The organism is Shinella sp. WSJ-2 (genome assembly GCF_003432075.1).
Classification (GTDB): domain Bacteria; phylum Pseudomonadota; class Alphaproteobacteria; order Rhizobiales; family Rhizobiaceae; genus Shinella.
In genome coordinates this window covers 676,763-726,688 of the sequence record NZ_QWBU01000002.1, presented here as the reverse complement: position 1 = coordinate 726,688, position 49,926 = coordinate 676,763, and the positions used below count along the sequence as shown (strand labels likewise).

Annotated in this window: 46 protein-coding genes and 1 tRNA gene (1 of these 47 running past the window's edge); 13 read left to right on the top strand and 34 right to left on the bottom strand. The window is 62.4% G+C overall.

The window, feature by feature from the left end; genetic code table 11:
• Window positions 1-41: 41 nt before the first annotated feature.
• The 5 genes from D0Y60_RS24595 to D0Y60_RS07620 form a co-directional block, all read right to left on the bottom strand.
• A complete protein-coding gene (locus tag D0Y60_RS24595) occupies window positions 42-263 on the bottom strand; it encodes a hypothetical protein (RefSeq protein WP_147324506.1) in 222 nt (73 codons plus the stop codon).
• A 161-nt stretch (window positions 264-424) separates the two neighbouring features.
• Complete coding sequence (locus D0Y60_RS07635; RefSeq protein WP_117368346.1) at window positions 425-925, bottom strand: TIGR00645 family protein; 501 nt, start codon at window positions 923-925, stop codon at window positions 425-427.
• A gap of 132 nt (window positions 926-1,057) precedes the next feature.
• The gene (locus D0Y60_RS07630; RefSeq protein WP_117368344.1) at window positions 1,058-1,225 is read right to left on the bottom strand and encodes a DUF1328 domain-containing protein; all 168 of its coding nucleotides are present in this window, start codon (window positions 1,223-1,225) and stop codon (window positions 1,058-1,060) included.
• Window positions 1,226-1,397: 172 nt separating this feature from the next.
• Window positions 1,398-1,595 (bottom strand): CsbD family protein, encoded by a 198-nt coding sequence (locus tag D0Y60_RS07625; protein WP_117368342.1) that lies wholly within the window; start codon window positions 1,593-1,595, stop codon window positions 1,398-1,400.
• 80 nt (window positions 1,596-1,675) lie between these two features.
• Entirely contained in the window at window positions 1,676-2,014 is a 339-nt protein-coding gene (locus tag D0Y60_RS07620; protein WP_117368340.1) for a hypothetical protein, read from the bottom strand.
• A 192-nt stretch (window positions 2,015-2,206) separates the two neighbouring features.
• Between D0Y60_RS07620 and D0Y60_RS07615 the strand changes: the two genes are divergently transcribed.
• Window positions 2,207-2,362 carry a DUF3309 family protein gene (locus tag D0Y60_RS07615; RefSeq protein ID WP_117368338.1) on the top strand — a complete coding sequence of 52 codons (156 nt, stop codon included), beginning with the start codon at window positions 2,207-2,209 and terminating at the stop codon, window positions 2,360-2,362.
• 28 nt (window positions 2,363-2,390) lie between these two features.
• Window positions 2,391-2,651: a glycine zipper domain-containing protein gene (locus D0Y60_RS07610; RefSeq protein WP_117368336.1), complete on the top strand. Its 261-nt coding sequence runs from the start codon at window positions 2,391-2,393 to the stop codon at window positions 2,649-2,651.
• 75 nt (window positions 2,652-2,726) lie between these two features.
• Here D0Y60_RS07610 and D0Y60_RS07605 read toward each other — a convergent pair whose 3' ends face one another.
• A complete protein-coding gene (locus D0Y60_RS07605) occupies window positions 2,727-2,924 on the bottom strand; it encodes a NepR family anti-sigma factor (protein ID WP_158565420.1) in 198 nt (65 codons plus the stop codon).
• A gap of 149 nt (window positions 2,925-3,073) precedes the next feature.
• On the opposite strand from D0Y60_RS07605, the gene D0Y60_RS07600 reads away from it, so the two are divergent.
• Complete coding sequence (locus D0Y60_RS07600) at window positions 3,074-3,874, top strand: response regulator (protein ID WP_117368334.1); 801 nt, start codon at window positions 3,074-3,076, stop codon at window positions 3,872-3,874.
• Between the two features lie 52 nt (window positions 3,875-3,926).
• On the opposite strand, the gene D0Y60_RS07595 is transcribed toward D0Y60_RS07600, so the two are convergent.
• The 8 genes from D0Y60_RS07595 to D0Y60_RS24590 form a co-directional block, all read right to left on the bottom strand.
• Window positions 3,927-4,271, bottom strand: coding sequence for a RidA family protein (locus D0Y60_RS07595; protein ID WP_117368332.1), 345 nt, complete (start codon window positions 4,269-4,271; stop codon window positions 3,927-3,929).
• Window positions 4,272-4,392: 121 nt separating this feature from the next.
• Window positions 4,393-4,908: a gluconokinase gene (locus D0Y60_RS07590; protein WP_117368330.1), complete on the bottom strand. Its 516-nt coding sequence runs from the start codon at window positions 4,906-4,908 to the stop codon at window positions 4,393-4,395.
• An 11-nt stretch (window positions 4,909-4,919) separates the two neighbouring features.
• Entirely contained in the window at window positions 4,920-5,750 is an 831-nt protein-coding gene (locus tag D0Y60_RS07585; protein WP_117368327.1) for a dipeptide ABC transporter ATP-binding protein, read from the bottom strand.
• On the bottom strand, window positions 5,747-6,601 hold the full coding sequence (locus D0Y60_RS07580; RefSeq protein WP_117368325.1) for an ABC transporter ATP-binding protein: 855 nt from the start codon (window positions 6,599-6,601) through the stop codon (window positions 5,747-5,749). The genes D0Y60_RS07585 and D0Y60_RS07580 overlap by 4 nt, the downstream gene beginning before the upstream one ends.
• Window positions 6,601-7,509, bottom strand: a complete 909-nt coding sequence (locus D0Y60_RS07575; RefSeq protein WP_117368322.1) for an ABC transporter permease subunit — start codon at window positions 7,507-7,509, stop codon at window positions 6,601-6,603. The genes D0Y60_RS07580 and D0Y60_RS07575 overlap by 1 nt, the downstream gene beginning before the upstream one ends.
• Window positions 7,510-7,519: 10 nt before the next feature.
• A complete protein-coding gene (locus D0Y60_RS07570; RefSeq protein WP_117368320.1) occupies window positions 7,520-8,524 on the bottom strand; it encodes an ABC transporter permease subunit in 1,005 nt (334 codons plus the stop codon).
• 105 nt (window positions 8,525-8,629) lie between these two features.
• Entirely contained in the window at window positions 8,630-10,225 is a 1,596-nt protein-coding gene (locus D0Y60_RS07565; protein WP_117368318.1) for an ABC transporter substrate-binding protein, read from the bottom strand.
• Between the two features lie 350 nt (window positions 10,226-10,575).
• Window positions 10,576-10,836 carry a hypothetical protein gene (locus D0Y60_RS24590; RefSeq protein ID WP_147324505.1) on the bottom strand — a complete coding sequence of 87 codons (261 nt, stop codon included), beginning with the start codon at window positions 10,834-10,836 and terminating at the stop codon, window positions 10,576-10,578.
• On the opposite strand from D0Y60_RS24590, the gene D0Y60_RS07560 reads away from it, so the two are divergent.
• Complete coding sequence (locus D0Y60_RS07560) at window positions 10,810-11,433, top strand: LuxR C-terminal-related transcriptional regulator (RefSeq protein WP_147324504.1); 624 nt, start codon at window positions 10,810-10,812, stop codon at window positions 11,431-11,433. The genes D0Y60_RS24590 and D0Y60_RS07560 overlap by 27 nt on opposite strands.
• Before the next feature lie 124 nt (window positions 11,434-11,557).
• The gene (locus tag D0Y60_RS07555) at window positions 11,558-11,965 is read left to right on the top strand and encodes a response regulator (RefSeq protein ID WP_117368314.1); all 408 of its coding nucleotides are present in this window, start codon (window positions 11,558-11,560) and stop codon (window positions 11,963-11,965) included.
• A gap of 21 nt (window positions 11,966-11,986) precedes the next feature.
• On the opposite strand, the gene rirA is transcribed toward D0Y60_RS07555, so the two are convergent.
• Entirely contained in the window at window positions 11,987-12,451 is a 465-nt protein-coding gene (gene rirA / locus D0Y60_RS07550) for an iron-responsive transcriptional regulator RirA (protein ID WP_117368312.1), read from the bottom strand.
• Window positions 12,452-12,632: 181 nt separating this feature from the next.
• Between rirA and D0Y60_RS07545 the strand changes: the two genes are divergently transcribed.
• The gene (locus D0Y60_RS07545) at window positions 12,633-13,676 is read left to right on the top strand and encodes a Fe(3+) ABC transporter substrate-binding protein (protein ID WP_117368310.1); all 1,044 of its coding nucleotides are present in this window, start codon (window positions 12,633-12,635) and stop codon (window positions 13,674-13,676) included.
• Between the two features lie 78 nt (window positions 13,677-13,754).
• Here the strand turns inward: D0Y60_RS07545 and D0Y60_RS07540 are convergent, their stop codons facing one another.
• The 3 genes from D0Y60_RS07540 to D0Y60_RS07530 form a co-directional block, all read right to left on the bottom strand.
• Window positions 13,755-14,846, bottom strand: a complete 1,092-nt coding sequence (locus tag D0Y60_RS07540; RefSeq protein WP_245409108.1) for a M48 family metallopeptidase — start codon at window positions 14,844-14,846, stop codon at window positions 13,755-13,757.
• On the bottom strand, window positions 14,836-15,927 hold the full coding sequence (locus D0Y60_RS07535) for a DUF898 family protein (protein ID WP_117368308.1): 1,092 nt from the start codon (window positions 15,925-15,927) through the stop codon (window positions 14,836-14,838). The genes D0Y60_RS07540 and D0Y60_RS07535 overlap by 11 nt, the downstream gene beginning before the upstream one ends.
• A gap of 139 nt (window positions 15,928-16,066) precedes the next feature.
• The gene (locus tag D0Y60_RS07530) at window positions 16,067-17,563 is read right to left on the bottom strand and encodes a CoA-acylating methylmalonate-semialdehyde dehydrogenase (protein WP_117368306.1); all 1,497 of its coding nucleotides are present in this window, start codon (window positions 17,561-17,563) and stop codon (window positions 16,067-16,069) included.
• A gap of 105 nt (window positions 17,564-17,668) precedes the next feature.
• Here D0Y60_RS07530 and D0Y60_RS07525 point away from each other — a divergent pair, with 105 nt between their 5' ends.
• Complete coding sequence (locus D0Y60_RS07525; protein ID WP_117368304.1) at window positions 17,669-18,550, top strand: LysR family transcriptional regulator; 882 nt, start codon at window positions 17,669-17,671, stop codon at window positions 18,548-18,550.
• 3 nt (window positions 18,551-18,553) lie between these two features.
• Here the strand turns inward: D0Y60_RS07525 and bcsN are convergent, their stop codons facing one another.
• From bcsN to D0Y60_RS07485, 8 genes are all read right to left on the bottom strand, one after another.
• Window positions 18,554-19,468, bottom strand: coding sequence for a cellulose biosynthesis protein BcsN (gene bcsN, locus D0Y60_RS07520; RefSeq protein WP_117368302.1), 915 nt, complete (start codon window positions 19,466-19,468; stop codon window positions 18,554-18,556).
• Between the two features lie 7 nt (window positions 19,469-19,475).
• Window positions 19,476-21,446, bottom strand: a complete 1,971-nt coding sequence (locus tag D0Y60_RS07515) for a hypothetical protein (RefSeq protein WP_117368300.1) — start codon at window positions 21,444-21,446, stop codon at window positions 19,476-19,478.
• Window positions 21,443-23,818 (bottom strand): cellulose biosynthesis cyclic di-GMP-binding regulatory protein BcsB, encoded by a 2,376-nt coding sequence (locus D0Y60_RS07510; RefSeq protein ID WP_158565418.1) that lies wholly within the window; start codon window positions 23,816-23,818, stop codon window positions 21,443-21,445. The genes D0Y60_RS07515 and D0Y60_RS07510 overlap by 4 nt, the downstream gene beginning before the upstream one ends.
• Window positions 23,811-26,072 (bottom strand): UDP-forming cellulose synthase catalytic subunit, encoded by a 2,262-nt coding sequence (gene bcsA / locus D0Y60_RS07505; protein WP_245409107.1) that lies wholly within the window; start codon window positions 26,070-26,072, stop codon window positions 23,811-23,813. The genes D0Y60_RS07510 and bcsA overlap by 8 nt, the downstream gene beginning before the upstream one ends.
• A gap of 158 nt (window positions 26,073-26,230) precedes the next feature.
• Window positions 26,231-27,157 carry a DMT family transporter gene (locus tag D0Y60_RS07500; RefSeq protein ID WP_117368297.1) on the bottom strand — a complete coding sequence of 309 codons (927 nt, stop codon included), beginning with the start codon at window positions 27,155-27,157 and terminating at the stop codon, window positions 26,231-26,233.
• Window positions 27,154-27,723 (bottom strand): TetR/AcrR family transcriptional regulator, encoded by a 570-nt coding sequence (locus tag D0Y60_RS07495; protein WP_117368295.1) that lies wholly within the window; start codon window positions 27,721-27,723, stop codon window positions 27,154-27,156. Before D0Y60_RS07495 ends, D0Y60_RS07500 begins: the two co-directional genes overlap by 4 nt.
• 222 nt (window positions 27,724-27,945) lie before the next feature.
• Window positions 27,946-28,022, bottom strand: a tRNA-His gene (locus D0Y60_RS07490).
• 147 nt (window positions 28,023-28,169) lie between these two features.
• Window positions 28,170-28,619, bottom strand: a complete 450-nt coding sequence (locus tag D0Y60_RS07485; protein ID WP_117368293.1) for a phasin — start codon at window positions 28,617-28,619, stop codon at window positions 28,170-28,172.
• 244 nt (window positions 28,620-28,863) lie between these two features.
• Between D0Y60_RS07485 and D0Y60_RS07480 the strand changes: the two genes are divergently transcribed.
• Both D0Y60_RS07480 and D0Y60_RS07475 read left to right on the top strand, forming a co-directional pair.
• A complete protein-coding gene (locus D0Y60_RS07480) occupies window positions 28,864-32,475 on the top strand; it encodes an ATP-binding protein (RefSeq protein ID WP_117368291.1) in 3,612 nt (1,203 codons plus the stop codon).
• Between the two features lie 239 nt (window positions 32,476-32,714).
• Complete coding sequence (locus tag D0Y60_RS07475) at window positions 32,715-34,292, top strand: iron ABC transporter permease (protein ID WP_117368475.1); 1,578 nt, start codon at window positions 32,715-32,717, stop codon at window positions 34,290-34,292.
• Window positions 34,293-34,539: 247 nt separating this feature from the next.
• Here D0Y60_RS07475 and D0Y60_RS07470 read toward each other — a convergent pair whose 3' ends face one another.
• A complete protein-coding gene (locus D0Y60_RS07470; protein ID WP_117368289.1) occupies window positions 34,540-36,492 on the bottom strand; it encodes an acetoacetate--CoA ligase in 1,953 nt (650 codons plus the stop codon).
• A 181-nt stretch (window positions 36,493-36,673) separates the two neighbouring features.
• On the opposite strand from D0Y60_RS07470, the gene D0Y60_RS07465 reads away from it, so the two are divergent.
• Window positions 36,674-38,524: an AsmA-like C-terminal region-containing protein gene (locus tag D0Y60_RS07465; RefSeq protein ID WP_117368287.1), complete on the top strand. Its 1,851-nt coding sequence runs from the start codon at window positions 36,674-36,676 to the stop codon at window positions 38,522-38,524.
• A gap of 18 nt (window positions 38,525-38,542) precedes the next feature.
• Here D0Y60_RS07465 and D0Y60_RS07460 read toward each other — a convergent pair whose 3' ends face one another.
• The 5 genes from D0Y60_RS07460 to D0Y60_RS07440 form a co-directional block, all read right to left on the bottom strand.
• Entirely contained in the window at window positions 38,543-39,361 is an 819-nt protein-coding gene (locus tag D0Y60_RS07460; protein ID WP_117368285.1) for an ABC transporter permease subunit, read from the bottom strand.
• A gap of 4 nt (window positions 39,362-39,365) precedes the next feature.
• On the bottom strand, window positions 39,366-40,277 hold the full coding sequence (locus tag D0Y60_RS07455) for an ABC transporter permease subunit (RefSeq protein ID WP_117368283.1): 912 nt from the start codon (window positions 40,275-40,277) through the stop codon (window positions 39,366-39,368).
• A gap of 4 nt (window positions 40,278-40,281) precedes the next feature.
• Window positions 40,282-41,424, bottom strand: coding sequence for an ABC transporter ATP-binding protein (locus D0Y60_RS07450; protein WP_117368281.1), 1,143 nt, complete (start codon window positions 41,422-41,424; stop codon window positions 40,282-40,284).
• Window positions 41,425-41,505: 81 nt separating this feature from the next.
• Complete coding sequence (locus D0Y60_RS07445) at window positions 41,506-42,600, bottom strand: polyamine ABC transporter substrate-binding protein (RefSeq protein WP_117368279.1); 1,095 nt, start codon at window positions 42,598-42,600, stop codon at window positions 41,506-41,508.
• A gap of 184 nt (window positions 42,601-42,784) precedes the next feature.
• Complete coding sequence (locus D0Y60_RS07440; protein ID WP_117368277.1) at window positions 42,785-44,206, bottom strand: helix-turn-helix domain-containing protein; 1,422 nt, start codon at window positions 44,204-44,206, stop codon at window positions 42,785-42,787.
• Window positions 44,207-44,426: 220 nt separating this feature from the next.
• Between D0Y60_RS07440 and aceA the strand changes: the two genes are divergently transcribed.
• Window positions 44,427-45,716: an isocitrate lyase gene (gene aceA / locus D0Y60_RS07435; protein ID WP_117368275.1), complete on the top strand. Its 1,290-nt coding sequence runs from the start codon at window positions 44,427-44,429 to the stop codon at window positions 45,714-45,716.
• Between the two features lie 48 nt (window positions 45,717-45,764).
• Window positions 45,765-46,004 carry a hypothetical protein gene (locus D0Y60_RS07430; RefSeq protein WP_023516665.1) on the top strand — a complete coding sequence of 80 codons (240 nt, stop codon included), beginning with the start codon at window positions 45,765-45,767 and terminating at the stop codon, window positions 46,002-46,004.
• A gap of 73 nt (window positions 46,005-46,077) precedes the next feature.
• Here the strand turns inward: D0Y60_RS07430 and D0Y60_RS07425 are convergent, their stop codons facing one another.
• Window positions 46,078-47,052, bottom strand: coding sequence for a nucleoside recognition domain-containing protein (locus D0Y60_RS07425; protein WP_117368273.1), 975 nt, complete (start codon window positions 47,050-47,052; stop codon window positions 46,078-46,080).
• A gap of 117 nt (window positions 47,053-47,169) precedes the next feature.
• Here D0Y60_RS07425 and D0Y60_RS07420 point away from each other — a divergent pair, with 117 nt between their 5' ends.
• Complete coding sequence (locus D0Y60_RS07420) at window positions 47,170-47,622, top strand: Lrp/AsnC family transcriptional regulator (RefSeq protein WP_117368271.1); 453 nt, start codon at window positions 47,170-47,172, stop codon at window positions 47,620-47,622.
• Between the two features lie 86 nt (window positions 47,623-47,708).
• On the opposite strand, the gene D0Y60_RS07415 is transcribed toward D0Y60_RS07420, so the two are convergent.
• Window positions 47,709-49,926 carry the 3' portion of a HAMP domain-containing methyl-accepting chemotaxis protein gene (locus D0Y60_RS07415; RefSeq protein ID WP_117368473.1) on the bottom strand. It continues 308 nt past the right edge of the window, so the window shows 2,218 of its 2,526 coding nt (coding positions 309-2,526); its start codon lies beyond the right edge, outside the window — the gene reads right to left on this strand; its stop codon occupies window positions 47,709-47,711.

Sequence of the window (49,926 nt, the reverse complement as noted above, 5' to 3'; positions counted from 1 at the left end):
ACCAAATCAGGCCCTATTCTCACCAGCTCCATCAGGAAACCTTAGAGCGAGTTCGTCGGCCGCCAGAAGCGCCGCCGCTCTCGTTCGATGGCCGGGTTATAGGCCCACACTTTCAGGCCGTCAACAGACGATTTCATAAAAATGCAGAAAAGTTGTAAGTTATTGAAAATAAATCTGCATTTCCATTTTCCCGAGGCGCGACCAGCCAAAACAACCCTTTCCACCGGGAAATCATCGCATGAAACGTCCGCCATGCGGTACATGCGTACCGCACCCCCTCCCCTCTTCCGAAAAAACCGTAAAACGGCCCGGTGCATAACGAGAATGTCGGGGACACCGGCGATCTTTCGCTTGACTCCGGTTTAAACAAAAAGGGCGCCGGCGAATCTCCGCGGCGCCCTCCCCTCTTCGCTTTCACGATGGATCAACCTTTGAGCTTGCCCATGATCTGCTCGAGGAAACCGAGCAGCACAGCCGAGACGACGAAGGCGAGGTGCATCAGCGTCAGCCACATCAGGCGGCCGTCGGTATATTGCTGCACATTGAGGAAGACCTGCAGCAGGTGGATCGACGAGATCGCGACGATGGACGAAGCGACCTTGATCTTCAGACTGCCGGAATCGAGCTTGCCGAGGAAAGAGACATCCTTCTCCGCCTCGTCGAAGCGGCTGACGAAATTCTCGTAGCCGGCGATCATGACCATGAGGATGAGGCTGGCGACCAGCGCGGCGTCGATCAGGCCAAGCATGGCGAGGATCATCTGGGCATCGTCATAGATCAGGACGTTCTTGGCGACCTTGATGAACTTGTAGAGGAAGGACACGGCGTAGACGGCGAGCGCAGCGACGAGGCCGAGATAAAAGACCACGAGGATCCATCGGCTCGACAGGATGATGCGTTCGACGAGGAGTTCGAGGGATTTCATCGGGAGGGCTCCAGGGATTCGGCTAGTCAACGGTTGATTAACCAATGCCTATGTCTCCCGCAAGACTACGCGGCGCATCGCAAAAGGGCGGCGCCTTGAGACACCGCCCTTCTTCAAAGGATGAAACCGTTCTTATCGCGCCCGGCGGAACAGGCCTGCGACGAGCGACAGGACCAGAAGCGCCAGGAAGACGAAGAACAGAATCTGCGCGATGCCGGCGGAGGCGCCAGCGATGCCACCGAAGCCGAGCAGGCCGGCGACGAGAGCAATGACGAGGAAGACAACAGCATAGTAGAGCATTTTGGAACTCCTTCTTTATATCGCATCAGAAACGGCCGGCTGTGAAAAAGGTTCCGATGCGCGTGCTGTAAACAAAGACATCGTCACCGCTTTTTCTTCTTCATAAAACGATACCGCCGCGGCCTTTCGGCCGCGGCGGAATGAACGGAGACCAATGCGGTCAGCGACCTGCCTAGTGGCGGCGCTCCCAATCGTCGATCTGCCGCTCGGCCTCCTCCTTGGCGAGGCCGTAACGCTGCTGAATCTTGCCCGAGAGCTCAACCCGGCGACCGTTGATCACGTCGAGATCGTCATCGGTGAGCTTGCCCCACTGAGCCTGGGCCTTGCCCCTGTATTCGTTCCACTTGCCTTCGATGATGTCCCAATTCATGTCGCTGTCCTTTCTGTTCGTTGAAAGCTTGGCGTTGACGATAAGGGAAATCCGACAGGTGCCGAAAGGTTCCCGGATTGTCAGTGCAGCCGCGCGGCAAGCTCTGCCGGATGCGCGTTTTCGGCGACGAGCATGCCGTCTGCCGGCGGCGCGACCTCGCGGATATCGATTTCCAGGCCCTTTTCGCGGCTCATGCGCCAGCTAATTTCGATGTCCTCTTCGACCCAGGCTGGATCGATGGCTGCACAGCGGCCATGTACGATGCGCCCCTTGGCACCGGCACCACCAAGTGCAACCGGCAAAGCGCTCATGCACTCTTCCATGGATTCAAAGGCGACCTGTGGTGCGGGAAGCTCTTCACAGGAAAGGCTACCGGCGTTGCAGCCGATGAGAAGCATGAATGCGGCGATGTGTTCCATTTCACTCTCCCTAGTTACGGGGCCCTGGCCACAGGTTTGCGCATGCATAAGATGGTCGGGAAATGGAGCGGAGCGCGAAAAGGTTCCGCCAGCGGCAAATGACGCGCCTGTCACAATTTCGGGAACAAATCGGATGCTGGCCCGTTGTCGGGCCATCGCTCGATTGCGAAGCGGACGTGAAAGGAAGCGCAGATGCTCGGCACCATTCTCCTCATCATTCTTATTCTTCTCCTTATCGGCGCGCTGCCGAACTGGGGATACAGCCGCGGCTGGGGTTATGGCCCGTCGGGCGGGCTGGGCCTGATCGTCGTCATCCTTCTCATTCTCGTCCTTATGGGACGTATCTGATCAAAAGAGCCATCCAGGAGCCGGAACCATGAAAAACACCATCATCGCGCTAACCCTCGTTGCATCCACGGTGACGCTTACTGCGTGCAGCCAGACCGAACGCGGCACCGCGATCGGCGCGGCGTCGGGCGCCATCATAGGCGGCGCCGTGACCGGGCGTGCCGGCGGCGCATTGGCGGGTGCCGCGATCGGCGGGGCTGCGGGTTACCTCATCGCCCGCTCGGACCGCGACGGCTACTGCGTCTATCGCGACCGCCGTGGCCACCGCTACGAAGCTCGTTGCCGCTAATCGGCATCGCACGAAAACACGAAACGGGCCTAGCGGCCCGTTTCGTCGTGTCTTGAACAGGGAAGAAAGATGCTTTCAGGAACCGCCGTTGGCTTTCCGTTCGGCCTCGTCGAGCTTTTCCAAAAGATCGAGCAATCGATTGGGAACAGGCTCGGTTTCGATGACGTCGTAAAAGGATTTCAGCTTACGGCCGACCGGTCCATTCGGGTCGAAGGCAGCCTTGGCGGGCGTGTTGCCGCCGCCACGTCTCTTGTCTTTGTTGGGCTCGATCATGGTCTTGTTTCCGTTGCGTGCCGCCCGCTATCTTCCTTTTGCCCAAGATTCCCAATAGCAAGTCAGACTTAGCATGCTACCAATAGGTTTCCGCACAATGAACTTTAGCGGAAACGGTTCCGATGCGGAACATATTCAGGGAGAACTTCATGTCACTTTCCACCCGTATCGCACCGCATCTCGCCTATCTCCGGCGTTTTTCCCGTGCCGTCACGGGATCCCAGACGTCCGGTGACGCGTATGTGGCCGCCATGCTCGAGGCGCTTGTCGCCGACATTTCGATTTATCCTCGGGATCGCACCGACCGGATCGCGCTCTACCGGCTCTATTGCACGCTCTTCGAAAACCTCGATGTGACGCTGCCGGAAAACACCTCGCCGTTCGGCTGGGAGCGCCAGGCGGCAGCCAATCTCGCCAATCTGCCGCCGGCCGAGCGCAAGGCTTTCCTTCTGGTCGCCGTCGAAGGTTTCGATATGGCCGAGGCTGCCGACATTCTCGACGTTTCGGAGGAGCGTTTCGCCGAATTGCTGGATGAAGCCTCGCGCGACATTTCCAGCCAGGTCGCGACCGATATCATGATTATCGAGGACGAGCCGCTAATCGCGATGGACATCGAGGACATGGTCAAGGGCCTTGGCCACAATGTGACCGGCATCGCGCGCACCCATGCGGAGGCAGTCGAACTTTATCATCGCACGGCGCCGCGTATGGTGCTCGCCGATATTCAGCTTGCCGATGGGTCCTCGGGTATCGATGCGGTCAACGATATCCTGAAGAACAGCACGATCCCGGTGATCTTCATCACTGCCTTCCCCGAGCGACTGCTGACCGGCGAGAAGCCGGAACCGGCCTTCCTCGTTACCAAGCCGTTCAACCCCGACATGGTGAAGGCGCTGATCAGTCAAGCGCTGTTCTTCGACGAACAGGCGCGGCTCGCAAAGTCCGCATGACGCAAAAAGGCCCGCGCAAGCGGGCCTTTTCATTTCGGCCGTTTGCCTGCGCTTAAAGCGCGGCAACGACGATGACTTCAACCAAGTAATCCGGCGTCGCCAGCTTGGATTCACCGGTGGCGCGGGCGGGCGTGTGGCCCTGCGGCACCCAGGCGTCCCAGACAGCATTCATCTTCGGGAAATCCACCATGTCGGCGAGCCAGATCTGGGCGGAGAGAATACGCGTCTTGTCCGTGCCGGCCAGCGCCAGCAGACGGTCGACTTCCGCGAGCGCCTGCTTGGTCTGCTCGGTAACGTCGGATCCGGCCTGACCGACCTGACCGGCCAGATATACGGTGCCATTGTGCACGACGGCACCGCTCATGCGGGGGCCGGTTTCAAAACGTTTGATGTCCATGTGTCGTTCCTGTCAGGTCGAAAATCTCTCGGGAAACCTGCGGACGATCGCCGACAGGCCCATCGTCTATAGGGGGAGGAACGGCAAGGCGCCAGTGGTCACGCGCAAAATCGGACGCCGATCACCTGGTAGCAGCAAGTCCGTCAAGTGCCGCATTGACGATCTGCGCGATGGGTGCATCGATATCGACTGTCACCACACCAGGCTCATCCGAAGGATCCTCCAGCGTCGCGAGCTGGCTGTCGAGCAGGCTTGCCGGCATGAAGTGGCCGCGCCGGGCAGTCATGCGGCCGAGCAGCAGCTCGCGGCTGCCTTTGAGAAACACAAAAGAAAGCTTGCCGCCGGCGGCGGCGCGCAAATGATCGCGATAGACCTTTTTCAGGGCCGAACAGGAAATAACGATGCTCTTATCCTGCGCAAGCGCATCGGACAGGGCGCGACCGATGATGTCGAGCCAGGGCCAGCGGTCCGCGTCGTCGAGCGGGATGCCCTTCGACATTTTCTCGACATTCTCGGCGGGATGCAGGCTGTCACCCTCGATGAAGGCGGCGGGAAGGGTTGCGGCAAGGCCCTCGGCGACCGAGGTCTTGCCGCAACCGGAAACGCCCATGACGACGATCGCGCGTGCGTTCGTCATCGCGTCAAACCTCAGGCGACGCGCTTGCGGCGTTCGACGCGGGCGCGAATGGCGTCCACATCGACGCGCGGCGTCGCGGCAAAGAGGGTCTTGGTGTAGCTGTGCTGCGGGTCGTCGAAGACCTGATCGCGGCTGCCATATTCCACGGCCTCACCGAAATACATCACCATCACATCATCGGCGATGTGGCGCACGACCGAGAGATCGTGGCTGATGAAGACATAGGTCAGGTGGAACTCGTCCTGCAGGTCGGCGAGCAGGTTCAGCACCTGGGCCTGCACCGAAAGGTCGAGTGCAGAAACCGGCTCGTCGAGCACCAGAAGACGCGGATTGAGCATCAGCGCGCGAGCGATCGCGACGCGCTGGCGCTGGCCGCCGGAGAACATGTGCGGGTAGCGCCCGTAATGCTTCTCTTCCAGGCCCACCTTTTTGAGCATGGCCATGGCGCGGTCGCGCCTTTCGTCCGCCGGCACCTTCGTGTTGATGACCAGCGGTTCCGTCAGGATATCGCCAATCTTCTTGCGCGGGTTCAGCGAACCATAGGGGTTCTGGAAGACGATCTGCACCTTGCTGCGCATCTCGGCGGTCAGCGGCTCGCTGGCGATGTCGACCTTGCGACCGTCGATCAGCATGTCGCCTTCGGTGATCGGGTCGATCATCGTGACCATGCGGGCGAGCGTGGACTTGCCGCAGCCGGATTCACCGACGATGGCGAGCGTCTTGCCCTGCTCAACCTTGAAACTCACGCCCTTGACGGCGTGGACGGTCTTGGAGGGTTTCAGGAAACTACCGGGAATATGGTAGTCGCGCTTGAGGTTCTTTGCTTCGAGAACCGGGGTCATCGCATCGCTCCCGCAAAAATCTCGGCGTCGGTCAGCTTTTCAGTGATCGTCGGCAGACGGCCGCCGGTGGCGTTTTCCGGCAGGGCGGCAAGCAGCGCCTTGGTATAGACGCTCTTGGGTTCGGCGAAGAGGGAGAGTACGTCCGCCTGCTCGATCTGCCGGCCCTTGTACTGCACGATCACGCGATCGGCGGTCTCGGCCACCACGCCCATGTCGTGGGTGATGATGATGAGGCCCATGCCGTGCTCGTCCTGGAGCTTCATGAGAAGGTCCAGGATCTGCTTCTGGATCGTCACGTCGAGCGCGGTGGTCGGCTCGTCGGCGATCAGAAGCTTCGGGTTGCAGGCGAGCGCGGTCGCGATCATCACGCGCTGGCACTGGCCACCCGACATCTGGTGCGGGAAATGGCCGAGGCGCTCTTCCGGGTTAGGAATACCGACGGACTGGAAGAGTTCGATCGCCCGGTCGCGCCGCGCCTTGCGACCGAGATCCGTGTGGATGCGCAGCACTTCCTCGATCTGGAAGCCGACCGTGAAGCACGGATTGAGGCTGGCGATCGGCTCCTGGAAGATCATGGCGATGTCCTTGCCGATGATCTTGCGGCGATCGGCATCGGACATGGCCTGCATGTCGCGGCCATTGAATGTCAGCACATCGGCCGTCACCTTCGCCGTCCAGGGCAGGAGGCCCATGGCGGCAAGCATGGATACGGACTTGCCGGAACCGGATTCGCCGACGATGGCGAGAACCTCGCCCTCGTCGACCTTGAGCGACACACCATCCACCGCCCGGAAGGGGCCGGAAGCCGTCTGGAATTCGACGGTGAGGTTTTTGATTTCGAGAAGCGACATCACGACCTCTTCAGCTTGGGATCGAGGGCGTCGCGCAGGCCGTCACCCATCAGGTTGATGGCCAGCACGGTGATGAGGATGGCAAGGCCGGGGAAGGTCACGACCCACCAGGCGCGCTGGATGAATTCACGCGCTTCGGCCAGCATCGTGCCCCATTCCGGCGTCGGCGGCTGGGCGCCCATGCCGAGGAAGCCGAGAGCCGCCGCATCGAGGATTGCCGCCGAGAAGGCGAGCGTCGCCTGAACGATCAGCGGCGCCAGGCAATTCGGCAGGATCGTCAGGAACATCAGGCGCAGCGTGCCTGCGCCTGCGACCTTTGAGCCGACGACATAGTCCTTGGACTTCTCCGTCATCACGGCCGCACGCGTCAGGCGCACGAAATGCGGCTGGTTGACGAGCGAGATGGCGATCATGGCATTGACCAGGCCTGGCCCCAGCACGGCCACCAACACAAGCGCCAGCAGCAGCGAGGGGAACGCCAGGATGATATCCATGATGCGCATGATGAAGGTATCGACCTTGCCGCGGAAATAGCCGGCGACCAGACCGATCAGCACGCCCGAGACCACCGACAGAGTCACGACGACGAGACCGATGAAGAGCGAGAAGCGCGCGCCGTAGATGAGGCGCGAGAGGATGTCGCGGCCGACGGCGTCGGTACCGAGAATGTGCCCCCAGCTGCCGCCTTCCTGGAAGATGGTCGGCATGAGGAGGAGTTCGCGGTTCTGGGCACTCGGATTGTGCGGCGCCACCAAGGGCGCGAAGATCGCGACGAACAGAATGATCAGGAACACGAAGAGGCCGATGACGGCGCCCTTGTTGCGCGAGAAATAGAACCAGAATTCGGAAAGGCCCGAGGGCGGCGTGCCACCCGTCTTGGTTTCGGCCGTGGTTTGAACAGTGCTCATGGACCGTCTCCTAGTGCCGGATGCGCGGGTTGATCCAGCCGTAAAGCAGGTCGACCACGAGGTTGACGATCATGATGACGGCGGCGATCAGCATCAGGCCACCCTGCACCACGGCATAGTCGCGCTTGAAGACGCTGTCGACCATCCACTTGCCGATGCCCGGCCAGGAGAAGATCGTCTCGGTGAGGATCGCGCCCGCGAGCAGCACGCCGACCTGAAGGCCGATCGTGGTGATGACGGGGATCATCGCATTGCGCAACGCATGGACGCCGACGACCCGGAAGGGCGAAAGCCCCTTGGCGCGGGCGGTGCGGACATAATCCTCACCTAGGACTTCGAGCATGGCCGAGCGCGTCTGTCGCGCGATGACCGCAAGCGGGATCGTCGCCAGCACGATGGTCGGCAGGATCAGGTAGGTCAACGCCGACTTGAAGGCGCCAGCCTGTCCGGAGATCAGGCTGTCGATCAGCATGAAGCCGGTGACCTGCGGGAAGAAATACATCAGCGAGATGCGTCCCGAGACCGGCGTCCAGCCGAGATAGCCGGAGAAGAAGATGATGAGCAGCAAGCCCCACCAGAAAATCGGCATCGAATAGCCGACAAGGGCAGCACCCATGATCGACTGGTCGAGCCAGGTCCCCCGTTTCACCGCGGCGAGCACGCCGGCGGGAATGCCGAGCAGAACCGCGACGATGATCGCGCAAAGCGCCAGTTCCAGCGTCGCCGGGAAGAGCTGCAGGAAGTCGTCCAGCACCGGCCGCTTGGTCACGATCGACGAACCGAAGTCGCCCGTGACGAGACCGCCGAGGTAATCGAAATACTGGACATAGATGGGCCGATCGAGGCCGAGCTGGTGCATGAGCTCGGTGTGTCGTTCCGGTGCCATGACGCGTTCGCCCGACATCAACATGACCGGATCGCCCGGCAGAAGTCGAATGAAGGAGAACGCAATCAGTGATACCCCGATGAAGGTAGGTATCAAGACGGCGAGCCGTCCGAAGATGAAGCGCAACATGGGAGCCAATCCCTTCTTATTTTTGAAAAACCGGCGGCCCGAATGTCTTCGGACCGCCGGCCATAGCACGCTCTTGGCGGCGTGCGGTCGTCGTATTAACCGATATTACTCGGCAATGTCCACGCCGTCGAAGACGAAGTCACCAAGCGGCGACTGGACGAAGCCCGAAACCTTCTTGCTCATCGGAACGACGGCGAGAGAATGGTCGAGAGTGTTCCAGGGCGCTTCGCGCTTGAAGATAACCTGGGCCTCTTCATAGAGCTTGGTGCGTTCTGCGACGTCGGAGGTTTCCTTCGCCTTCGTCATCAGGTCGTCGAATTCCTTGTTGCACCACTGTGCACGGTTGTTGCCGCCCACGGCGTCGCAGCCGAGCAGGGTATCAAGGAAGTTGTCCGGGTCACCGTTGTCGCCGGTCCAGCCGAGGATGGCCGCACCGTCGCGGTCCTTGGCAGACGAGAGCTTCAGGTATTCGGCCCATTCGTAGGAGACGATTTCGGCGGTAACGCCGATCTTGGCGAGGTCGGCCTGCATCAGTTCCGCTGCACGGCGGGCGTTCAGCATGTACGGACGGGCAACCGGCATCGCCCAGATCTTCATCTTGAGATCCTTGACGCCGGCTTCTTCGAGCATCTTCTTGGCCGCATCCGGATCGTACTTATCGTCCACGACGGCATCATTGTACGACCACATGGTCGGCGGGATCGGGTTCTTGGCAACCGTTGCAGCACCCTGGAAGACGGCATCGACGATGGCCTGGCGGTTAACGGCCATGTTGAGGGCCTTGCGGACTTCAACCTTGTCGAACGGCGGAACCAGCGTGTTGTAGGCGAGATAGGCGACGTTCAGGCCGGCCTGCTCGGAAACATGCAGGTTCGGATCAGCCTTCAGCTCGGCGACGTCGGCGGCGTTCGGGTAGGACATCAGGTGGCACTCGCCAGCCTTCAGCTTCTGCGCGCGAACGGCAGCGTCGGTCGTGATCGCGAAGACGAGATCGTCGATCTTCTGCTTTTCACCCCAATAGTCGGGGTTGGCCTTGTAGCGGATGGCGGCATCCGGCTGGTAGGCGACGAAGGTGAACGGACCGGTGCCCAGCGGCTGCTGGTTCATCAGCTCCATCTTGCCTTCAGCCTGCAGCTTGTCGGCATATTCCTTCGAAACGATCGAGATGAAAGGCATGCCGAGGTTGGCAAGCAGCGGCGCTTCCGGACGCTTCAGCGTAATCTTGACCGTCAGGTCGTCGACCTTTTCGATCTTGTCGATAACGTCAGGCAGGCCCATGCCGGCAAAGTATTCCCAGGAGGCGCCCGGAACGTACTTGTTCCACGGATTGTCGGCCTTGTACTGGCGCTCGAAGGAGAAGATCACGTCGTCGGCATTCAGCTCACGCGACGGGGTGAAATAGTCCGTCGTCTGGAACTTCACGCCCTTGCGCAGGTGGAAGGTGTATTCCTTGCCGTCGGCGGAGATGTCCCACTTTTCAGCGAGCGCCGGCTCCAGTTCGGTCGTGCCGCGCTTGAATTCCACCAGACGGTTGTAAACCGTGTGTGCTGCGGCGTCGAAGGTCTGACCGCCCGTGTAGAGGCCGGGGTCAAAGCCTTCCGGCGACGCTTCCGAGCAATAAACGAAGGTCTTCGACCAAGCGGCCGTCGCCATCAGCGAGGCAACTGCCGTCGCCGCGAGGAGAGTAGTCAGCTTTTTCATAGTTGAGCTTCCCAGGTTTGCTTTTTTGTTCTCTTGTTTGCGAGCTCGGGTGCATTTCCAGCCCCGGCTTGCGCGGATGGAACGACATTTGCCGCAGGATTGCAATAAGTCCGCAAACAAATTTGTCCATTCGGAAAAAACGGCAGAACTTTATTCTCCACAGCATTCGAAACCGCTTTAAAAGCGGAACGAATCAGCACCAACCCCTGGTCAATCCCCACCACCCCTGATAGCGGCGAAGCAGAGGGCGTGTCATAACGGGACAACGAGGCAAGAGGGGCTGTCCTTTTCTGCTTTCCTCCGTGGCGGCGGGGTAAAGAAAAAAGAAAGGGGCAGCCTCGCTTTCGTTTTCAGCCTTTGTTTTCATTGGCTTGACCAAAAACCGGCCGCAAAAAATGCTCCCCTTCGCGAAATTGTCCGGCAAACCCCTTTGCCGCCAGAGATTGCGGCGCTAGATTCCATTCGTGGATTCTGGGGGTGGAGACCACGTGCCCGTGTTGAACAGACATTACAGGCGATACGATTTCGAAGGCGATCTTGAGAAGGCTCTCAATCGCGTCGACTTCTTTCGCATATTTCACACCATGGCGTTGCGCTACGGCTTCGAGCATTTCGGGGTGCTGCAGCTCATCAACGAGCACGAGACGAGCCAGCTCGCCACGCGCCTGATGCTGCACGATCTGCCGGCAGGATTGGCGGAGACCTACGACAAGCGCTACCGCCTTAACGACTCCACACTGTTCAAGAGCTTCTACAGATCAACCATCTCGACAGTCTGGCGCAGCACCGATCATTTCGAGAACGGCGCGCGCGACGGCTCCGACTTCCTTGACCAGATCGGCTTCGACATGGCGCTGTCCATTCCCGTTCATTCGGTGAACGGCACGCGTTTTGCCGTGCTCTTCCTCGGTGACGGCGACGATATCGATCGCCGGGAACACTACGAGATTTGCTACGAGGCCGGCTGCGCCTTCGACTACTTCCACCGCCAGGTGCTCGCCAACAAGGCGGGCATGGGCCTGACGCCGCGCGAGACGGAAATCCTGCGCTGGATTTCCTACGGCAAGACCGCAAGCGAGATCGCCCTTATCGTGTCGGTCTCCGAGCATACGGTGAACTCACACACGGCGACGATCCTGAAAAAGCTCGATGTGGTGAACCGCACGCAGATGGTGGCAAAGGCAATCCGCGAACAGATCATACAGTAACGTTACAAAACCGGATTCCGCTCTACGGATAGTAGAGTTAGGGACTTGTTAATACTCACAGGCTGGATGAGAGTAGCCGCCGATCCAGGCCACGAAATCAATGCAATCAGGTTCACCTACCGCCATGACAGCACCCGTGCATATCCTGCTCGTCGATGACGATCCCGCGGAAAACGTCATTCTCCGCGCACTGATGCGAAAGGTCGCAAGCTATGCGATCACGCTGCATTATGTGGAGACGGTGGATGGGGCGCTAGATTTCATTCGCGCTGCAGGTGCGCCGCTGGACATGATCCTGATGGACAATCGATTGCAGCCGCAGGCGGATTTCCGGGAGACTGTGCCGGAACTGCGCCGCAACGGTTACATCGGACCGGTCGGCGTCATCTCCTCGTCGATCAGCGATGCCTATTTCCAAAAGATCGATGACTATGGCGTCGATTTCCGCATCGACAAGGCCGAGCTCGATCCGACGGCCATCGAATTCATTCTGCAGGAATATGTGAAACGGGACGCCGGGGCCGGTATCTGACCCCGGACAAAGCGCCGGCGTTCAGGCCGCCGGCTGATGGGCCAGCGGTGGGGTTTCCAGGCCGAGCAGCAGACCGATCTGCGGTCGCGCCTTGACGAGATCGTCAATCGTATATTGCTGAAGCACTTCGAAGAACGCGTTGAGCGCCTTGCGCAGCGCGGAACTGAGCCCACAGCTATCGACCAGCGGGCACTCAACTTCGCCAGCCTCGAAACATTCAGCCATGGCGAAAGAATCCTCGGTGACGCGCACCACGTCGAACAGCGTAATTTCGCTTGCCGGCTTGGGCAGGCGCACACCACCATTGCGGCCACGCACCGTCTCGATGATGCCGGCACGGGTCAGCGGCTGGAGGATCTTGAACAGAAACAGCTCCGAGACGCCATAGGCGCGGGCGATCTCCGGAATGCGGCTGAGCTTTCCACTATTCGCCGCGCAGTACATCAACATGCGCACCGCATAGTTGGTTTGTTTCGTCAGACGCATCGGGAACTCCGAATCCGGTTTCTCAGGTTCCACCACATATAGGGCAGATCGCCATTTAGAACAATTCCAAAAAGCGGAAAATCACATTCATGTTATGCCGATGATCGTATGGTTGACTGGAAGGGGCAAGCCGATAAAGACGACTTTGGCAGTAAAGAATAAATTGCACCAGGAGGACCCGATGCGACCGCTTAAGACGTCTCTCGCCGCCCTTGCCCTCTCGACCGCCGGTCTGGCCTTCGCCGCGCCCGCTTTCGCAGACGGTGAAGTCAACATCTATTCCTATCGTCAGCCGGACCTGATCAAGCCGCTGCTCGACGAATTCACCAAGGAAACCGGCATCGCCACGAACGTGCTCTTCCTCGACAAGGGTCTCGTGGAGCGCATCCAGGCCGAAGGCGCCAACTCGCCGGCCGACGTTATCCTGACGGTCGACATCTCGCGCCTGACCGAAGCCAAGGACGGCGGCGTGACGCAGCCGGTCACCAGCGACGTCATCAACAAGGACATCCCTGCCCAGTATCGCGATCCCGACGGCAGCTGGTTCGGCCTGACCACGCGCTCGCGCGTCGTCTATGCCTCCAAGGAGCGCGTCGCGCAGAACGAGATCACCTATGAGGAGCTTGCAGACCCGAAATGGAAGGGCAAGATTTGCACGCGCGACGGCCAGCACTCCTATAATATCGGCCTGATCGCCTCGATGATCGCCCATCACGGCGAAGCCGAGGCCGAGAAGTGGCTGACCGGCCTGAAGAACAATCTCGCCCGCAAGCCGGACGGCGGCGATCGCGACCAGGCCAAGGCCATCCTCGCCGGCGAATGCGATCTGGCCCTCGGCAATTCCTACTATGTCGGCCTGATGATGACCAACGAGAAGGAGCCGGAACAGAAGGAATGGGCCGCCGCGATCAAGGTTCTCTTCCCGAATGCCAACGACCGCGGCTCGCATGTCAACGTCTCGGGCATGGCCATGGCCAAGAATGCCCCGAACAAGGACAACGCCCTGAAGCTCATGGAATTCCTGTCGGCCGGCACCGCGCAGCAGATTTACGCCGAGCAGGTCTACGAATATCCGGTCCTGCCGGGTGCCGAGCCATCGGAGGTCGTCAAGTCCTTCGGCACGCTAAAGGCCGACACGCTGCCGCTCATCGACATCGCGGCCAACCGCAAGAAGGCCTCCGAACTGGTCGACAAGGTCGGCTACAACGACGGTCCGGCGCAGTAATATCCAAAGCCTCCCAAGGCAAACACGGGAACGGCGGCTCTCGAGCCGCCGTTTTCATTTCACGCCCGGTACCTCGACCTATTGCAAATCCGGATCCGACTGGCCGGAGATGATCCGCGCGTAATCCGTAATATCCTTCCTGCGCTGCGGTGTGCCGGGATGGGTAGAGAGCAGGCTGGTATTCGACTTGTCGCCCAGCTTCTCTTCCAGAAGTGAGAAGAAGCGGGCAATCGCCGTCGGGTCGTAACCAGCTTTCGCCATCAGCTCGACAGAGCGACGGTCGGCGGCGCTCTCGGCGTCGCGCGAGTAGGAGAGCGCCAGGAGACCGCCACCCTGCATCAGCACATCCTCCACGCTGGAGCCGACGTCGCCGGCAATCAGCATGATGAGACCCGTCATGCCGGCGGCACGGTAGAGCTGGCGGAGACTGTGTTCGAGTTCGACATGGCCGATTTCATGCGCGAGCACGCCGACGATCATCTCCGTGTCCTTGCCCGCCATTTCGACGAGCTGGTCGGTGACGACGAGCGTGCCGTCCGGCAGCGCAAAGGCATTCGGCCCGATGAAGCCGCCGTCGCGGAAATTGAGATTGTAGGCGCCTGCGCCCCGCGGCGACTGGGCGGCGATGCGCGCAAAACCGTCGGCGATCTCGTCGCGCTTTTCCGCCGAGAGCTTCGTCGGCGAGAAGGTGGTCTTGTCGAGCGCCTGCAAGGTGCCTTGCGACATCAGCTGCGGGACGATGGGCGGCGTGGTGAGGATGGCGACCTCGACAAGCGCCGGCACGCCCCAGCGGTAAACGATGCTGCCGAGCGCAAAGGCTGCCAGCACGATGACGATCAGGCGCAGGCGAAACTGCTCCAGCCAGTGCACGAGCCCTGCACCGCCCTTGCCGTGCGCGGCCAGATACCGGTCGATGCCGTCATTGTCCCAAGTCTCGAAAACGGAGCCGTCCGGAAAAGTCACCCGGCGCGGAATGGAGCCGACGCGGCCGGAGATCTCGACCCAGGAGAGACCGGCGCCGGCGAGCGGCTTTTCGCCCCCCGCCGGCAGCGCGGCAATCTCCCCGGCCCGTTCGACGAGGCACGCCTCGACAGAACGGCTGGACCCGGCGGGGTGCCAATCTCCCTTGGCGATGGCCCCGCCGGCAATGGTCGCAGTCTCAGAAGCCAAAGTCGAAGCCTTCAAAGTCCATGAATTCGGCACCGACGGCCGACCCTTGAGCCTCCAGCGCGCTGAACAATTCGCCGACATCGCCGGTGAAGGTAATGCCGGTATGCTCGAACGTATAGCGCGCCATGCGTACCGCCGCCCAGGGCCGCATCAGGCCGAGGGTGAGCAGCGTGACGATGACGTTGCTGATCGCAATCCAGGTGTAGCGCGTGCGCGACAGGTCGCTCAACAGCTGATGCTTGCCGTCGAAGGTCGTTGCCGACCAGGCGATATTGCGCACGCCCGCCCGATAGAACAGGCCGGCAATGCCCATGGTTGTGAAGAGCACGATATAGCCGATGACCGCGCTGATCACGAGCGGGATCTGCTGTTCCGGCGTCAGCGAGCCGGGCGTCTCGATCATCGGCAGGATGAGCGAGATATTGGCGACGACGAGAAGGGCGACAATGCCAAGGCCGATGATGGCGATCAGGAACGACAGGAGCCAGGATTTGTAGAGCGGCCCGAGCTTTGGATCCGTCTCGAAGGCCTTGCCGCCATAGCGCAGGTTCGAGCCGATATAGCGCGAGACCCAGCGGCTGGCGAGCGGCGTGAGGATGCCGAGCGTAATAACGGCAAGGAGACCGCCGAGGATGAAGGCCTTGAAGGCTCCGCCCGCACCGCCGACGAAATCGAAGCGCACATTGCGATAGCTCGTGACGCGCGCGCTGAAGCGCAGGCCCTTGGCAACCAGCCATGGCAGGGCGATCAGGACGACGAGGGTCGGCAGGAGAACGAGGATCGGCACGACGGCGGCGATGACGTTCAGCACAACGAAGGCGCCGAGAACGATGAGCCGGCCGATAAGGATCTGCAGGCCCCTGGCGTGATATTCGAAGGACCGGCCGAGCAGCACGGTGTTGCCGAAGAAATAGCGGTTGCGCCGGACTTTCGCCCAGGCCGAATAGATGCCGATCGTGAGGATCGTCAGGAGCACGTTGACGATCCAGATGCCGAAATATTCCGACGCGCGGCCGGTAAATGTGACGCGATGAAAGCCGCCCGCCTGCCCTGCGGGTTGCGGCGATCCTGCCAAAGACATGGTTGCCCCCTTCAAAATACAAAAAGCACTCGGGGGTAACGGACCGCACTTGCGGCCTATTCTTCGCAAAGCACAAAAAACTGGCAATGCAAAAAGGGCTCCCTGCGGGAGCCCTTCCTTGTTCGATCCTTCAGGAGGATCACTTCATCGTCGGCATGACGAACTCGGCACCGTCCTTGATGCCCGACGGCCACCGGCTCGTCACGGTCTTGGTGCGGGTCCAGAACTTGATTGAGTCCGTGCCGTGCTGGTTCAGATCGCCGAAGGACGAGGACTTCCAGCCGCCGAAGGAATGGTAGGCAAGCGGAACCGGGATCGGAACGTTGACGCCGACCATGCCGATATTGATGCGGCTTGCGAAGTCGCGAGCTGCGTCGCCGTCACGGGTATAGATCGCAACGCCGTTGCCGTATTCATGCTTCATCGGCAGGTCGAGGGCTTCCTCGTAGTTTTTGGCGCGAACGACCGAAAGGACCGGGCCGAAGATTTCGGTCTTGTAGATCTCCATATCAGGCGTGACGTTGTCGAACAGGCAACCGCCGACGAAGTAGCCATCCTCATAGCCCTGCAGCTTGAAGCCGCGGCCGTCGACAACGAGATTGGCGCCTTCCGCGACGCCCTTGTCGATGAGGCTGAGGATGCGCGTCTGGGCTTCCTTGGTGACGACGGGGCCCATGTCAGCCTTGTCATCGGTGTACGGGCCGATGCGCAGGCTCTCGATCATCGGGGTGAGCTTTTCGATAAGGCGGTTTGCGGTTTCCTCACCGACCGGGACGGCAACCGAGATCGCCATGCAGCGCTCGCCGGCCGAACCGTAGCCGGCGCCCATCAAGGCGTTTGCGGCCTGGTCGAGATCGGCATCGGGCATGATGATCATGTGGTTCTTGGCGCCACCGAAGCACTGGGCGCGCTTGCCGTTGGCAGCAGCCGTGCCATAGACGTAACGAGCGATCGGCGTGGAGCCGACGAAGGAAACGGCGGCGATATCCGGATGTGCCAGGATGCCGTCGACTGCACCCTTGTCGCCGTTGACGACGTTAAGGATGCCTGCCGGCAGGCCGGCTTCGATCATCAACTCGGCAAGGCGGATCGGCAGCGACGGGTCGCGCTCCGAAGGCTTCAGGATGAAGGCATTGCCGCAGGCAATGGCGGGCGCAAACATCCACATCGGGATCATGCCCGGGAAGTTGAACGGCGTGATGCCCGCACCGATGCCGACCGGCTGGCGGATCGAGTACATGTCGATGTTCGGGCCGGCGCCTTCGGTGAATTCGCTCTTCATGAGATGCGGAATGCCGATAACGAATTCGCAGACTTCCAGGCCGCGAATGACGTCACCCTTCGAGTCCTCGACCGTCTTGCCGTGCTCCTTCGAGATCAGCACGGCCAGTTCGTCCATGTGCTTGTTGAGGAGTTCGACGAACTTCATGAAGACGCGGGCGCGGCGCTGCGGGTTCGTCGCGGCCCATTTCGGCTGCGCGGAAAGCGCGCTGTCGATAGCGGCCTGCAGATCGGCGTCGTTGGCAAGCGCGACCTGTGCCTGGACTTCACCCGTCGCCGGGTTGAAGACGTTGGCGGTGCGGCCGCTGGTGCCGGGCACCTGCTTGCCGTGGATGAAGTGTCCGATCTGGTACATTGGGAAGTCCTCCGTGGTTATGAGAGGCATGATCGCACTTCAATTTGCACAACACAATCACCTCCTGTAAGGAACCGTTGTGCAAAAATTAAAGTCGGAGATGCCATGAACTGGGATGATGCACGGCTGTTCCTGGCGGTCGCCCGTACCGGCCAGATCCTCGCCGCCTCCCGCCGCCTCGGCGTCAACCACGCGACGCTCAGCCGCCGCGTCAGCGCGCTGGAAGAGGCGCTGAAAACCCGTCTGCTGATCCGCCGCACCAATGGCTGCGACCTCACCGCCGAGGGCGAAGCCTTCTTGCGGGCGGCCGAGCGGATGGAGACGGAGATGCTGGCGATGCAGGCGAGCATCGGCCGGATCGACACCGCCGTCGCCGGCACCGTGCGGGTCGGCGCACCCGACGGCTTTGGCGTCTCCTTCCTCGCGCCGCGCCTCGGGCGGCTGACAGCGCGGCACCCGGAACTGAAAATCCAGCTCGTGCCCGTGCCCCGCTCCTTCTCGCTTTCGCAGCGCGAGGCCGATATCGCCATCACGCTCGAGCGGCCTGAACAGGGCCGCCTCGTCTCATCGAAGCTGACGGATTATACGCTCGGCCTCTACGCCTCGCGCGAGTATCTCCAGGAAAATGGCACGCCGGAGACCGTCGAGGACCTGAAGGCCCACCGGCGTGTCGGCTATGTGGAGGACCTGATCTTCACGGCCTCACTGAACTTCACCGGCGAGATCATGCGCAGCTGGGACGCGAGTTTCGAGATCTCCAGCGCCACTGGCCAGACGGAGGCCGTGCGCTCCGGCGCCGGCGTCGGCATCCTACATGACTATATCGCCCGGCAATATCCGGAGCTGGTGCGCGTTCTGCCTGGCAATACGATCCGCCGCGCCTACTGGACGACGTGGCACGAAAGTGCGCGCGACCTCACCCGCGTGCGCACCGTCGCCGAATTCGTGCAGGAACTCGTGCGGCAGGAGCACGCCATCTTTCTGTGAAGATCACTCCGCGTTGAGCGCCACGGTTCCCGGCATCGGCACCAGCGCGCTCTTCGCCCTTGTCTTGGGCTTCTCGACTGTCTCGCCGGAAACGGCGACCTTCACCTTCTCCTCACCCGGCAGAGGAACGCGCGCAGCATTGCGGATAACGACCCGCTCCTCCGCCGACGTCTCCTCCACCGTCACACGGCGCTTCGGCGTGCGGCGTGGCTCAATCTCGACACTGTCATCGACCAACACGACCGGGTCCGCACGAACGAGCACGGGCTGGCTCTGCGAATAGCCGCTGCCGCCGGCATATTGCAGCATATCGAACGTGTTGCGCGTCACCGGCTTCATGCGCAATCCGCCCATGACGGCGGCGATGCGCTCCTGCGACATCGTCGGATGGCAGAAGCGCAGGCGCACCTGCGCCGCATAGGCGCCGACGCGCTCGGCTGAAACACGCTTGGCGAACTGCCAGGCGTAGAGGCAGCTGCCGGACCTGCCGAGTAGGCCGGTCGCATAACCATAAACGCCCTGCCCGTTCTGGCCCGGCACATCGCTGATCCGCATGGCGACGCGGGGCAGCGCCTGTCTCATCTCGGCGACGATGGCGCGGCGTGTCGGCGCATGTAGGAAGGTCACGCCCTCGGAGGGCTGGCCGACCCGCACCGTCAGCACGTTCTCACCCGCGGAAGCCGTGGCGTTGGAATAGACGATGGCCTGCTCGAAGAAACCGCTACGCGCCGTCTGGCGCACGCTTTGAATCCGGCCCGACACCAAGGGCAGGTAGGCGACGGCGAAATCCGGCGAGACCTCGGTGGAGATTGGCGGCGCATCCGGATGAATGGCGCCGGTCTCCAGAAAGGGATCGGGCACGGTGGAAGCGCAGCCGGCGACGAGAAGAGGCAGAATGGCAGGAATGAGCCAGCGCATGAGGATCCTATCGCAGGGTGACGGTGGATGCGGAAAGGCCAACGGCCGTCGCCGGATCGTAGAACTGCATGTTCAGGCGGGCGAAGACGGCCTGGGCCTGCGCGCGATTGCCGAGATGGTAATAGGACCAGCCACGCAGCTGGCTGAGGTCCGCCGGTTCGGCAACGAGGCTGGCGCGCGCGTTCAGCGCGTCCAGAACCTTCTGGTATTGCTTATGATCGAAGGCCGAGCGGGCGCGCTGCCAGTAGATTTCGGCCCGAACCTCACGCTCGCGTTTCTCCGACATCGGATAGGTCGCGACCATGGCTTCGGCATCGTCCGTCAGGCGGCCGCGCAGCAGCGTAAGGGCGGCACCATAGGCGGCATCCTGTTGCGTGCGGCTGTTATTCAGCGCGGCTTCGAAAGCGTTGCGGGCATCGGCCAGGCGGCTGAGTTCGAGATAGCACCAGCCCTTGATCAGCATGGCATCGGCCGAAACCTTGCCGCGCGCCTCCTGGGCGGAAACATCCTTGACGCAGGCGCTGTAGCGCTTGGCCTTGAAATGTGCGAGGTAGCCCGCCCCGCCACCGCCGGTGGACGACGCGGTGGTATCAGGCATGTCGACGGCCACGCTGCGGCGGCCCTTCGGGGGCGTGGCGACCTTTATCTCGGCCCAGATCTCCGGATAGATCTCGCGGTATTCATCCTCCAGCGCGGCATAGTCCTTCTTCGCGCCGAGACGCAGCAGGCTCAGAGCCAGCCCCTTTACGCGCACGGGCGCGCTTTCCCAATCCAGCGACTTTTCGAACCACGCCTTCGCGGCCTCGAACTGGCTGGAATTATAGGCGTACCAGGCGAGGATTTCCGCATGGTCGGCGTCGGATGTCGCAAGGATGGCATTGCTATAGGCCGTCACCGTCTTCACATCGGCATCCGGCTGGTCGGGTTTCGAGAAGCGCAGCGACAGCGCATTCATCAGGAATTCCGGATCGTCGGAAAATTCCACGATGTAACCCTCGGCGACCGCATAGGCCTCTTCCTGCTTGTTTTCAGCGGCAAGCGAGAGATAGAGGCCCTTGGCGTTCTCCTCGTCGCGTCGCTTGGCAAGGGCGGCCTTGAACCAGCGCTCTGCATTTTCCGGCACCTTGAGCTTCAGATCGTACCAGCCGAGCAGCGACAGATCCTCGAGGCGATCCCCCTTCTCGGCCACCGCGCGCAGCTTGGCGACCTCCCCTTCGGCGATGGGCGTTTGGCGCTTTTCATCCGCGTTGAAATCGGCGACGTCCTTGCGCGTCAGGTCGAGTTCGACCGGCTGGAGACCGGCCTGCAACAGAGGCGAGGTGGCGAGCACGCCCATCGCCTTGCGTACATCGTCCGAGGAAAAATCGCGCGTCGACTTCTGCAGCGTGGTCAGGATCTGTGCATCCGGCAGGCGCTTGTCGCCCTCGCGGAAGAGCAGGCCGCGATAGGTATTCGTCAGCGCGTCCTTGGCGCCCGTTTCGGCATAGGCGTCGAGCAACATCCAGACGAGATCGACCTCGGTTTCGGTCGACGGGTCCAGCGTCCTGGCCGCCTCGATGACGCCCATCCAATCCTTGCGCGCGGTGGCGGCCATCATCTCGACGCGCTGCTTGCGGCGGGCGAGCTTGCCGGAAAAATCCTCGCTCGGGCTCCACTGCGGATTTTCCATCTGGCGGCGGCCGATTTCGGCGGCGATGCCGACGAAATCGTTCTTCTCATAGAGCGCCCAGAGCGCGGTTTCATCCACCTGCTGCGCCACCGGCGCATAGACATCGGCGGGTACGACGAAATCGGGATATTTCAGCCGCAGCCGGTTGGTCTCGGCCTCGAGCCGGTCCTGCTGCTTCTGTTCGGCATAATAATAGAGCGCGGCAAGTTCAACTTCGCCGGGGCCGGACTTGGCCTCTTCCGCCAGCGCGAGCGGAGAGAGCGCCGAGGAACCGAGCAGCAGCGCGGTGAGGAAAAGCGGTGTTCTCATCGATCGGACCTCACGCCCTTGCGCGGCACCGTCAGGCCAAGCCAGACGGCGAAGAGGCCGAGGCAGGCAAGCACGAGCACCACATAGATCTGGAAATTATCGGAGAACCAGGCGGCCGCGACGCGGCGCAGGTTGCCGGGACTGCGATCGGCGAGATCGGCGACATAGCGATCGGCGGCCGGCAGGCTGACCAGCGACAGGCTTGCCGTCTCGATGGTCGCCGTGCCGCCTTGCAGGTCGCGCCAGACGGCAGGCTCAACGAGCCGCTGCACACCGGCATCGACATCACGCGGCGAGTTCGCCTGGATCACCGTCCAGGTGGCAAGGCCGTCGGGCGAGCGCATCTGCGATAGCGTCACCAATGCCCCCTCGCCGTGCGGTGCGACCCGCGCCGTGTTGTCACCCTCATAGCTCAGCCAGCGGCCGAAGCTGCGCGACGCGGCTGAGAACCACAGCTGCGCGCGTGACCCGAAGGACAGCTCATCCTCCTCGGCCGCCGTCGAATTGTGGAAGGCCTGCAACAGGTCGGCAGTGTCGTTGCCAGTGCCGGCGGCACCGTCGGAAACCGACGCCGTCTGTACCTGATCGGGCTTCAGAAGATCGGCGACGGAGGCCGTGACCTCGTCTGCATCCGGGAAGGCCGCCTTGCCGGATGTGCCGAGTTCGGCAAAATCGTTCTGCGAGGAAACGACGAGCGCATCGCGGCCGGTACCTTCGGAGGGGACACCGATGGCGATCTTCGCCGTCAGCGGGGCGCGGGCGGAAAGGGCAAGGCGCGACAGCATGGTGAGGCCGGCGGCCGCGGACTGGCCGTCGGCACGGTCGATCACCAGGTCGAACGGCTTGCCGCCGCCATAGGGATAGGCCTTGCCGGCAAGCGCCGCGAGATCCGGCAGCCGGCCGATACGCGCCAGCGCTGGCACCTCGATCGCCGTCGTGTCGAGCAGGATGAAGCGCGGCTTACCATCGTCGCGCTCTTCCGGCCGGCAGGCGGCATCGGCGGCTGTCGGCAGCTCAGCCAGCAGTTCGACGCGGTTGGCGCCGGGATGGAAGGCGCGCAGCGGCAACTCGATGCGCTTGCCGTCGAACTGTTCGCCCTCGCGATTGCGGAACGGATAGCTCTTCACGACCTTGTCGTTCACGCGCACGAGAAGCTGCGCGGTCTGTTCCAGCCCCGGCGAGGTCGCGGCGTGGAGGCGAAGGTCGATCGTGGCATATTCCGCCGGATAGAAATCGGCGGGCATGTCGACGGTGAAATCGGTGCGCGACAGGCGACCGGAGAAGACGCGGGTCTCGTAACCCGTCTCCTTCAGCAGGCGCCGTTCGCCCGCATCGACGACGAGAGCGCCCCTGCCCTTTTCAAAGATGCCCGACTTCAGGCCATCGGCCATCGGCCCCTTCACGGCTGAGAGTACCGCGGCATTGATATCGCCGAGATTGGCGGCGCGCAGCACGACGCGTGCGCGGTCCGCCTCTGTGCTAGCCTGGACGGAGAGCCCGCGCGGTGCATTGGCAATGCCGAGCTTCGCGAGCGTGGCAGCGCCGGCGCGGTCCATGGCCATGACAAGATCGATGCCCGGCCCGGTGCCCGGCTTGTCACCCACCGAGACCGTCACATCGTCGCGGTTGAGGAAGAGGATCAGCGATTGCAGGACCGGCGCGACCTCGTTCAGCGCTTCGGCACTCAATGCGCCGGGCACGACGATACGCACATCCGTACGGTGCGCGGCGTTGCGGCGAACCGACAGCAGGCTGTCGAAATCCGTAAACGCCGAGGACGCCGCCGTGGCGAAGCCGCTCTGCGCGGGATCGAGCTTCGTCCAGAGCTCATAGGTGGCATCCAGCGCGCAATCGACGCGATGGTGCTGGCGGGCGCGCACGCGCACCACATTGCGGCCGGCTTTGAGAAGCTCCGGGGCGACGGCGATCTTCTCGGTCAGCACGCCGTTCGGCGAGGCGATGGCGAAGCTGCCGGCATCGCGGCCATTGATCTCGATATCCATCTTCGCCGTATCGGGAAGCACCGAGACGGCATTGACATAGGCAAGGTTCAGCGTGCCGCCGGCCGAGACCTGCGGCCCGTCGAGCGCGAAGGTGAAGGTCGCGACATCGTCCTCGCCCGACAGCGTATAGGCGTCCGCCGACTGCTCGAAGGGCACGAGCATGGCGCCAGCTGTGACGGCTTGCGCCTTTTCGTCCTTCACGTCGGCCGGTTGCGGCAGCAGGCCGCCGGAGAGTGCCGTACCGGACAGCGTGGTGCCTTCCAGCAACGGCTTGACGGCATCGGCAACCAGCCCTTCCGCCCGGCCGGCACCGGCCGAGGCGATGAGGAGGGCAAGGCCCAGCGTTCCAAGAAGAGGGGTCTTAGCCATAGGCCTGGGCTCCTGTGAGGACCGGCGGCAGCTCGGCGGCGCGGCCGGGGATCTGGGCATTATTGTCCTTGACGGTAATCGGCGCGTCGGCGACGGAGGTGACGGACCCCTCACGGATGAGGCCGGCGGAGTAGCGCAGTGCTCGTAGCGTCTCGCGGATGCTCCACAGCGCGAAGCGCGAGGTGCCCCAGAAGAAGCTGCGGCGGATTTGGCGGCGCGACAGCCGCTCCTGCAACACCGCCTGGTCGGAGAACATCAGTTCGGCGATGGCCATGAAGGTTTCCGGCGTGCGCTCCTTGTAGGCGAAGCCATAGACGGCGCCTTCACCCTCGCCGCGACTGGAGCGGGAGATCACGTCGAAGGCGATGATCTGGCCAGCGCGGCGCAGCTGGATCGTCGCTTCCAGCGGCGTATCGAGATCGATCGCCGGTGCCTGTTCGACGAACTCCACCGAGATGCCGCCCGAGGATGCATCCTGGATGATGATGTTCTTTAGCTTGCCATCGACCTTCATCAGGGCATGGCGCTTGACCGGCAGGCGCTGGTTGCGGCGCAGCTCGCGGCGTTCGGCGACGACGCCGAGGGCGGCACCGGCAAGGCCGAGATTGATGAGGTTCCAGCCGGCGACGATGGTCAGAAGCTCGGTCGCGACCGGCTCCGTCAGGAAGCGGTAGCCGGAATAAAGGGCGGCCGCGAGAAGGACGAAGAAGATGATGAAATAGGGCCGTGCCAAGGGCGAGAGCATGCTGCGGTCGAGCGTCTGGCCCTTGGCCGTCACGTTGAAGGTCGGTTTGCGCGGGTTGCGCACGACGGAGACGATGGAGCCGAAGAGCAGCACCGACTGGACATATTCATAGAGCTCGGAAACCCAAGGCCAGCGCACGCGGCCATAGAGATAGCTCTGCATGGCGAAGGAGCCGATGAGATAGGTCACCGCATAGGAGGCGAATTCGAGGATGTTCGCCTGATAGATCTCCAGCGAGAAGAAAATGTAGAGCAGCGGCGAGAAGACGAAGGCGAGCCGCGACAGCGGGAACAGCCAGAACAGGTTGATACCCGCGTAGCAGATGCGCTGGGAGAGCGTCAGGCCCTTGGCAAGGAACGGGCGGTTGAGGATCAGGATCTGCAGCATGCCCTGGCACCAGCGAGCGCGCTGGCCGATAAAGGAGACGAAGGTCTCCGGCTGGAGGCCGGCGATCAGCGGCTTGTCGACATAGAGGCTGTGCCAGCCCTTGGAATGCAGCGCCAGCGCCGTCTCGCAATCCTCGGTGATCGACTGGCCGGAGAAACCGTTCGCCGCCGAGAGAGCCGAACGCCGCAGCACCGCTGCCGAGCCGCAGAAGAACGAAGCGTTCCACTTGTCGAGCCCGCGCTGCAGGATCGAATAGAACATCTCGTTTTCCGAGGGCATGCGCGCGAAGGTCTGGAGGTTCTTTTCCAGCGGATCCGGGTTCAGGAAGTAATGCGGCGTCTGGACGAGGAAGAGCTTCTTGTCCTTAGCGAAATAGCCGACGGTCTCGCGCAGGAATTCGCGCACCGGCGCATGGTCGGCATCGAAGACGACGACGAGTTCGCCATGCGAGACCTTCAGGCCCTCGTTGAGATTGCCGGCCTTGGCATGGTCGTTCTGCTTGCGGGCATGATAGACCACGCCGAGCGAAGCGCAGAGCGCCTTCAGCTGCTCGTGCCGGCGAATGGCGGCGATGGAGATGCGCGGATCCCGGTGATTGCGCTTGGCCTCGGTGCCGCCGTCGTCGAGCAGATAGACGGTCAGCTTGTCCTTCGGATAGTGCAGCGACTTGGCGGCGGCGAGCGTGCCGGCCAGAAGCTCCGGCTCCTCGTTATAGGACGGGATGAAGACGTCGACGGTCGGCAGATCGGCCGCATCGCCGAGCTCCGGCGCCTTGCGCTTCAAGGGGTCGGCCAGCATGAAGAAGCTGATCGCCAGCATGGCAAGGCAATACATCTCGGCGAGATAGAGGATCAGGCCGGGGATGAAATTCAGCGGTTCGTATATGCTCGGCAAGGTCTCGGTGGTACGCCAGAACGCATAGCGCATGGCGAGAATGCCGGCAAAGATGAAGGTGACGAGCCGTAAGGTGGTGTTCTCGGGGCGTGTCATCGCCAGGAACATCACGCCGAGCACGGCGAAACTTAAGATAAGCTGGGCCTGGAGGCTGAGTGGCAGCCAGAGAAGGAACAGCCCGATCATGCCAGCGGGAATCGCCAGCCACTTGACGCACGTCATGTGCATTTGAAGAACCCCATTTGCATCGCGGCGGCGCGTCATGCGGACCGGTTCCCATCATGAGAACGGGATGACCCTAGGGATTCATTGGTCAACGGATTCCTAATACAGTGCCAAATCGGGATGCCGGCCGAAAGCGTGGTAAAGGAAGAGTTTACAACCGCTTAGTCGTGCAGCACCGGCCGCGCCCGCGCCACCAGCACGATACCGGCGAGCGAGACGATGAGACCGAGCGCCATCGCCCAGGACAGGGGCTCGCCGAACATCAGGAAGGCCCAGATCATCGTGACCGGCGGACTGAGATAGAGGATCGCCGTCACCCGCGCCGGCGAGGACTTGCGCAAGGCAAGGTAATAGAGGCTCCAGGCCCCGAAGGTGGCGACGAAGACCAGCCAGAGAATGCCGCCAATGAAGCCGCGATCCATGACCGGCAGCACGCCACCCTCACGCCATGCAAGCAGGGAGAAGATCGCGGCGGCCGAGAGGCACTGGAAGCAGAGGCTCTGGTAAACCGGCATGGCATTCACCGCGCTGCGCTTCTGCAAGAGCGTCGCCAGCGCCAGTGACAGCGTACCAAGTACGGGCAGCCCATAGGCCCAGAGCGGTACATTACCCCAATCGAGCGAACCGCCGGATGCGATGATGACGCCGGCAAGGCCGATGAAGGAACCGATCCATTGCCGCCGCGTCAGCGCCTGCCCCAGGATGGGCCAGGACAGGAAGGCGACGGCGAGCGGCAGCATGTCGGTGATCAGCGCGACGAGGCCGGTCGGCACGCCAAGCCCGATCGCCAGCGCGAAACCCGAGAGATAACCGGCCATGGCGAGCGCCCCGAGCAGCATCTGGAAAAGCACATCCCTGCCCCGGATCTTCGGCCCCATGGTGAGCGCGAAGGGCAGGAGCACGAGGCCGGACACGAGGCTGCGCCACAGCAGGATCAGGAAGATCGGCGCATGATCGCTGGCAAAGCGCACGCCGATGAAGCCGGCGCTCCAGCACACGACGAGCGCGGCTTCGAGAAGGATCAGAACGGCAAGCGCGGCAAATCGGTTCGGCCGGCGCACGGGCAACGCGAGATCGGAAACGGTCATAGCTGGTCCACGATCGAAATGGCGATCCGGCGCGCCGCCTTCAGCCGCCCGTCATGGCCATCAAGACCCGCACGAGCCATGGCGCCCTCCAGCACGAAGGAGAGGTGTTCGGCGGTCTCGTCGATTGCCGCAGCTGGCTTCATCTGGCGCAGGTAATCCTTGAAGAGCTGCTCGACCTCTTCCTTCTGGAAGGCGACCGTCGCCCGGCCGGCATCGCCGACGGGAAGTTCCGCCGCAGCATTGAGCAGCCCGCAGCCGCGAAAACCCCAGCCATAGGCGAGCTCGGCATGGTCGACATAGGAATCGAAGACAGCCAATAGTTTTTCCCGCGGTGTTGCGGCTTTGGCGAGCCGCTCACGGTAGAGCACGCGCCATTCTTCCAGTCGCGCATCGAGATAGGCCTTCACCAGATCCGACTTGGAGGCGAAGTTGTTGTAGAGGCTCATCTTGGCGACACCGGCATGGGCGGTAATCGTATCGATCCCTGTCGCCCCCACCCCATCACGATAAAACAGCTCCGCAGCCGCCTTCAGCAACCGCTCCCGCGCCGGTACCCGTTCGCTCATTACTCACCTCGATCTCCATGTAGACCGATCTACCTAATCTTACGATTTGTCAAGAGAACCGTCTTCAGCGGCCAGGTAAAAGCTTCGGGAGGCGCTTGTTGTAAAACGCCACGACGACGTCCGCATGACGACGTGCAAATCAGAAAATGAGGTTTGGGATGGGGAGAGGAAATTCCTCTCTCCCGATAAGTCCTATCGAAACAACTTATCAGGAGAGAGGAATGGTACGGTTGAGTGGGGTCGAACCACCGACCTCAGGTGCCACAAACCTGCGCTCTAACCAACTGAGCTACAACCGCACAAGGGCGCCTCTTCAGCGCTTGGTGCGTCACATACGGGCAGCCGCACCATTTTTCAAGCGTTTTTTATCGGCTCGCACAAACGAAAATGGCCGGACGATCGCCCAGCCATTCTATCACAGGGTCGAAACCCGCGCCATCCAAGGCTTAGGCGGTCTTGAAGGACTTCATGGCCTTTTCGGCGGCCGACTTGCCCGGAGCCGAAACCTTCTCGGCAACCTTCTTGGAGGTTTCCTGAAGCGACTTGGCCTGCTCGACGGCGACTTCGGCCTGCTTGCGCAGGAAAGCGGTCTGCAGTTCGAAGAGTTCGGCAACGGACTTCACGCCGAGCAGGGCTTCCATGTGCGAAAGCGAGTTTTCGGCATTGGTGCGCAGCGCGTCGATGGCCTTGAGGCCGAGTTCGACGGAACCGGCCTGCGCGCTTTCGAGCGTCGCTTCAACGGTCTTGGTCGCGTCTTCGGCGGCTTCCTTCATCTTGGCATAGGCTTCCTTGGTCTGGGCTGCGCCCTTTTCGGCGAAGTCGCGGAAGCTCTCGGAAATCTTGGACGGGTCGATGGAAGCGATCGAGAATACGTCGTCGGTCTTCTTGGTAGCCATGGTATGCGCTCCTTGGTTTGGCCCTCTCTGGAGGCGCCGTGTTCTTGGATGACCTCTATATAAGCGATCCAATTTTGCATTGCAACAATTTTGTGCGCTGCACAATAAACCTTTGAGGCGTTAACCCTTCCGCCCGAAAGCCGCGGGCTTTCAGGCCCCGGTGCTGGACCCTCCGGGGGAGCGCGGCTATTAATAAAGCGTTAATTGAAAACCGGGACGCCGGAAGCCAGATACAGGCCTGAACATGTCTGCAAAGCAGTATCCCTTTATCGACGTTGCCGTCCACGAGCGGGTGCGCCTGCCCTTCGCGCGGGGCGAGGCCGTCGTGCTGTTTTCCAAGGATATGAGCCGGGTTCTCTGGTCGAACGGGCGGGGTGCTGCGCTGTTCGGCGAGGAGAACATCTACGATTTCCTCGATGCCGGCCCGGATCGCGGCGACGTCGCCTTCCGCCAGCTTTCCGCGACCGCCCAACAGTTGCGCCTGCCCGGCGACCGGCGCAGCTTCGTCATGCGCATCGGCAGCGGCTTTCGCAGCGTTCCCGTCACCGCCACCGTCGAGGCCGTGACCATCCGCCCCGGTGACGAGACCATCCTGTTCAGCGCGCCAGTTGCCGCTGGCCGCCAGAGCCAGGAAGAGGCCGCAGCCGCCATGCTCACTGGCTTCGACGATCCCGATACGCATATGGCCGTGCTCGATGGAGAGGGCGCCGTCATCGCCGGCTCCGATGGCTTCGACAGGCTTGCGATCAGCCCCGAAACGCGCCGTACTTTGGTCGAGGCCGCCGGGCGCAGTGTCGAACGTCTCGTCAAGCGCCCCGTCGCCACCGGCCTTGGCCATCTTCCCGCCGCCATCGGCCGTATTTCCAGCGATCCCGCACTGCACCTGCTGTTTGCCGTCGAAACGATCCTTGGCCATCTCGATCCGGATGAGGACGAGGCAGAGCCCATCGCGGCACAGGAAATCGTCACCCCGGAAGCTGAAATCTTTGCCGACGCCGTGGATGTACCCACGCTACAGGATGAACCGGTCGACGAGACGACGGAAGCTTCGCCCGAACCTGTGATTGAAGCGGTCCCGATCGTCGAAGAATCTGCGCTCGAAAGCGCTGCCGAGATCGAAGAACCGGCTGAAACCGTCGAAGAGCCACAGCTGGCAAAGACGCTTCCGCAGCAATTGGAAGAGCCTGAAGAGGCAATCCAGGCCCTCGTCTCCGAGGATGCCAATGTCGATGCGCAGGAAGACGTCGCGGCCGAAGCTGGCGATGAAACCGCAGTCGTCGCGAACGAAGAGGCGGAGCAGGCAGTTCAGGGCTTTGTCTTCAACCGCCAGGGTCGGCCGATCCGTTTCGTCTGGAAGATCGATGCGGAGGGACGTTTCAGCGAGATTTCGGACGAATTCGCCTCGGCCGTCGGCCCGCGTGCGTCGGCCATATCCGGCGCGCGTTTCGTCGATGTCGCAGCACGCTTCGATCTCGATCCCGACGGCAAGATCGGCGATCTGCTCAGCCGCCGCGATACATGGTCCGGCAAGACGATCTTGTGGCCGGTCGAGGGCACGTCGCTTGTCGTTCCCGTCGACCTCGCAGCCCTCCCCACCTATTCTCGCAACCGCGAATTCGATGGTTTCCGCGGCTTCGGCATCGTGCGCATCGCCGATGCCGTCGAGGATGCTCATGCCCGTGGCGTGACGCTGGGCGAGACCCCCGAGACGGAAGAACAGGGTACCGCACCGGCCGACGTGGTCGAAGAGCCGATAGAGGCTGCGGCGGAGGAAACGTCTTCCGCACAGGAAGAGGCCATTATCGAGGCGGACGAACCCGTCGTGGACGAACAGGGCCTGGAATCCACCGAGACCTCGGACAAGGTGGCATCGCCTGTCGAAGCGGAGGAAACACCTGTCACCACTGACGACGAGCAGGACGCTTTCCGCGGCGAGCGCCCGGCGCTTCGCTTGGTGGACACGCCGAACCGCCGCCATTCCGACAAGGTCGTGCAGCTGGAAACGCGGCGCAATCGCGGCGGTCTGTTCGATGGCCTGTCGACCGGCGAACAGGCGGCCTTCCGCGAGATCGCCCGCCAGCTCGGCGAGACCTTCGGCAAGCGCAAGCCGGAGGACCGGCCCGCCGACGGCGCCGCGCATGAGGCGCCCGCAGCCAGCACTGCCGACACTCCGGAGCAGGCCGGCGAAGACGACAACGCTGCCAAAACGATCTTCATCGACACCGATGAACCCGAAACGGAAATGCCCGGCCTCGAAGTCGGTCCGCATGCGGACGACCTTCTCAACGAAGAGCACGTCGGCGAGCGTACGGCGATCGCGCCCCCGCGCACACAGATGGATTACGGCCTCACTGCGACCGTCGTTGACGCCCTGCCCGTCGCACTGCTCGTGCATGTCGGCGACCGGCTGATCCATGCCAACCCGGAATTCTTCCGCTTCAGCGGCTATCGCAGCCTGGAGGACCTCGAAGCCTCCGGCGGTCTCGATATTCTGTTGGCCGCCCCGGACGAGGAAAGCGAAGACGGCGACGGCACGATGGCGTTGCGCCATGCCGATGGCGAAAGCACCAGCCCGGTGCGCGCCCGCCTCCAGTCGATTCGTTGGGAAGACGGCACTGCCTTGATGCTGGCACTGACGCCCGCGCATGAAAAGCCGGCACTGACGCTCATCGAAACCACGCCCGCGCCGGTCCCTGAGACCGAAGAGCGCACGGCCGACAATGCTGCCGTTTCCGCTCTGCGCATCGAGATCAGCGAGCTGCGCTCGATTCTTGAAACCGCGACCGACGGCGTTGTGGTCGTCGGGCAGGATGGCGATATCCGCTCGATGAACCGCTCGGCCAGCGCCCTCTTCAACTATGACGAAGACGAGACGCGCGGCCGGCCCTTCGCCATGCTGTTTGCCCATGAAAGCCAGAAGGCAGTGCTGGACTATCTCGCCGGCCTCTCGGGTCATGGCGTCGCGAGCGTGCTGAACGACGGGCGCGAGGTTATCGGTCGCGAGGCGGCCGGCGGCTTCATTCCGCTCTTCATGACGATGGGCCGGCTCTCCTCGTCGTCCGGCTTCTGCGCCGTCATCCGCGACATCACCCAGTGGAAGCGCACGGAAGAGGAACTGCGCAGCGCCAAGCGCGCCGCCGAGACGGCAAACGCCCACAAGAGCGATTTCCTCGCCCGCGTCAGCCACGAGATTCGCACGCCGCTCAATGCCATCATCGGCTTTTCCGACATGATGGCGACGGAGCGTTTCGGGCCGATCGGCCATCCGCGCTATATCGAATATGCCAACGACATCGGCCGCTCCGGCCGCCATGTGCTCGATATCGTCAACGACCTGCTCGACATTTCCAAGATCGAGGCGGGCGAGATGGATCTCGAATTCACTGCCGTGGGCCTCAACGAGACGATCTCCGAGGCCGTCTCGCTGGTGCAGCCGCAGGCGAACGGCCAGCGCGTCATCATCCGCACCTCGCTTTCCAACAATGTGCCGCAGATCGTCGCCGACCTGCGCTCCATCAAGCAGATCGCGCTCAACATCCTGTCGAATGCCATCCGCTTCACGCCGTCGGGCGGGCAGATCGTCGTTTCCACCGCCTATGAGGCGAATGGCAGCGTCGTGCTGCGCATCCGCGATACGGGCGTGGGCATGACGCGCAGCGAGCTGGAACAGGCGATGAAGCCCTTCCGTCAGGTGACGACCGGCGCCCGCAAACGCGGCGACGGCACCGGCCTCGGCTTGCCGCTGACCAAGGCGATGGTCGATGCCAACCGGGCGAATTTCTCGATCAGCTCCACGCCGAACGAAGGCACGCTGGTCGAGGTGAGCTTCCCCTCGCCGCGCGTGTTGGCGGATTGAAAGCGATCGGCATCCGCGCTCTCCCGCATTTGTGTACCGGCGGGTGATTTCGCTCGGTGGCAAAATGCTCTAGGACCGACAAAACGCCTTTCGGCGGCCTCTAATCGGGGCCGCCGCATCGTCGAGGAAACGTCTTGCAGGTCCAGTCCGAAAGCGCGCCGCGCGTGCATCGCCGCTCGGGTGCGGCGCGCCATCCGCTTCTCTCCGCCTCTGCGGTGCTTGCCGCGGCAATCGTGCTCATGCCGGCGATCGCCATCGTCGTCATCGCGGCGACGGGTGGTGTCGACAACTGGCCGCATCTTCTGAGCAATGTCATTCCGCGCGCGACGCTCCGCACGCTCATCCTGCTGGCCGGTGTCGCCACACTGACCACTACCACCGGCGTCATCACGGCCTGGCTAGTGGCGAGCTGCGACTTTCCCGGCCGCCGGGTCCTGTCTGGCCTGCTCGTCCTGCCGCTCGCCATTCCCGCGTATCTCGGTGCCTATGCCTTTGCGGAGTTCTTCTCCTTCACCGGCCCGGTGCAGACGGCCTATCGCGGCCTCTTCGGCTTCCAGACGAGCCGCGACTACTGGTTTCCCGAAGTGCGCACCACCGGTGGCGCCATGCTCGTGCTGTCGAGCGTGCTCTATCCCTATATCTATCTCGCCGCCCGCTCGATGTTCCTCATGCAGGGCCGCGCGGCAGCGGATGTGGCCCGCACGCTCGGTGCCGGGCCGCTCAAGGTTTTGGCAAGAATCCAGATCCCCATGGCGCGGCCGGCCATCATGGTGGGGCTGACGCTCGTCGCCATGGAAACGCTGAACGATATCGGCGCGGTCGAATATCTCGGCGTGCAGACGCTTACCTTCTCGATCTTCGACACCTGGCTCAATCGCGGCAGCCTTGCCGGGGCTGCGCAGATCGCCTGCGTCATGCTGGTCTTCGTCGTCTGCCTGATGATGGTGGAACGCGCCGCACGCCGCCGGCAGCGCTTCGCCAGCCAGAAGACGACGGCCGCGGTGCACGATCCCGTGCGCCTCCAGTTGAAAGGCTGGAAGAAATGGGCGGCGAGCCTCGCCTGCCTCTTGCCGCCGGTCATCGGTTTCGCCATTCCGGTTTATGTACTCGGCGGCTACGCCACGCGCCGGCTCGAGGAATTCGCCTCGACGCGGCTGCTCTCGGCGCTCTGGAACAGCGTGCTCGTCTCGGGCTCGACAGCCATCGTCGCCGTGCTGCTCGCTTTCCTGCTGACCTATGCCGCGCGCACGACCCGCTCGCGCCTCAACAGCGCCGCCGGACGTTTCGCCTCCTTCGGCTATGGCGTGCCCGGGACGGTGCTGGCCATGGGCGTGCTCATTCCGCTTGCCAATTTCGACAACGCGGTCGATGCCTTCCTGCGCGCCAACTTCGGCATTTCGACCGGCCTCGTTCTTTCCGGCACCGGCTTTGCCATCATCTATGCCTGCACGGTGCGGTTCCTGACGATGGCCGAGGGAACGATCGATGCCGGCTTCCACAAGCTCTCGCCGCATCTCGACATGGCCGCCCGCACGCTCGGCCGCACCAGCAGCCAGACGCTTTGGACCGTGCTCCTGCCGATGATGCGCCCCGCGACGCTGACGGCTGCCCTCCTCGTCTTCATCGAGACGATGAAGGAGCTCTCGGCAACGATCATGCTGCGCCCGTTCAACTTCAATACGCTGGCGACGCTGGTCTATGAGGATGCCTCGCGGGCAAAGGTGGAGGATGCCGGCGTCCCCGCGATCATCATCGTTGCCGTCGGGCTCATTCCGGTCTTTCTGGTGTCCCGCTCGCTGGACAAAACGCGCAAATAAAAAAAGGGCGGCAAAAGCCGCCCCGATAGTTTGAATGCTGTCCAACAAAAGCGAAGGTGAACGGCTTCATGCCATCGGGGTCGGGTGCGACCGGAACGCCCTTCATCGGGCGCGCTCAAGTTGGGACGACCTTGCCCCATTCCGGCTTAACAAAACCTTACCCGGCTCGTTCCGACACAAACCTTTTGTTCACATCTTCGTGCATTGGTTAATTCGACCGGCAAGAAATCGTTAATGTCGACGCCGCTCAGGCTTGGAGTGCCGCGAGATTGGCGAAAAGGTCGAGCGCTTCCGGATTGGCGAGCGCCTCCTTGTTCTTGACGGGCCGGCCGTGCACGACCTCACGCACCGCAAGCTCGACAATCTTACCGGATTTGGTGCGCGGAATGTCGGTTACCTGAATGATCTTCGCCGGCACGTGGCGCGGCGATGCGCCGGTGCGGATCTTCGTCCGAATGGTCTTTTCCAGCACCTCGTCCAGCACCGTGCCGGGCGCAAGGCGTACGAAAAGCACGACGCGCACGTCGTCGTCCCAGTCCTGACCGATGCACAGCGCCTCGACGACCTCTTCCAGCTGTTCGACCTGGTTGTAGATTTCCGCCGTGCCGATGCGTACCCCGCCGGGGTTCAGCGTCGCGTCCGAGCGGCCATGGATGATGATGCCGTCATGGCTGGTCCATTCGGCGAAGTCGCCGTGGCACCAGACATTGTCGAAACGCTCGAAATAGGCCGCGCGGTATTTCGCGCCGTCGGCATCGTTCCAGAACATCACCGGCATGGAGGGAAAGGCCTTGGTGCAGACCAGCTCGCCCTTCTCGCCGCGCACGGGATGGCCGTCCTCGTCCCAGACATCCATGGCAAGGCCGAGGCCTGCGCCCTGGATTTCGCCGCGCCAGACCGGCTTCAAGGGAATGCCGAGCACGAAGCAGGAGACGATATCCGTGCCACCGGAAATGGAGGCGAGCTGCACGTCCGGCTTGATGCCCTCATAGACGAAGGAGAAGCCTTCCGGCGAAAGCGGCGAGCCGGTGGAGGTGAGAAGCCGCAGGCTGGAGAGGTCATGCGTCGTTCGCGGCGTGAAGCCGCCCTTGCGCACGGCATCGATATATTTGGCCGAGGTGCCGAAGACGGCAAACTTTTCGTCCTGCGCATAGTCGAACAGGACATTGCCGTCGGGATGGAAAGGCGAACCGTCGAACAGGCAGAGCGTGGCACCGACGGCGAGACCCGAGACCAGCCAGTTCCACATCATCCAGCCGCAGGTGGTGAAGTAGAACAGCCGGTCGCCCTCCACGAGGCCGCAATGCAAGGCGTGTTCCTTCAGGTGCTGGAGCAGCGTGCCGCCGGCCGAATGCACGATGCATTTCGGCACACCCGTCGTACCCGAGGAGAAGAGGATATAGAGGGGGTGGCGGAAGGGCAGCTGCGCGAAGGTGAGCGGTTTCGCCTCGTAGGCCGCGGTCAACACGTCGAGCGTGCGGCCATCCGGCAGCGCACCGGCCAGCGCGTCTGCGTCTCCGGCATAGTGCACCACGAGCACGGGCACGCCGAGCTTGCCGGCCACGGCCTGCACCTTGGCGGAGACATCCTGCAATTTGCCGGCATACCAGTAGGCATCGCAGGAGATGAACAGCTTCGGCGCGATCTGGCCGAAGCGGTCGAGCACACCCTGTTCGCCGAAATCAGGCGAGCATGACGACCAGATGGCGCCGAGCGAGGCGGCGGCGAGCATGCAGGCGATGGTCTCCGGCATGTTCGGCATCATGGCGGCGACGCGGTCGCCCTCCCCGATCCCCATGGCGGCAAAAGCCTGCTGGAGTTTCGAAACGCGGGCGCGCAAATCGTCCCACGACCAGCGATAGGAAACCTTGTCTTCGCCACGGAAGACGATGGCATCTTCAGAACCACTCTTCCGGAGCAGGTTTTCCGCAAAGTTCAGACGGCCCTCGGGAAAGAACCGGGCGTCCAGCATGCGATCGCCGTTCTCCAGCGCGACACCGCCCTTTTCGCCGATGGCTCCGCATTCGTCCCAGATCGCCGTCCAGAAGGCGGCGCGGTCTTCGACGGACCACGCGTGAAGTGCGTCATAAGTCGTGATGTCGCGACCGGCGATGCGGCCGGCGGCCTTCATGAACAGGGCCATCGGGCTCATTGACAGGATGTCGGCCGAAGGTTCCCACAGGGGCAATTCTGACGTCATGCTTTCCTCCACTCCATCGCATTCGTATATCATGTTGCGACGCAATAAAAAGCACCGGCTGCCGGTTCGCGGCACCGATGAACGCAATTCCGCCATGGCAACATTTGATTTCTTTCTCCCGAGCGCCTATCCCCTTCGCGCAACCCTACGAAAGAGCTGACGGCAGAGGATCCGTGCCCGAATGACACTGTCCCGTTTCATCCGCTCGAAGCTCCTGGTACGGGGTCTGCTTGTCGCGCTTGCCTTGCTGTTTGCGGTGCGCGTCGGCGTTCCCTTCCTCCTCCAGACCGACACCGTCGGCAAGGGGATCAAGGAAACGCTGGAAGCCTGGACGGGTGCAGAGGTGCGCATCGGCAAGGAACCGGAATTTGCCTTCTGGCCCTATCCGCGCGTGACGATCGGCAATGTGCACATCGCCACGCGCCCGGTGGACGGCAAGAGCGAGGAACTGGCGTCCGTCGAGACGATTTCGGCGACCTTCGACCTGATCGGTGCGGTACGCGGCGTTCCTGTTTTCAGCGATCTCGAACTTGTGCGCCCGACGGTGCGCGTCGGCTGGAATGCGGCAGGCGCCTTCAACTGGAAACACAACGGCTGGCTGGTACAGGCAGTCGATGCGACCACCGCAACGCCGGAGGGGCAGGCCATCCCTGCCATGCCGAGCGAACGCCTTGGCACGGTCACTGTCACTGATGGTATTCTTGAGATAGCCCATGCAGGCGAAACGTCTGCCTATCGCGTCACCGATATCAACGGCATCGTCACCTGGCCGGCGCTGCGCCAGCCCATGGACCTCTCGCTTTCCGGCATCGTCAACGGCGAGATGACCCGTTGGACCTTCGGCTGCGACCAGCCGCTGGCACTCTTGGCGGGGCGCAACGCCAATGCCCGCACCAGCTTCTCCGCCGATCCGGCCACGCTCAATTTCGAGGGCATGGCCAACCTTTCGCACGCCGCCTTCGTTGCTGGCACCATGCAGCTCTCGACACCTTCGCTTGCCCATCTGCTGGCCTGGCAGGGCAAGGACATTTCCGCGATCGGCAATGTCGGGTCGGTGAATATCGAGGCGAAGGTCGCGACGGCGGGTTACGCGGCCAAGCTGGAGGACGTGAAGCTTGCCCTCGACAATGCCGAGGCGACCGGCGTGCTCGACGTCAACCTGCCGCCGCAGGGCCTGCCGCAGATCGGCGGCACGCTGGCTTTCGATCACATCGATCTCAAGACCCTGCTCTCGGCCTTTGCACCGTTGCTGGGCTCCAAGGAACCCGCAACGCCGGTCGATACCGCGTTCGTGCATCAATTCGGCATGGATCTGCGCCTCTCGGCGAAAACGGCGGAATTTGCACCCTTTTCGCTGCAGGGTCTCGCCGCCGGCATGCGGATCGAAAACGGCCGCGCGTCCTTCGACGTCGGCGACAGCACGCTTCTCGACGGCCGCATGACCGGCCGCATCGCACTCAACGAACAGGGTTTTCGCGGCGGCGCTGAGATGCAGATGTCGCTTGATAATGTCGATATCGGCACCGTCGTCAGCACGCTCGCGCTGCCCGGGCCGCTGCCGTCAGGCCATGGCTCGGCCGATTTCGAGCTCTCGACGGACCGGCCGCTCTGGGCGACGACGCTGTCGGATATGTCGGGCCAGTTCCGCCTGCGCATGGGACCGGGCACGCTGACCCACTTCAACCGCCTGGCCTTCGAGGAACAGGCGGCGAAGAACGCCTTCTTCAGCATCTCCAGTACTGCGGATGGCTCCTTCGACTTCGTGCGCGCCGATCTGGAAGCGCGGCTCGACCGCGGCATTGCCGAACTCACCAAGGCGGAAATCGAAGGGACGGAGAAACTTCTGACACTGTCCGGCATGATCCACTATCGTTCGGGAAGCCTGGCGCTGGCCGGCACGCTGGCCGATCGGCCGCAGGCGGATGCGACGGCCGTGGTCAATCCGGCCCTCAGTTTTTTCGTCGGCGGGTCCTGGCCGGAGCCGGTGATCTCGCCGATCTCGATCCTGACGGGGCAGCAGCCCCGCCAGTAATCGCATTTTCCGGAATACTCAGCGGCCCGCGAAGGCCGCTTGCTCGTCGCGCTGGCGCTGCACTTCGCGCCGCTTGGTCATGACCGAGGCAATGATCACGCCGATGGCGACGAAGCCGATGAGCAGGGTGCAGGCCGCATTGATTTCCGGCGTCACACCCAAGCGCACCTGGCTATAGATCTTCATCGGCAGCGTGGTGGCACCGGGGCCCGAGGTGAACGAGGAGATGACAAGATCGTCAAGCGACAGCGTCAGCGCCAGCATCCAGCCTGACAGAACAGCAGGCGCGATGATCGGCAGCGTCACCTCCAGGAAGGTCCTGACCGGTGTCGCACCAAGATCGAGCGCGGCCTCCTCGACCGAGCGATCGAAAGACAGGAGGCGCGACTGCACCACCACCGTCACGAAGCACATCGAGAAGGTGATGTGCGCCAGCATGACCGTGACGAAGCCGCGGTCGAAGCCGATGGCGACAAAGAGCAGGAGCAGCGACAGGCCGGTGATGACCTCCGGCATGACGAGCGGTGCATAGACCATGCCGGAGAACAGCAGCCGGCCGCGAAAGCGCGTATAGCGCGTCAGCGCCAGCGCCGCCATGGTGCCGAGTGCGGTGGCCGCCGTTGCCGAGATCAGCGCCACGCGGATCGTCACCCAGGCGGCGTCCATCAGGCCCTGATTGTGGAACAGCGAGACGTACCATTTGGTCGAGAAGCCGGCCCACACCGTCACGAGCTTGGACTCGTTGAAGGAGAAGACGACCAGGAGCACGATCGGCAGATAGAGGAAGGAGAAGCCGAGAACGACCGATGCTATATTGAAACGGGACCAGGTGTTCATGGGCTTACCTCCCCTGCTCTTCGGCCTTGGCCTGCGCATTCTGGAAGAACACGATGGGCACGACCAGGATGAGGAGCAGGATAGTGGCGACGGCAGCCGAGACCGGCCAGTCGCGGTTTGCGTTGAATTCGTTCCACAGCGTCTTGCCGATCATCAGCGTCTGCGATCCGCCGAGCAGGTCGGGAATGACGAACTCGCCCACGGCCGGAATGAACACGAGCATGCAGCCCGCGATGATGCCGGGAATGGAGAGCGGGAAGGTCACCTTCCAGAAGGCCGTGATCTGCGGGCAGCCGAGGTCCTGTGCGGCCTCGATCAGCGTGTTGTCCATCTTTTCCAACGCGGAATAGAGCGGCAGGATCATGAAGGGCAGGTAGGAATAGACGATGCCGATATAGATCGCCCAATTGGTGTTCATGATGATCAGCGGCTGGTCGATGACGCCGATGTTCATCAGGAACTGGTTGAGCAGGCCTTCGGGCTTCAGAATGGCGATCCAGGCATAGACGCGGATGAGGAAGCTCGTCCAGAACGGCAGGATCACCAGCATCAGGAGCGTGGGACGCAGCGTTCGCGGCGCCTGCGCCATGCCATAGGCGATGGGATAGCCGATCAGGAGCGTCACCAGCGTGGAGACGCCGGCGATCCAGAGGCTCGACATATAGGCGTTGAAATAGAGCGCGTCCTCGGTCAGCCAGACGAAATTGTCGAAGCTGAACTGCCCCATCTTCTGCCAGACACCCGACAGGCCGTCCGACCATGCGAACGCCGGCTCGTAAGGCGGCTGGGCGATGGCGGTGGTGGACAGCGAGATGCGAAAGACGATGAAGAACGGGATGAGGAAGAAGAACAGCAGCCAAGCATAGGGAATAATGATGACAAGGCGGCTGAAGATGGCGGAGCCGAGCTTCTTCATCGCATCAATCCTTCAGCACGACGCCGGCCGTCTCGCCGAAGGAGACCCAGACCTTCTCGTCATAGGCGATCGGGTCCTCGACCTCGCGCTGGGCATTCAGCATGGAGGCCTTCACCACCTTGCCGCTGTCGAGCTTGACGTAGAACACTGTCATGTCGCCGAGATAGCCGATGTCCCAGATCTCGCCCTGCGCCGCATTGACCGAAGCATCGGCCGGAGCGGCGCGTGTCACCTTCAGCTTTTCCGGGCGGATGGCGAAGCCGGCGGCAGAGCCGGTGGCCGGCGTGCTGCCGGTGGCGGTGCGGATGGTGAAGCCTTCGGCGACGGCGAGCTCGATCTTGCCGTTGCCACTGGCAGAAACCTTGCCGTCGAGAATGTTCACGTCGCCGATGAAGTCGGCCACGAAGCGGGAGTTCGGCGCTTCATAGATTTCCGCCGGCGTGGCGACCTGGATGACCTTGCCATGGCTCATCACCGCGATGCGGTCGGCCATGGTCATCGCCTCCTCCTGGTCGTGGGTCACGACGACGAAGGTCAGGCCAAGTTCCTGTTGCAGGTCCATCAGTTCGAACTGGGTTTCCTCGCGCAGCTTCTTGTCGAGCGCGCCGAGCGGCTCGTCGAGCAGAAGCACCTTCGGGCGCTTCGCAAGCGAGCGGGCGAGCGCCACGCGCTGGCGCTGGCCGCCGGAAAGCTGGTGCGGCTTGCGCTTGGCGAACTTTTCGAGCTTCACCAGCTTGAGCATCTGGGCGACGCGCTCGGCAATCTCGTTCTTCGGCATGCCGTCCTGGCGCAGGCCGAAGCCGATATTGCTCTCCACCGACATGTGCGGGAAGAGCGCGTAGGACTGGAACATCATGTTGACGGGCCGCTTGTAGGGCGGAATGCCGGCAATGTCCTGGCCGTCCAGAATGATCTCGCCCGAGGTTGGCCGTTCGAAGCCGGCGAGCATGCGCAGGAGCGTGGACTTGCCGCACCCCGAGGCGCCGAGCAGCGCGAAAAACTCGCGATGGTAGATGTTGAGCGTGAGATCGTCGACGGCCGTGAAATCGCCGAACCTCTTCGTGACATTGCGGAACGTGATATACGGTTTTGCGTCCGGGTCCGTCCACGGTGCAAAGGCGCGACGAATATTGCCGAGAGATTTCATTGCCTGTCCCCATCTCTTATTTTGGGCAACTCATAAGAAAAATGCCCGGAAGAGACTTCCGGGCAATTCGCTTTGGACCGGTTATTGGCCGGTCACGATCTTGGTCCAGGTGCGCGTGAACAGGCGCTGCGTCTTCGGATCCAGAGTCGTGTTGGTGAAGAGCTTCTTCAGCGTCTCGTCATCCGGATAGATCGTCGTGTCCTTGATGATCTCTTCCGGCATCACGGCCTGCGCAGCCTTGTTGCCATTGGCATAGTGGATGTAGGTCGATGCCTTGGCGATGACTTCCGGGCGCATGATGTAGTCGAGGAAGGCGTGGGCCTCTGCGACATGCGGCGCGTCGGCGGGGATCGCCATCTGGTCGAACCACATCTGCGTGCCTTCCTTCGGAATGGCATAGCCGATTTCGACGCCGTTCTTGGCTTCTTCCGCGCGGTCGCGGCCCTGGAAGATATCGCCCGACCAGCCGACAGCGATGCAGATATCGCCGTTGGCAAGGCCGTTGATAAACTCAGACGAATGGAACTTGCGCACGAAGGGCCGGATCTTCTGCAGGGCTTCCTCGGCCTTTGCGATATCGGCCGGGTCATGGCTGTCGGGGTTCAGACCCAGATAGGCGAGCGTCACCGGAATGATGTCGGTCGGAGAATCCAGCAGGTTGATGCCGCAATCCTTGAGCTTTTCGGCATTGGCCGGATCGAAGATCACGTTCCAGCTGTCAATCTGGTCGGTGCCGAGCGCTTCCTTGATCTTGGCCTTGTTATAACCGATACCGATCGTGCCCCACATATAGTTGATCGAATATTCATTGCCCGGGTCGAACGGCTGCATACGCGTCGCGACCATGTCCCACATGTTCTTCAGGTTCGGCAGCTTGGACTTGTCGAGCTTCTGGTAGACGCCGGCTGCGATCTGGCGCTGGAGGAACGTGTTGGTCGGTACGACCACATCATAGCCGGTGCCACCGGCGAGCAGCTTCGTTTCGAGAATTTCGTTCGAGTCGTAGACGTCGTAGACGACCTTGATGCCGGTTTCCTTGGTGAAGTCGTCGATGATCGAACTGTCGATATAGTCCGACCAGTTATAGACGTTGACCACCTTATCTTCTGCCAGGGCGCTGCCCGCGCCAAGCATCGCGCCGAGAGCGGCCGTCGCCAAAAGAATACGTTTTATCATTGATTTATCTCCCAGTTTCTTTCGCGGGTCTATGAGTTCGTAGGAAGAACAGTCGCCGATTATGGTTGTTTTTCGGGAGGCGACAAGCTGCATTCTACGCAAACAGAGAGCGAATTTTGATATCACATTGTTCCCATTCCTATCAGATTTCAAAACCTATCGGTGACGGAAATCAAGCGGAAATTTACTGGAAGTCGAAAAGGCTGAGGCCCGCGACCATTTCATCGAGCCCCAGAGGACGTGTCACAGGGGGCTCCGCGCGGGCCAGACATCCCTGCCTCTCGCACAACCGGCAGGCCGTGCCGACTGCGACTGCGACGGCACCGTCGCGGCGCACCGCCTCGCCATAGACCGTCTCCTCCGCATGGGCAGCATCGCAGCCGAGCAGCAGCGCGGTGCGGCGCACCCGTTCGGCAAAGGCGCCCTGCGGTCCTTCCAGCGTGCGCGATACCGTCAGGAACACCCCGCCATCCGGCATCTCGACGCGGTCGACGAGGATCTGCCCCGGCTGGGAGAAGGCCGAATGCACGCCGAGCTTCGGACAGCCGCCGCCGAAGCGTGCCTGTGGAAAGCCCTGTGCGCCGGCCCGGCGGAAGCGATGGCCGGCATTGTCGATTTCCAGCATGAAGAAGGGCACGCCCGTCTTGCCCGGCCGCTGCAGCATGGTCAGGCGGTTCGCGGCCTGCTCGAAGGAGACGCCGAAGCGGGAGCGCAGCACGTCGACATCGTAGCGCACGCGCTGCGCCGTCGCATGGAAGGCCTCATAGGGCATCATCAGCGCATGGGCGGCATAGCGCGCCAGCTCGAAGCGGGCGATGCGCTTTGCCTCCGCCGTCGAGAAGGCAAGCAGGTCGAGTTCGGCGAAGATCTCATCCTGAAGCGCCAGCTGCACCGTCTCCATGGCGATCTCGCGCAGCTGGTCGAAGGGCGACAGGCGCTCGGAGAGAAAGAGGCGCATGGAGTGCCGGTCGAAGCGGCGGCGCAGGTTTGGCATGGTATGGACCGGTAGCGCGCGCACTACGACGCCATGTTCCTTGCGCAGCCAGCCCTTCAGGGCATTGCTCAGGTCGTCGCCGGGCGCCAGCGCCGCGTGAAACCGCTCGGCCGCCTCCTCGATGGCTCCGAAATAGTTGGGCCGCCCTTCCAGCTTGTCGCGCACCTCGTCCATCGGCAGCAGCGTGCCGGCAAGCGTGGTGGCGTGCCCTTCGCGGGCGAGCAGATCGGCAAGATCGGTAAGGCGCGCGGCCTGTTCGCGATAGGCGCGGTAGAGTTTAACGATGCCGCTCGCGACATTCGGCGCGGCATCGGCGATTTCCACCAGTTCGTGATCCCCCGGAAGTTCACCCGAGAGCAGCGGATCGGCAAAGACCTCGCGCAGCTGGCGGGCATTGCCGGCGCTCTCACCCTGGAGATCGTCGAGATCGACCTTGTAAACGGAGGCGAGCCGCAGCAGCAGCTGCACGGTCAATGGTCGCTGGTTGCGCTCGATGAGGTTGAGATAGGACGGCGAGATCGACAGGCCCTCGGCCATCGCCGTCTGGGTCAAGCCGAGCGTGTTGCGGATGCGCCGGACTTTCGGGCCGGCAAAAATCTTGTTCTCGGCCATATGTCACATCCTTTACACGGATTTCTCAAACGCTGAATTTACAATCTTTACTTTTTTACAGATCGGAATTGTCAAAGACAAGACATCATTACCCGATTATCTCGCTGATTTTCCGGTTTTCTCTCGCCCTATTGTGCGCTGCGATGTAAATACTGTCACATGAAATCGGGCAGCGAAGTGACACAAGCCCGATCCCGAGACATCGCATTTGGAGGATACTATGACCGATTTTTACAATCTCGTTCCGAGCGCACCCAAGGGCCGCTTCGACGGCATCGAACGCCCCTATACGGCCGAGACGGTCGAGAAGCTGCGCGGCTCGGTCCAGATCCGCCACACGCTGGCTGAAAACGGTGCGAACCGCCTTTGGAAGCTCATCCACGAGGAAGATTTCGTCAATGCGCTCGGCGCGCTCTCGGGCAACCAGGCCATGCAGATGGTCCGCGCCGGCCTGAAGGCAATCTATCTCTCCGGCTGGCAGGTCGCTGCCGATGCCAACACGGCATCCGCCATGTATCCCGATCAGTCGCTCTATCCGGCAAACGCCGCGCCGGAACTGGCAAAGCGCATCAACCGCACCCTGCAGCGCGCCGACCAGATCGAGACCGCCGAGGGCAACGGCCTTTCGGTCGACACCTGGTTCGCCCCGATCGTCGCCGATGCGGAAGCCGGCTTCGGCGGCCCGCTCAACGCTTTCGAGATCATGAAGGCGTTCATCGAGGCAGGTGCGGCCGGCGTTCACTTCGAGGACCAGCTGGCCTCGGAAAAGAAGTGCGGCCATCTCGGCGGCAAAGTCCTGATCCCGACCGCCGCGCATATCCGCAACCTCGACGCCGCGCGCCTTGCCGCCGACGTCATGGGGGTCCCGACGCTGATCGTCGCCCGCACCGACGCTGAGGCCGCAAAGCTCCTGACCTCAGATATCGACGAGCGCGACCAGCCCTTCGTCGACAAGGACAAGGGCCGCACGGTTGAAGGCTTCTACCAGGTCAAGAACGGCATCGAGCCCTGCATTGCCCGCGCCATTTCCTATGCGCCGCACTGCGACCTGATCTGGATGGAGACCGGCAAGCCGGACCTTGAACAGGCCCGCAAGTTCGCCGAGGCGGTGCACAAGGCTCATCCCGGCAAGCTGCTCGCCTACAATTGCTCGCCCTCGTTCAACTGGAAGAAGAACCTGGACGACGCAACGATCGCCAAGTTCCAGCGCGAGCTGGGTGCGATGGGCTACAAGTTCCAGTTCATCACGCTCGCCGGCTTCCACCAGCTGAACTTCGGCATGTTCGAACTGGCCCGCGGCTACAAGGAGCGCCAGATGGCCGCCTATTCGGAGCTGCAGGAAGCGGAATTCGCCGCCGAGATCAACGGCTACACCGCCACCAAGCACCAGCGCGAAGTCGGCACCGGCTATTTCGACGCCGTCTCCATGGCCATCACCGGCGGCCAGTCCTCGACGACCGCCATGCATGAATCGACCGAGCACGAACAGTTCCGCCCGGCCGCCGAATAAGCCCTTCGTCCAACCTTCAAGAACCCCGATTAAAAGAGGAGAAATGCCATGACAGTCCAGACCCGAGTCAAGGAACGCGCTGAAGAACAGGCTTCCGCGATGACACCAGACCAGCAGGCCATGATCCGCATGGTCGCCAACGACCTGCACCGCCTCAACCAGTCCGTCATGAAGGCGGTCGAGGCCGGCGTTTCGGTCGAACTCGTCCGCTCCGCCCGTCACCACGGCGGCGAGGGCAACTGGGGCGACCTGCTGATCCCGGTCATCGTGACGCAGGGTCGCGGCTGACAGGCATAAATCCAGTCAAAGAAAATCCCCGGCGTTCCCTGCGCCGGGGATTTTTCGTTTCAGGCGCTCCACGTCAGCCGCCGGCTTTTACGGCATCCATCCGAAACATCCGGGCAAAGAAGGCTTTGTCCGAGAGCTGGCGCAACAGGGCGGCGAGGATGGCCGTCGCCGCGATGGCGAAGACGATCCGCCCCGCGAGCACGCCATAAACATCCGCGCCAAGCGAGATCACGATCAGCGTATCCTCGATCACGCTGTGGGCGAAGCCCATGAAGACGCAGGACAGGAAGATCTGGCGCGGCGATATCGCGCCCGATTGCGCCTCGCGGATAAGAAGGCCGGCGCCATAGGAAATGCCGAGGAACAGACCGACAGCGGTGAGATGCTCCGCCTCGCCGCGGATACCCGCCAGGCGCAGCACCGGCGATAGCGCCTTCATCAGAAGAGCCAGTGCCCCGGTGACCTTGAGAAGCTCGAGGCCCCAGGAGAGGACGAGGAGGATGACGAGCATCCAGGCCATCGTCTCCGCAAGCCCGCGCAGATAATGGGCCCAATCGGGCGTCGCGCCGAGCGGGATCCAGGCGGGATCGACGGGGGCCGAAAGCCAGCCGGTCGCGTTGAGCACATGATGCAGCAGGAAGGCATAGAGCAGGCCGCCGGCAAGGCGCAACACCGTCGTGGCGATCATGCCCGGACCGGCCTGCTGGATGATCTTCTGCTCGATGGGAAGGCCGTGCGCAAACAGGATGAGCGCGGAAAAGACCGTGACGTTAGCCACGCTGAGCGAGGACACCGGAACGAGGGTGAAGAGGAGCGGCACGGCGCCCCATATCCCGACGAGCATGCCGGTCAGCCATGCCAGCCCCAGCTCGGGCGGAAGCCCGACAAGGTTCATGACCGGTGCAAAAGCCGGCGTCATCGCCTCGATCACGCCCATCCTAGCCAAAAGCTCCGTCAGGAGGGCGATGGGAACGGTAATCCGTACAAGCACCCAATAAATGGCGAGGGTTTCCCTGGTCTTGTTCAGGGCAGAAGTGACGAACGGCATGGCGGGCTCCTCTTGCGCTGCCCATCCTGTAGCCCGAACCGTTTCGCACTTTTGGTCAAAGATTGCAGCTGAATGCAATTTTATTGCAAAGATCACGCGGTGGAATATGCTCGGCCCATGGACCGCATCGACAAGAAGCTTCTGAACCTCCTGCAGCGCGACGCGTCGCGCACCAATGTGGATCTAGCGGATGCAGTGGGCCTGTCGCCCTCAAGTTGCCTGCGCCGCACGCAGCGGCTTAGAAAATCCGGTGTGATCGAGCGGATCGTCGCGATCCTCAATCCGGCCAAGTCCGGGCGCACGATCAAGGCACTGGTCACGGTGGAACTGAAGCTGCACGGCGAGCAGCATATGCGCCGCTTCCTGGATATCGCCATTGCAGAGGAGGCCGTTTCGCAGGCCTATGCCGTCACCGGCGAGACCGACGTCGTGCTCATGCTGCGCCTGCGCGACATGGAAGAATATGCGCCACTGTGCGACCGACTGTTCAGCGACGATAACAACGTTGCCAGGTTTTTCACCATGGTGGTCATCCGCACGGCGAAAGAGGAAACCGCCATCCGGCTTTGACGCAAACCCGGATCATGCAGCTCAAGAAAAACCCCGGTGTGCTTTCCGCACGCCGGGGTTTTTCCCTTCAACCCTAACAACTGCACTCAGGCCGCACGGTAAACCGCTGAATGCTCGTCCGCTTCCAGACGGAATTGCTCCACCAGCATCATCAGCGTGTCGGCATCGCCGGCAAGTTTGCGGCTGGCGGTGGTTGTGAGATCAACCATCGAGGCGTTCTGCTGGGTCATCTGGTCCATCTGGTTGACGGAGCCGTTGACCTCCTGCAGCGCCACCGCCTGGTCCCGGCTCGCCGTTGCCATCATGTCCACGTGCTGGCTCACGGTAACGATCTGCTGGCTGATCGAGGCGAGTACCGAGCCCGTCTCCTGCACGAGATGCGAACCGGCATTGACCTCGCTCGTCGACTTCTCGATCAGACCCTTGATCTCGCGGGCAGCACTTGCCGAACGCTGGGCGAGTTCCCGCACCTCCTGCGCCACGACTGCAAAGCCCTTTCCGGCCTCGCCGGCACGCGCGGCTTCGATACCGGCATTGAGGGCGAGCAGGTTGGTCTGGAAGGCGATGTCGTCGATGACCTCGATGATCTGCTCGATCTGGCGCGAGGCACCTTCGATGCGGCCCATGGCGGCAATCGCATTGTTGACGACAGAGGCCGAGCTGTCAGCGCTGCGTTTCGTGGCGCCGACGATGACATTGGCCTCATGCGCCCGTTCGGCGGAGGAGCGCACGGTCACGGTGATCTGCTCGACGGCAGCGGCGGTCTCTTCCAGCGATGAAGCTTGCGCTTCGGTACGCTTGGAGAGCGCATCGGCCGATTGCAGCATTTCGGAGCCGCTACGCTGGATCGACATCGCGTTGCTGCGAATCTGGCCGAGCGTGTCCTGAAGGCGTTCGAGCGAAACGTTGAAGTCCTGGCGCAGCTGTTCGAGACGGCCGGTAAAAGGCGTGTCGATCTGGCGCGACAGGTCGCCCTGGGCGAGACGTCCGAGACCAGCGGCGAGCGCGTTCACCGCGAAATCGATCTGCCGGTCGAGGGCCTGCTTTTCCGCATCGTTGCGGGTGCGTTCGGCATCCGCCTCGGCGCGCTGCTGCTCGCTTTCGGCTTCCACACGGATCTTCGAGAGCGCGTTTTCCTTGAACACACCGAGCGCGCGGGCCATGTCGCCGATTTCGTCGGCACGGCCTTCGCCGGAGATGCCGGTGTCGAGGAAACCATCGGCCAGGCGGCGCATGGCGCCGGTGATCTGGCCGATCGGGCCCTTCAGCGTCAGCACCAGAGCGATGCCGGCCAGCACGGCGATGGCCGCACCGATGGCGGTCGCAAGGACGGAGACCTGGTTGGCCTTTTCACGTTCCGTGCCGGCGCTGGTCTTCTGTTCCTCGGCGAACTGGCTGAGCAGGTTCCAGATCGAATCGATGGACATGCCGGCCGCATCGAAATCGGCATTGCGCTGGGCGCTGATCTTCACCAGCGCGTCACTATCGGCCTGAATGCGTTCCAGAACCGGCGCCAGCGTCTCGTCGACCTTATCGAAGAACGGCAGGCCGCTCGCAGTGCCGCGCAGGCCCTTGATGTCGATCTGCAACATAGAAAGGTTGCCGAGCAGCTTGACGCGATTTTCGTCCGAGGTCTCGCCGAGGAAACGCACAGCCGCCACTTCGATATCGTCGATCGACGAGGTCAGCTTGCGGGTGGAGGCAAGAACCGCCTCGGACTTGATGATCGGCTCGTCGAGTTCACCGAAGATGCGGGTCGCTTCGCGCATTTTTTCGGCGGCGGCACCTTGCATCTGGATGGTGACCTGGCGGAAGCGGTTCACGCGGCGCGCGATCTCCGGCACCGTGACGGACGCCGGATCCGACGAGGACAGGAATCCGCTGAGCTCTTCGATCGTGTTGCGGATGGTGATGGAGACGACCTTCTGGTTCTTCGGCAGGATGGTCGAAATGGAGCGCTCGGTCTTCGAAATGAAGGGGAAACACTCCTTGATGACCTTCAGCTGGTCCTCCGGCGTCGCGCCGCGGCTGAATTCGGAGAGCAGATCGCCGAAGAACTTGCTGGCCGCCGTCAGGCGCTCGGCCTCACGCAGCATGCTTTTTGCGGCATTCTCGTTCTGCCGTACGGTGCGTTGCAGCTTCGTCGCCTCGTCGAGGATCTTGACCTGCTCGCTGGACAGCGTGCTGAGGTTCTTGGCCATCTTGTCGTGCAGCTTGTTCTCGTTGACATAGAGCAGCCACAGCCCGTCCATGCGGGCCTCGATGTCCTTGGTCTGCTTCTGGGCATCCAGAAGCTTTGAGGCA

Coding starts and splice junctions, on each gene's coding strand:
- D0Y60_RS07615 (WP_117368338.1), top strand. CDS start 2,207: ATGCTCGGCACCATTCTCCTCATCATTCTTATTCTTCTCCTTATCGGC.
- D0Y60_RS07575 (WP_117368322.1), bottom strand. CDS start 7,509: ATGAGCACTGTTCAAACCACGGCCGAAACCAAGACGGGTGGCACGCCG.
- bcsA (WP_245409107.1), bottom strand. CDS start 26,072: ATGCACATGACGTGCGTCAAGTGGCTGGCGATTCCCGCTGGCATGATC.
- D0Y60_RS24590 (WP_147324505.1), bottom strand. CDS start 10,836: ATGCTCGAAGCCGTAGCGCAACGCCATGGTGTGAAATATGCGAAAGAA.
- D0Y60_RS07580 (WP_117368325.1), bottom strand. CDS start 6,601: ATGTCGCTTCTCGAAATCAAAAACCTCACCGTCGAATTCCAGACGGCT.
- D0Y60_RS07625 (WP_117368342.1), bottom strand. CDS start 1,595: ATGAATTGGGACATCATCGAAGGCAAGTGGAACGAATACAGGGGCAAG.
- D0Y60_RS07425 (WP_117368273.1), bottom strand. CDS start 47,052: ATGCCGTTCGTCACTTCTGCCCTGAACAAGACCAGGGAAACCCTCGCC.
- D0Y60_RS07430 (WP_023516665.1), top strand. CDS start 45,765: ATGACAGTCCAGACCCGAGTCAAGGAACGCGCTGAAGAACAGGCTTCC.
- D0Y60_RS07525 (WP_117368304.1), top strand. CDS start 17,669: ATGAACTGGGATGATGCACGGCTGTTCCTGGCGGTCGCCCGTACCGGC.
- D0Y60_RS07620 (WP_117368340.1), bottom strand. CDS start 2,014: ATGGAACACATCGCCGCATTCATGCTTCTCATCGGCTGCAACGCCGGT.
- D0Y60_RS07535 (WP_117368308.1), bottom strand. CDS start 15,927: ATGTCTTTGGCAGGATCGCCGCAACCCGCAGGGCAGGCGGGCGGCTTT.
- D0Y60_RS07455 (WP_117368283.1), bottom strand. CDS start 40,277: ATGAAGAAGCTCGGCTCCGCCATCTTCAGCCGCCTTGTCATCATTATT.
- D0Y60_RS07470 (WP_117368289.1), bottom strand. CDS start 36,492: ATGACGTCAGAATTGCCCCTGTGGGAACCTTCGGCCGACATCCTGTCA.
- D0Y60_RS07545 (WP_117368310.1), top strand. CDS start 12,633: ATGCGACCGCTTAAGACGTCTCTCGCCGCCCTTGCCCTCTCGACCGCC.
- D0Y60_RS07475 (WP_117368475.1), top strand. CDS start 32,715: ATGCCGGCGATCGCCATCGTCGTCATCGCGGCGACGGGTGGTGTCGAC.
- D0Y60_RS07635 (WP_117368346.1), bottom strand. CDS start 925: ATGAAATCCCTCGAACTCCTCGTCGAACGCATCATCCTGTCGAGCCGA.
- D0Y60_RS07590 (WP_117368330.1), bottom strand. CDS start 4,908: ATGACGAACGCACGCGCGATCGTCGTCATGGGCGTTTCCGGTTGCGGC.
- rirA (WP_117368312.1), bottom strand. CDS start 12,451: ATGCGTCTGACGAAACAAACCAACTATGCGGTGCGCATGTTGATGTAC.
- D0Y60_RS07560 (WP_147324504.1), top strand. CDS start 10,810: ATGGCGTTGCGCTACGGCTTCGAGCATTTCGGGGTGCTGCAGCTCATC.
- D0Y60_RS07445 (WP_117368279.1), bottom strand. CDS start 42,600: ATGATAAAACGTATTCTTTTGGCGACGGCCGCTCTCGGCGCGATGCTT.
- D0Y60_RS07510 (WP_158565418.1), bottom strand. CDS start 23,818: ATGGCTAAGACCCCTCTTCTTGGAACGCTGGGCCTTGCCCTCCTCATC.
- D0Y60_RS07605 (WP_158565420.1), bottom strand. CDS start 2,924: ATGATCGAGCCCAACAAAGACAAGAGACGTGGCGGCGGCAACACGCCC.
- D0Y60_RS07530 (WP_117368306.1), bottom strand. CDS start 17,563: ATGTACCAGATCGGACACTTCATCCACGGCAAGCAGGTGCCCGGCACC.
- D0Y60_RS07570 (WP_117368320.1), bottom strand. CDS start 8,524: ATGTTGCGCTTCATCTTCGGACGGCTCGCCGTCTTGATACCTACCTTC.
- D0Y60_RS07585 (WP_117368327.1), bottom strand. CDS start 5,750: ATGACCCCGGTTCTCGAAGCAAAGAACCTCAAGCGCGACTACCATATT.
- D0Y60_RS07480 (WP_117368291.1), top strand. CDS start 28,864: ATGTCTGCAAAGCAGTATCCCTTTATCGACGTTGCCGTCCACGAGCGG.
- D0Y60_RS07450 (WP_117368281.1), bottom strand. CDS start 41,424: ATGAAATCTCTCGGCAATATTCGTCGCGCCTTTGCACCGTGGACGGAC.
- D0Y60_RS07630 (WP_117368344.1), bottom strand. CDS start 1,225: ATGCTCTACTATGCTGTTGTCTTCCTCGTCATTGCTCTCGTCGCCGGC.
- D0Y60_RS07515 (WP_117368300.1), bottom strand. CDS start 21,446: ATGAGAACACCGCTTTTCCTCACCGCGCTGCTGCTCGGTTCCTCGGCG.
- D0Y60_RS07600 (WP_117368334.1), top strand. CDS start 3,074: ATGTCACTTTCCACCCGTATCGCACCGCATCTCGCCTATCTCCGGCGT.
- D0Y60_RS07610 (WP_117368336.1), top strand. CDS start 2,391: ATGAAAAACACCATCATCGCGCTAACCCTCGTTGCATCCACGGTGACG.
- D0Y60_RS07465 (WP_117368287.1), top strand. CDS start 36,674: ATGACACTGTCCCGTTTCATCCGCTCGAAGCTCCTGGTACGGGGTCTG.
- D0Y60_RS07555 (WP_117368314.1), top strand. CDS start 11,558: ATGACAGCACCCGTGCATATCCTGCTCGTCGATGACGATCCCGCGGAA.
- D0Y60_RS07495 (WP_117368295.1), bottom strand. CDS start 27,723: ATGAGCGAACGGGTACCGGCGCGGGAGCGGTTGCTGAAGGCGGCTGCG.
- aceA (WP_117368275.1), top strand. CDS start 44,427: ATGACCGATTTTTACAATCTCGTTCCGAGCGCACCCAAGGGCCGCTTC.
- D0Y60_RS07500 (WP_117368297.1), bottom strand. CDS start 27,157: ATGACCGTTTCCGATCTCGCGTTGCCCGTGCGCCGGCCGAACCGATTT.
- D0Y60_RS07440 (WP_117368277.1), bottom strand. CDS start 44,206: ATGGCCGAGAACAAGATTTTTGCCGGCCCGAAAGTCCGGCGCATCCGC.
- D0Y60_RS07420 (WP_117368271.1), top strand. CDS start 47,170: ATGGACCGCATCGACAAGAAGCTTCTGAACCTCCTGCAGCGCGACGCG.
- bcsN (WP_117368302.1), bottom strand. CDS start 19,468: ATGCGCTGGCTCATTCCTGCCATTCTGCCTCTTCTCGTCGCCGGCTGC.
- D0Y60_RS07485 (WP_117368293.1), bottom strand. CDS start 28,619: ATGGCTACCAAGAAGACCGACGACGTATTCTCGATCGCTTCCATCGAC.
- D0Y60_RS07595 (WP_117368332.1), bottom strand. CDS start 4,271: ATGGACATCAAACGTTTTGAAACCGGCCCCCGCATGAGCGGTGCCGTC.
- D0Y60_RS07460 (WP_117368285.1), bottom strand. CDS start 39,361: ATGAACACCTGGTCCCGTTTCAATATAGCATCGGTCGTTCTCGGCTTC.
- D0Y60_RS07565 (WP_117368318.1), bottom strand. CDS start 10,225: ATGAAAAAGCTGACTACTCTCCTCGCGGCGACGGCAGTTGCCTCGCTG.
- D0Y60_RS24595 (WP_147324506.1), bottom strand. CDS start 263: ATGTACCGCATGGCGGACGTTTCATGCGATGATTTCCCGGTGGAAAGG.